Raw genomic sequence first — 42475 nt, forward strand, 5'->3', positions numbered from 1 at the left:
GAGCCGACCCGCCGATCCGAGCCCACCCGCCGATCCGAAACCCACCACCCATCCGAACTGGAGGCCGCACGATGACCGACACACCCACCGCATTCCCTGCCGGCACGATCCTGGGCTACCCCCGCATCGGGCGTCGCCGCGAACTCAAGCGCGCCGTCGAGGCGCACTGGTCGGGCGCGCTCGACGAGGCCGCGCTCGAGACGACCGCCGCCGACCTGCGGCGCGCGACGCGCGAGCGGCTCGCGGAGCTCGGGCTCGGCCGGGACGACTCGTCGATCCCCGAGTCCTTCTCGTACTACGACCAGGTCCTGGATGCCGCGGTGGCCGTGGGCGCGCTGCCGCAGCGCTTCGCACACCTCCGGGGCCCAGACGGCGCGTTCGGACTCGAGGCCTACTTCACCGCCGCCCGCGGCGCGGGCGCGATCGCCCCCCTCGAGCTGACCAAGTGGTTCGACACGAACTACCACTACCTCGTGCCCGAGATCGGCCCCGAGACCGTGTTCGCGCTCTCGACCGACCGCTTCGCACGCCAGATCGTGGAAGCGCGCGCCGACGGCTTCGTCACGCGGCCCGTCGTCGTCGGCCCCGTCACGCTGCTCGCGCTCGCGAAGGCGTCGGATGCCGCGCCCGACGGCTTCCGCCCGCTCGATCGTCTCGCCGACCTCCTGCCCGTCTACGCGGAGCTGCTCGCCTCCCTCCGCGCGGCCGGCGCAGAGTGGGTGCAGCTCGACGAGCCGGCACTCGTGAGCGAGAGCCTGCCGGCTCCTGCCCACGAGCTCGCCGTGGCTGCGGCCAGCGCCTACGCAGTCCTCGGCGCCTCTCCCGACCGACCCGACATCCTCGTGGCGACCCCCTACGCGCAGCTTTCCTCCGAGGCATGGGCGGTGCTGGCCGCGGCGCCTGTCGAGGCGATCGCGGTCGACCTGACCCGCGGAACCGTCCCGGCGGCGGTGCCGGGCCTTGCGGACAAGGTGCTGGTCGGCGGCGTGGTGGACGGTCGCAACGTCTGGCGCGGCGACCAGGAAGCCGCGTGGCGGAGGCTCGAAGAGCTCGCCGACCTCGGTGCCCGCGCGATCTCGGCCGGTACCTCGACCTCGCTGCAGCACGTTCCGCACGACGTCGCCGACGAGCCCGACCTCGACGCCCGCCTCGTCTCCTGGCTTGCGTTCGCCGATCAGAAGGTCGGCCAGGTCGTGACTCTCGCCCGGGGTCTCGTCGAGGGCCACGGGGCCATCGCGCGACAGCTCGCGGAGGCATCCGTCGCCCTCGAAGACCGCCGCGGCGCGCCGGGCGTGCGCGACGGCGCCGTGCGGAGGCGCGCCGCGGCGCTGACCCCCGTGGACTTCGAGCGGGGCGACTACGAAGAGCGCGTGGCCGCACAGGAGGCGGCTCTCGGGCTCCCGCTCCTGCCGACCACGACGATCGGATCGTTTCCGCAGACGCCGGACATCCGGCGGCTCCGCGGCCGGCACGACCGCGGCGAGATCTCGACGGAGGAGTACGAGCAGCTGCTGCGGCTGGAGATCACGGCGGTCGTCGGGCTCCAGGAGGAGCTCGGCCTCGACGTCCTCGTGCACGGCGAGGCGGAGCGCAACGACATGGTGCAGTACTTCGCCGAGAATCTCGACGGCTTCGCCGTGACCCGCAACGGCTGGGTGCAGTCGTACGGCTCGCGTGCGACGCGCCCGTCGATCCTGTGGGGCGATGTCTCGCGTCCGGCACCGATCACGGTGCGCTGGTCCGCCTTCGCGCAGTCGCTCAGCGAGCGCCCGGTCAAGGGCATGCTCACGGGCCCCGTGACGATCCTCGCGTGGTCGTTCGTGCGCGACGACCAGCCGCTCGGCGAGACGGCCGACCAGGTCGCCCTCGCCCTGCGCGACGAGATCGCCGATCTCGAGGCCGCCGGCATCGGGATCGTCCAGGTCGATGAGCCGGCGCTGCGGGAGCTGCTCCCCCTCAAGGTCGCAGAACAGCCGGCATACCTCGACTGGTCGGTCGGCTCATTCCGTCTGGCGACGGCCGGCGCGGCGACGGCGACGCAGGTGCACACGCACCTCTGCTACTCCGAGTTCGCGGTCGTGATCGACGCCATCGCGGCGCTCGACGCGGACGTCACGTCGATCGAGGCGGCGCGCAGCCGCGGCGACGTCATCACCGACATCGCGGAGTCCGGCTTCTCCCACGGCGTCGGCCCGGGCGTGTACGACATTCACTCGCCGCGCGTGCCGTCGGTCGGAGAGATCGCCGACCTCCTGCGCCGCGCCGTCGACGAGCTCCCGCTCCGGCAGGTCTGGGTCAACCCGGACTGCGGCCTGAAGACGCGTGCCTACCCCGAGACGGTCGCGTCGCTCCAGAACGTCGTCGAGGCGACGCGCCTCGTGCGCCAGGGCATCGAGGTCAGCGTCTAGGACGCGGCTTCTTCGCCGGCGTGGATGCCTCGGCGCCGCCTTCTGCGAGGGGCGGAGCCGAGGCATCCGGAACACCCGCGGCGGGCGCGTCCGCCGGGACGAGCTCTTCGGCGGCGTGCCCGTCGGGTGTGATCTCGGAGTCGCTCCAGGCCTGGAGCGCCGCGGCCGACGCCTCGGCGTCTGCGGCGGCCGCTTCCGCGTCGGCGGCGGCGGCCTCCGCGTCGGCGAGCGTCTCGTCGATCGTGGGAGCGACGAGCTCGTCGGGCCGCTTCTGGAGGAGCTCGAGGATCCATGCGACGCCGAACGAGACGAGGAGCACGAGCACGACGTCGCCGAGCGACAGCGGGCGCAGCGCGTAGAGCCACAGCACGGCGAGCACCGCGATGATCGTGCGCACGAGCACCCGGTAGCGGGCGAGCCACAGCCCGAACGCGCCGGTGTTGAGGCCGGCGCCGGCGAGCGACCGGCGGGCGGAGGCGTTGAGTCCGCCGATGAAGCCGCGCGAGCGCCTCGCCGGCGCCGACGAGCCCAGGAACCAGCCGAGGACGGCGATGAACACGCCGAGCAGCGCGACGATCGACGCCGTCTGCCGCATCGAGTCGATCATCCGGGTGTAGATGACATCCAGGCCGGCGACGGAGAGGTCCAGCTGGGCCGCCACCTGGCCGACGACCGGATAGCCGATCGCGAACCCGAGCGCGAGGGCGCCGCCGCCGAGCGCGAATCCGATGCCCGTTCCAATGATCGCGACGCTGCGCTTGCGGGCGATGAGGATGCCGAGCCCGAACAGGGCGAGCGTGATGACCGGCAGCCACCAGCCGAGGGTCGTCGCGAGGGCGTAGACCGTGCGGATCGTGACGAGGGTCTCACCCGTTCCGACGATCACGACCTTGTCGACCGCGGGGATGATCTGCGCGACGCCGACTCCCTGGTCGAGCAGGTTCTGCTTGACGCGCTCCACGATGGTGCCGAGCTGGATGCCGACGCCGTCGTCGGTCATCACGACGACGCCTCCGCCGTCCGACGTCGCGGCGGTCGTGAGGGCCCGGTGCACGCCCCGGGTCGCGGTGGCCCACACGTCGGCGAACTGGTCGGACTGCACGACGCGCGTGACGGCGGTCGTGACGAGGTTCTCGAGGCCCTGGGCGGCCGGGGCCTGGAGGAGCTCGAGGGCGCTCTGGGCGCGGGGCGGCAGGCCGAGCTGCGAGATGCCGTCGAAGACGTTGGACGTCAGTTCGGTGAAGTCCACCTGGGCGTTGACGGCATCCATCGTCTCGTCGATGAGCATGTTCTGCACCGCGGGACTGTCGGCCAGCGGTGCGAGGGTGTTGACGAACTGCTCCTCATCGACCAGCTCGGCCCGCGCCCACGCGGTGACGATGGACACGGGCACGAGGAGGGCCGCGATGACGATGAGAAGCGCGGAGACGAAGGCGCGCCACCGGCCCGGCCGTCGCGCGGCGCCGGACGACCCTTCGCCCGGGAGCGGCTCGACGGGGGTCGTGCGGAGCGAGTCGTTCTCGGCGCGCAGCCGGTCGACCTCCGCGCGGAGGTCGTCGATCTCGGACGTCGCCATCTTCCCCACCTCTCATCGAGGCGGTCCCCGCCGCCTTGCCGCCATTGTGCCCGCGGGGCGCGAGGTTGACCATGGCCGGGCCTGCGCGCTCGCCCACGACGGGCGAGGCGCGTCCGAGCCGTGCTCGTCGGCCGGGCGCGGCGGCAGGGCCCGGCGCGGCGGCGGGACAGGGCCCGGCGCGGCGGCAGGGCCCGGCGCGGCGGTCAGACGGCGCGGAGGACCGCGACGACCTTGCCGAGGACGACCGCCTCGTCGCCGAGGATCGGCTCGAACGCCGAATTCCGCGGGAGGAGCCAGGTGTGCCCGTCGCGCTGCCGGAACGCCTTCACCGTCGCCTCCCCGTCGAGCATGGCCGCCACGATGTCGCCGTTGTCCGCGGTTGCCTGAGACCGGACCACGACCCAGTCGCCGTCGCAGATGGCTGCGTCGATCATCGACTCCCCGACGATCTTGAGCATGAACAGGTCGCCCTTTCCGACCAGCTGCCGAGGAAGCGGGAAGATCTCCTCGATCTGCTGATCGGCCGTGATCGGGACGCCCGCCGCGATCCGGCCGACGAGCGGGACCAGGGCCGCGTCGCCGACGGCGGGAGCGGTGTCGGCGGGGTTCTCGGCCGCCGCGCCGGGCAGGTCGATGAGGACCTCCATGGCGCGCGTCTTGCCGGCGTCCCGGCGCAGATAGCCGCTCAGTTCGAGCTGGTTCAGCTGGTGCGTGACGCTCGACAGCGACTTCAGCCCCACCGCGTCGCCGATCTCGCGCATGCTCGGCGGATACCCGTGCCGCGCGATGGACCGCTGGATCACCTCGAGGATCGCGAGCTGCTTGTCGCTCAGGCTCTTGCGCCGCCGGGTCTGAGGCCGTTCGCGGCCGCTCGGATCGCTCATCTCGCAGCTCCTGTCTCGCGCCGGGGAGGGCAGCGGTCTTCGAATGTCGGAGGCCCGTGGTGGGGTGTCTGTGTCGAAACCGTATCCGGTCGAGAAGGCGATGGCGAGCAGCAGCGTGCGCGTGTCGCGTTCGACGGTCGGGGCGGAGCCGACTTCCTTGACACCGGATTGTATCGAAGATAACTTCGGAACGCAGGTTCGCATCCCGCCGCTCCCGGCCGAGCGGCGGATGCGAATCTCTTCCCTCCAGGAGGACACCATGACCGCGATCGGCTTCGAGACCCCCCGGCTGACGGCCCGGGCCGTTCCCGCCACCCGCCTGCGCCTCACCGCGCGCGGACGCCGCGTGCTGACGCTCCTCGCGGCGTACCCCGCGCTCGTGGTCCTCGGCGTCGCCGTCTTCCTGGGCGGGTCGTCCGCCCTCGCGTCGCGCGACGCCGGCGCCCCCGCCGGATCGTTCGAGACGATGACCGTCAGCGCCGGCGATTCGCTCTGGTCGATCGCGCAGGAGATCGCCCCTGGTGCCGATCCCCGTGACGTCGTCGACGCCATCGTGCGGCTCAACGCGCTCGAGGGCGTCGAGGTCTCGGCGGGGCAGCGGATCGCCCTGCCGACGGAGTATGCGCCCGGCTCCTGAGCCGCGGCCGCCACGGCTGCGCCGCCTACGATGGGAGGGGTGAGCAGCAGTCTCGATCAGCTTCCCCTCCGCGACGATCTGCGTGGACTGAAGCCGTACGGCGCACCCCAGGCGCCGCTCCCGGTGGCGCTGAACGTCAACGAGAACACCCATCCGGTGCCGCAGGAGGTCGCCGACGACATACTGGATGCTGTCGCGCAGGCGCTGCGCGATGTCAACCGGTACCCCGACCGGGAGTTCACCGATCTGCGCGAGAGCTTCGCCGACTACCTGGGCCACGGCCTGACCCGCGATGAGATCTGGGCGGCGAACGGGTCGAACGAGGTGCTGCAGCATGTCCTGCAGGCGTTCGCGGGACCGGGCCGCACGGCGTTCGGCTTCTCGCCCACGTATTCGATGTACCCCCTGCTCGCGCGGGCGACGGGAGCGACGTGGGTCGCGGGCGAGCGCGCTCGCGACTTCGTCGTCGACGCCGAGAGCGCGGCATCCCAGGTGGCGGATGCCTCGCCTGACGTGGTCTTCCTCTGCGCGCCCAACAACCCGACCGGTACTCCGATGGGCCTCGACGTCATCGAAGCCGTGTACGACGCGACCGATGGCGTCGTCGTCGTCGATGAGGCGTACTTCGAGTTCGCTCCGCGCGACGAGCGCTCGGCGCTCACGCTGCTTCCGGGCCGCGAGCGGCTCATCGTCTCGCGGACGATGAGCAAGGCCTTCGCCTTCGCGGGCGCGCGCGTCGGCTACCTCGCCGCGGACGCGTCGGTCATCGACGCTCTCCGCCTGGTGCGCCTGCCGTATCACCTGAGCGCGCTCACGCAGGCCGCCGCGGTCGCCGCCCTCCGCCACGCGCCCACGATGCTCCACATGGTGGATGAGATCATCGCCCAGCGGGACCGCATCTCGGCGACCCTCGACGCGCTCGGCTACGACCCGCACGAGTCCTGGACGAACTTCGTGCTGTTCGGGAACGTCGACGACCCGGCACGCACGTGGCAGGACCTCTACGACCGAGGCGTGCTGATCCGCGACGTCGGGATCCCGCGGCACCTGCGGGTGTCGGCGGGCACCGAGGCGGAGACCACCGCCTTCCTGGACGCACTTGCCTCGATAGACTCGAAGGCATGACCGCACGCATCGCGTCGCTGCGCCGCGCGACGAGCGAGTCCACCGTCGAGCTCGAGCTCGACCTCGACGGGAGCGGCCGCAGTCACATCGACACGACGGTGTCGTTCTTCGACCACATGCTCACGGCGTTCGCCAAGCACTCGCTGACCGATCTCACCGTGCGCGCGTCGGGCGACACCGACATCGATGCGCACCACACCGCGGAGGACGTCGCCATCGTCCTCGGTCAGGCGATCCGCGAAGCCCTCGGCGACAAGGCCGGCATCGCCCGCTACGGCGACGCGCTCGTGCCCCTCGACGAGGCGCTCGCCCAAGCGGTCGTCGACATCTCCGGTCGTCCCTACCTGGTCCACTCCGGCGAGCCGGCGGGCTTCGAGCACCACCTCATCGGCGGCCACTTCACCGGCTCGCTGGTCCGGCACACGTTCGAGGCGATCGCTTTCAACGCGGGCCTCACCGTCCACCTGCGCGTGCTCGCCGGCCGCGACCCCCACCACATCGCCGAAGCCGAGTACAAGGCCTTCGCCCGGGCGTTCCGTCAGGCGAAGGCCCTCGATCCGCTCGTGGACGGCATCCCGAGCACCAAGGGCGCCCTGTGACGCGTCCCGTCGTGGCGGTGCTGGACTACGGGTCGGGCAACGTCCACTCCGCCGTCAAGGCGCTCGACGCCGCGGGCGCCGACGCGCGGCTCACGTCGGACCGCGCGCTCGTGCTCGAGGCGGACGGTCTCGTCGTGCCCGGCGTGGGCGCCTTCCGCGCGGTCATGGAGGCTCTGCGCGCCAGCCGCGGCGAAGAGCTGATCGGCCGGCGCCTCGCCGGCGGGCGCCCCGTCCTCGGCATCTGCGTCGGCATGCAGGTGCTCTTCGAGCACGGCGTCGAGCGCGGCGTCGACACCGAGGGACTGGGGGAGTGGCCCGGTGCGGTGACGGAGCTCGACGCACCGGTCCTGCCGCACGTGGGCTGGAACACCGTCCAGGTGGGCGAGGGCACCCGCCTCTTCCGAGGGATCGAGGAGGAGCGGTTCTACTTCGTGCACTCGTTCGGGTCGCAGAAGTGGACCATGCAGCCGCAGGCCCCGTTCCCGACGCCGACCCTGACGTGGTGCGAGTACGGCGCGACGCCGTTCCTCGCCGCGGTCGAGAACGGGCCGCTCTCGGCGACGCAGTTCCATCCCGAGAAGTCCGGGCGGGCCGGCATCCGTCTGCTGTCCAATTGGATCGACGGGCTGGGCGCCGCTACCCTCTGAACTCGTGCCTACCGCGGGGCCGATCCCGCGACCACGATCACGCACTGAGGATTCATGAACGACTTCGCCTCCCGGCCCGAACTGATCCTGCTGCCCGCCGTCGACGTCGCGGGCGGCAAGGCCGTCCGCCTCACGCAGGGCGAAGCAGGATCCGAGACGAACTACGGAGACCCGGTCGAGGCCGCCCTGGAGTGGGCGAAGCAGGGCGCGCAGTGGATCCACCTCGTCGATCTCGACGCCGCCTTCGGGCGCGGCACGAATGCGCCCATCCTGCGCAAGGTCATCAAGCAGGTGAAGGGCGTGCAGGTCGAGCTGTCCGGCGGCATCCGCGACGACGCGACCCTCGAGGCCGCCCTCGAGTCCGGCGCCGCGCGGATCAACCTCGGCACGGCCGCCCTCGAGAACCCGGAGTGGGCCGCCGACGTCATCGGCCGCTACGGCGACGTCATCGCCGTCGGCCTCGACGTCCGGGGAACGACGCTGGCCGCACGCGGCTGGACGCGCGAGGGAGGCGACCTCTGGACGGTGCTGGACCGCCTGGAGAACGCCGGCTGCAGCCGCTACGTCGTGACCGACGTCACGAAGGACGGCACGCTCCGCGGCCCCAACCTCGACCTGCTCCGCCAGGTCACGGGCCGCACTCCGAAGCCCGTCGTGGCCTCGGGCGGAATCTCGAGCCTCGACGACATCGCGGCGCTCCGCGACCTGGTGCCGCTCGGCGTCGAGGGTGCGATCGTGGGCAAGGCCCTCTACTCGGGCGCATTCACGCTCGCCGAGGCGCTGGATGTCGCCGGAGACTGATCCCGACGACCCCGACGGAGTCGAGGGCGGTCCCGGATCGGCTGGGCACCGCCACGCCGACCACGCCGCGGACTCCGCCGGCGTTCCGTGGCACGGGCGGAGCTTCCAGGCCAACCCGCACTCCGGCGACGACGGCTCGGCCAATCCGCGCCTGCTCGCCGCGCTCCTGGCGTTCCACGAGGGCACGGGCGATCCCGTCGCGGTCGTCGAGGCGTACCGCGCGGCGCGCCTGCTGATCCCCCTCGTCGCCGAGAAGGGCGACGTGGGGATCGGCGCGCACGGCCTCGCCGTCGACAAGACGCAGGAGCTGTCGATCGTCACCGTCGCCGCCCCCGACGGCAGGCGCGTCCTGCCGGTGTTCACGTCGGTCGACGCGCTCTCCCGATGGGATGCCTCGGCGAGGCCCGTCCCCGCCGACGGCCTGCGCACGGCGCTCGCCGCCGCCGAGGACGACACCGACCTCATCGTGATCGACCCCACGTCGCCCACCGAGTTCGTGCTGCGCCGCCCCGCGCTGTGGGCGATCGCCCAGGGGCACGCGTGGGAGCCGAGCTACGCGTCGCCCGAGGTCTTCGCGGGTCTGCAGGCGAGCATCGGCGGCGAGCTCGCCGTCCTCGATCTCGCCGTCGCGCCCGGCGACCCCACCGGGAGGCTCCGCGGCCCCGAACTCGTCGTACGCCTCACCCTCATGCCCGGCCTCGATCAGACCGAGCTCGACGCGGTCCTCGCGCGGCTCGCCAAGCGCTGGGCCGCCGACGACCGCATCGCGGTGCTCGTCGACTCGCTGACGGTGAAGCTCGTCCGCGGCAGCTGATGACGGACAGAGACCGATATGCGCCTCGGGTGCGGGGGAGGTGGAGTGATCTCGCGTATGCGACACGGGCTGAGGTACTCGATGCGGCGCAGCGGGGGAGGTCTCATCCTGACCCCGCCACCCAGGTGATTGTTCGGCGCATAGTCCAGGACGTTCTCGCCCGATGGTGGAATCGCCTGCCCGGCTGGGTGCTCCCGGCTGTCGCCGTCGGCATGCTGATCATCCTCATCGGCATGGCGCCGATGTTCGGCGATCTGGGGTGGGGCGCGCTGTGGTGGCTGTTGTTGATCCTCAACTTTGTCGCCCTTCTGTGCGGTCTCGGTGCTTGGTGGTCGCTGGGCGTGCACCAGCGGCTGTGGCGGCTCTACGAAAGTGCCCTTCCCCGCGAACCCGCCTCAGCCTTCTCGCGCTCGCTTGCGGCGATCGGCGGATCCCGCCGCCATTCGGCGCAACTGGACGCCGCGCAATCCGTTCAGTCGCGCCGATTCGCGGCCCCGCGCGCAGAACGCCGCAACCGAGGGCTGCCGTGAGGCGACCCCGGCGGATCTCTGCGGCGGCACGGCTCCGGCTCTTGCGACGCCGGCAGGTCGGGGCGAAGGATGGGCACGGCGACGGGGCCGGAGAGGCGCGCTGATGAGCGACGACACGCGGGAGCACAACACCATCCACGACTGGGCTCGGCACGACGCCGGGTCCCGAGACCCCCGGGGCGACCGGGCCGAAGCAGGCGACGCCGCCGACGGGCGCGACGGTTCGGGCGGCGAGTACCGCCGGCCTCTGCACATCGCGCATCGACGGGCGATGGAGTGGCTCGCCTCCGTCGAGGAACGGCCGATCCGGCCCGAGCTCGACGTCGACGGCATCCTCTCCCGGCTCGAGCACGAGCTCCCCGACGACGGACGGGATGCCGCCGAAGTGGTCGACGAGCTCGCGACCGCCGCAGAGCCCGGCCTCATGGCGATGGGCTCGTCGCGCTTCTACGGCTTCGTCATCGGCGGGGCGTATCCCGCCGCCCTCGCCGCGGACTGGCTCGTGTCGGCGTGGGACCAGAACACCGGCTCGCGTCAGCCGACGCCCGCGACCGCCGCCGTCGAGGAGACCGCGGCACGCTGGCTCGTGGACCTCCTGCGACTTCCCGCGGGCAGCGGCGTGGGCTTCGCGACCGGCGCCACCAGCGCCAACCTCGCATGTCTCATCACTGCGCGCGACGCCGTCGTCCGGGAACGCGGCGCCGACCCGGCCGCGGGTCTGCAGCACGCGCCCCGCGTGCGCTTCCTCGCGGGCGACGCCGTGCACACCTCGGTCGTTCTCGCGGGGAGGATGTCGGGCCTCGGCGCGCCCGTGACGGTCGGCGCCGACGCCCAGGGACGGATCGACGTCGCAGGCCTGGAGCGTGCACTGCACCAGGGCGAGGGGCCGGCGATCGTCGCGCTGCAGGCGGGGGACGTCCACTCCGGTGCCTTCGACGACTTCGCCGCCGCGATCGACGTCGCCCATCTCGCGGGTGCGTGGGTGCACGTCGACGGCGCGTTCGGACTGTGGGCCGCGGCATCCCCTCGCCTGCGGCACCTGACCGTCGGACTCGAGCACGCAGACTCGTGGGCGACAGACGCGCACAAGACGCTCAACGTGCCCTACGACTGCGGCCTCGCGATCGTGCGGGATGAGGCTGCGATGGCCGCGGCGCTCGGCGCACATGCGGCGTACCTTCCGGCCGTCGAAAGCATTCCGGACCCCTACGACCGGGTCACCGAGCTGTCCCGCCGGGCACGTGGCGTTCCGGTGTGGGCCGCCCTCCGTCACCTGGGGCGCAGCGGCGTCGTCGCGCTCGTGGAAGGACTCGCGGATGCCGCGACCGCCCTCGCGGAGGGCTTCCGCGCCATCCCGGGCCTCAGCGTGGTCAACGACGTCGTCTTCACCCAGGTGTGCCTGGCCGGGCCCACCGACGCGCAGACCGTCGCCCTCGGCGAGTGGCTGCGCGCCGAGGGCACCGTGTGGGCATCCTCGTCGCGCTGGCGGGAGCGCACGGTCGTGCGCTTCGCTGTGAGCAATCGCGGGACGGATGCCGAGGCGGTCCGCCGCACAATCGACGCGGTGGCCCGCGGCGCCGAGGCGGTCGGCATCGGCGGCTGACCGCCGTCCGCGGTCGCGCGGCGGGATGTCCGATCGCCCTTGACCGGCGGCGGGCCGGAGAGGACCCTGAGGGGCGGAGGCCTACGCCGGGGAACAGGGGAACCCGGACCATCTCTGCGCTGCTCGCCGCGCGGGCCTGACCAACCGAGAGTAGGAGCTCCCGCGCGCGCGGGACGAACGCAGGAGGTCGAGATGGCCGCAGGGGTCGAGGGTGTGTCGGATGCCGAGGAAGGGGTCTCGGGCCTGAGCCATGCCGCTCAGCGTGCGGGCGTGCTGGGGGTGAACGACAACGCCTCCGACCAAGCGGGCGTCGGCGTGCACGGACGAAGCCGCGCCACGGGCGTGTTCGGGGAGAGCGAGACGTGGCACGGAGTGTTCGGAACCAGCAGGTCGACGACCGGGGGTCACGGCGTGAGCGGCGACGCGGCCGTGGGCGTCTCGGGGATCGGGCGGTCGTGGATCGGGGTGTACGGCGAGACGCACGGCACCGAGAACGGGCCCGCGGGCGTGTGGGGCGACGGTCTCGAGGGCGGCGCGGGCGTGAAGGGTCACGCCCGCGCGCCGGGCGCCATGGGCGTCGGCGGCTTCCATTTGGCCACGGAGGGCGATGGTGGGCCGGGAGTGCTCGGCCAGAGCATCCGGGGTCGCGGGGTCGAAGGTCAGGGTGTCGTCGGAGTCGTGGGAACCGGAAGCCAATGGATCGGGGTCTTCGGCGAGACCAACGCGCCTCCCGAGGCCGGCGCCGCCGGCGTCTGGGGTGATGGGAAGGCGACGGCGGACGGCGTGAAGGGCGTGGCCACGGGCGCGGGGAAGGCGGCGGTATGCGGCTTCCAGCTCGGAGGCAACGGTCCGGCCATCTTCGGGCAGGGGAATCCGGCCGGTCAGTTCGCCGGTCGCGTCATCGTCGACGGCAATCTCGAGGTCACCGGCGATGTGCTGCTGGCGGGCGCAGACTATGCGGAGTCCATGACCGCGGTCGACCCCCACCTGGCGCCGGGAACGGTCGTCTCGGTGGGAGCCGACGGCCGAGTCCGTCCCTGTGAAGCGGAATACGACGTGGCCGTCGCGGGGATCGTGTCCGGAGGCGGGGGCGTCCGCCCAGCCGTCGTCCTGGATCATCACAGCGGAGGCGTCCCGGTGGCGCTCATGGGGAAGGTCTGGTGTCTCGCCGACGCCGGGGCCGGCCCCATCCGCCCGGGAGACCTGCTGACGACCTCACGCACGCAGGGCCACTCCCAGCGCGTGGCCGACGCCTCCCGGGCACTGGGTGCCATCATCGGCAAGGCCCTCACCCCCCTCGTCGAGGGGCGCGGGCTCGTCCGCGTCCTCGTCGCGACGCGCTAGGCGCCGGCGATGAGTCTGCGAGCGGACCTGGGTCCGAGTGTCGGCAGTGTGGATCGAGCCCGGGTCGCAGCCGGCCTGGTGCGCCCGGTGGGACTTCGAGAGGTGCTGGCGCGCTACGCGGTTCCGATCGAGTTCGACGAGCCCCTCGTCACCGCCGACGGCGTCGCTCTCGGAGGCCACCACCACGTCACGCTCCATCGTGACGGACGGTTCGTACACCGCGGCCACGCCCGAGCAACGGGATTCCCGTCGTTCGACTACGCCGTGCGGTCCGTCATCGGCGGGGGCGCCGCGGAGGCGATCGTCGCCGCCCAGGGGCGCGTGCACGGGACGAACGAGATCGGTGACCGGGAGAGCGCCTGGAACCAGGAGGGCCGGAACAACCTGCTGACCCTGCACTGGGCCGACCTCAAGACGGCACCGATCTCCACGTCGTTCACCCACGACACCGACATCTTCGGCGATGTGGGCGACGTGCTCGGCTTCGCGGCGCTCATCGCCGGCGGCGCCGTCATCGGAGGACCGGCCGGCGTCGCCATCGCCCTCGGCATCGCGGTGGCGGACCTCGCGGGCGTCGACGAGGAGCTCGGGATCGGAGGCCTCGTCGGCCTCACGCTGGCTGCGGGCATCCTCCTCGTCGGAGGACCGGCCGCCATCGTGCCGGCGGTCGTGGCGGGGATCGCCGCGGGCGCGGTGGCCGAGGCGATGGTCGAGGACCGGGGACTCACCGACGAGGAGTTCGCCTTCGCCGATCGCGTGTTCCGAGGGCAGTTGCCCAGGGAGCGCGTCCGGCTGACGAACATGCTCGGACTGGGCGGGCGCCCTTTCACGATGCCGTCGCTCGGGGACGCGATCCTCGTGAACCTGGGTGAGGGATTCGCCGATCCCGTACGCTATGCAGGGTTCGGCGACCCCGACAACGCCAACCGGCAGGCGCCCGGTCAGCTCTTCGTCCACGAACTCACGCACGTGTGGCAGATCGAGCACAGCACGTTCCTGCCGGGCATGATGTGCGAGGCCCTCGTCAATCAGTCGACGACGATCTCGGGCGACATGGGCGTCTACCAGTACGGGCCGCCGGACCGGGCATGGGCGGACTTCAACCTGGAGCAGCAGGCCAGCATCGTCGACGACTGGTTCGCGGGCTCCGGACGCCAGGCGCCGCCGGCGGGTTCGCCGCCCGCGCCGGCCTCGGAGACGGGAGCCTACTTCCGCTACATCAGGGACAACATCCGCACGGGCATCACGACGTAGTCACGTGACCGGCCCGGTCCACTTCTCGCCCGGGCCCTTGCCGATCGGGTCGGGGACGACGGATGCCTCGCGGAACGCGAGCTGGAGCGAGCGAAGGCCGTCGCGCAGCGACCGCGCGTGCATATCGCTGATCTCGGGGGCGCCCGCCGTGATGAGCCCGGCGAGGGCGTTGATGAGCTTGCGCGCCTCGTCGAGATCCTTCTGGTGGTCGGGATCGTCGGCGAGGCCGACCTTGACGGCTGCGGCGCTCATGAGGTGCACGGCGGTCGTCGTGATGACCTCCACGGCCGGGACGTCGGCGATGTCGCGGGTGGCGGATGCCGCGGCCCGCTCCTGGTCCTCCCAGCGGGCGAGGCGCTCGGCATCCGTGCCCTCGCTTCCCGAGCCCGAACCGTCCTGGTCGCCCTGAATCGTCTCCACGCCACTCTCTCTGCTAGACTATGGCGGGCTCCGGAGCGCTCTGCTCCGGAACGAAAGAGGATCACATCCCACCCGCGCTTGCCGCTCCAGGCTACCGGGTCCACGCACTCCGCCCCGTCCGCTTGCGGTCGGGGTAGCCCGCGATGCGATGCATGGCGGGAAGGGTGAGAAACAAGCCGGCGCTCGAGCGTCGTGCGAGTGGCGTGAGTCTCTTCCGCCCGCGACGCACCCGCGCTCGCGGTGGCCACCACCCGCACGAATGAGGAGTTCCGCATCAGCGATCCCCGCACCAATGAGCGCATCCGCGTGCCCGAGGTCCGACTCGTCGGTCCGAACGGCGAGCAGGTCGGCGTCGTCCGCATCGAGGTTGCGCAGCGTCTGGCTCAGGAGGCCGATCTCGACCTGGTCGAGGTCGCACCGAACTCGAAGCCTCCCGTCGTCAAGATCATGGACTACGGGAAGTTCAAGTACGAGGCCGCTCAGAAGGCCAAGGAGGCCCGGCGCAACCAGGCGAACACGGTCCTCAAGGAGGTCCGTTTCCGTCTGAAGATCGAGGCGCACGACTACCAGACCAAACTCAAGCGCGCCGAAGGCTTCCTCCAGTCCGGGGACAAGGTCAAGGCGATGATCCTCTTCCGCGGTCGCGAGCAGTCGCGCCCGGAGCAGGGTGTGCGCCTCCTCCGGAAGTTCGCGGAGGACGTGGCCAAGTTCGGGACGGTGGAGTCGAATCCCACGATCGACGGCCGCAACATGACGATGGTGATCGCACCGCACAAGAACAAGTCCGAGGTGAAGACCGAGCAGAACGCTCAGCGCGCCGCCAACAAGGAGGCGGCTCGCACCGCTCGCACCGGCGCACCCTCGGATGAGCCCGCGTCCTCGGTCCAACCGCAGGTGGAGACCGCCGAGTAGGGCCCCCAACGACTCCCGCTCCGAGCGGGACATCAGCTCCCGCCTGGTCGGGAAACACAACGAAGGAAGAAAGATGCCGAAGCAGAAGACCCACTCGGGTGCCAAGAAGCGTTTCAAGGTGACCGGCACCGGCAAGCTCAAGAAGCAGCAGGCGAACCTCCGCCACAACTTCGAGGGCAAGCCCACCAAGCGCACGCGCCGCCTGTCCGCCGACAAGATCCTCTCCCCGGGTGACGCCAAGGTCGCCAAGAAGCTCCTCGGCATCTGAGCGCCGACGCACGTTAGGAAGTAGAAGAAATGGCTAGAGTCAAGCGGGCTGTCAACGCCCACAAGAAGCGCCGCGTCATCCTCGAGCGTGCCTCGGGCTACCGTGGCCAGCGTTCGCGCCTGTACCGCAAGGCGAAGGAGCAGGTCACCCACTCGCTCGTCTACGCGTACCGCGACCGCCGCAAGCGCAAGGGCGACTTCCGTCGCCTGTGGATCCAGCGCATCAACGCCGCGAGCCGTCAGAACGGCCTGACCTACAACCGCCTCATCCAGGGCCTCGGCCTCGCCGGCGTGCAGGTCGACCGCCGCATGCTCGCCGAACTGGCGGTGAACGAGCCGGCCACGTTCGCGTCGCTCGTCGAGACCGCCAAGAACGCGCTGCCCGAGAACGTCAACGCGCCCAAGTCGGCCTGACCTCGGCATCCGTCGTCCGAAGGGGCGCCCTCCGCACGGAGGGCGCCCCTTCGTCGTGCCCCGGCCGGCTGCGGCCGTGCGGCGAGGTCAGAGGTCGACGGGGAAGGTCAGCATGAGCACGAGCCCAGTGACGGCCAGCGCCATCGCCAGGCCCAGCAGGGTCCAGCGTGCCCAGCGCGGCCCGTCGCGGCTCGCGATCGCGGCCAGGAAGAGGACCAGGGCGAACAGTACCGTCAGGAGCGTGTAGTTGTCGCCACGCTGATTGTCCGCGAGAGCGCGATCGTACGCGGCGTCGGCCTGCGCACTCAGCTCGGCCGCCTCCTGATCCTTCGGGATGACGTACTCCGGGAGTGCGAAGGGGGTGAGGGTCTTCCTGTCCCACGCCTCGAAGGCGGCGGCCAGCGTCGGGGGGAATCGCTGCTCGACGAACGCCGCGAGTTCGGTGTCGCCGGAGTCGACGGCCGTGAGCCACGTGGCGAAGACGGTGAGATCGATCTGCCGCTGATCGCGGCCGGCGCTCGCGGCGTCGCTCGCCTTCACCCGCGCCGCGGAGGCCTGGCTGAACGAGATCGACATCTCGCCGCCCCACTTGGAGGACTGGAAGCCGCACCAGGCCGTGATGACCGCGATCGCGGAGAGCAGGACGACCGCGACGATCTCGAGCCAATCGCGGCGACCGCGCTGGTGCACGCCTCCGGGCGCGGGGGCGGATTGGGTCGCTGCGGCCTCGTCGGCCCCGTCGGTGCTCACGCCTCCGCATGCTAGTGGTCGCCCGGCGCTCGCGCTCGCCGTTCCGGCCGCGGAGCGCTGCGCCCCTATGCTGATCGTGTGCTCGAGAACCCGCGTTCGCCGCGAGTGCGCGCCGTCGCGAAGCTCGTGAAGCGGAGCGCCCGTCAGGAGACCGGCCTGTTCCTCCTGGAGGGGCCGCAAGCCGCGCGCGAAGTGCTCGCGTACCGGCCCGACACGCTCGTCGAGGTGTTCGCGACGCCCACCGCGATGGACAAGCACGGCGGCATCCGCGATGCCGCGCGGGACGCCGGCATCGACGTGGAGTACACGACCGAAGCCGTCCTCGACGCCATGGCCGACACCGTGACCCCTCAGGGGATCGTCGCCGTCGCGCGCCAGTCACCGACGTCGATGCGCGAGGTCTTCGCGGCGCAGCCGACACTCGTCGCGATCTGCGAGGAGGTGCGCGACCCCGGCAACCTCGGGACCATCATCCGTGCCGCGGATGCCGCCGGGGCCGACGCCGTCGTGCTCACGGGCCGCACCGTCGATCCCTACAATCCCAAGGTCGTCCGCGCGACGACGGGATCGCTCTTCCACCTCCCGGTCGCCGTCGGCGTCGAGCTGGCTGCGACCGCCGAGCTCGCCCACGCCGCCGGCCTGCGCATCATCGCGGCCGACGTCGAGGGCGAGGACTTCCTCGCGCACCGCGAGCTGCTCGCCGAGCCGACCGCGTGGCTGTTCGGGAACGAGGCGCGCGGGCTCGACGAGGCATCCCTGAGTCACGCGGATCTGTCGCTGCGACTGCCCATCTACGGCTCCGCCGAATCGCTCAACCTCGCCACCGCCGCGAGCGTCTGCCTCTACGAGAGCGCGTTCGCGCAGCGCGCCGTGCGGACGCCGTAGCGGCGCCGTCTCTGTTACAGGTCGGTAAAGCTCGGGACAGCCTCTGGCACAGCGTCACGAGGGACTCCTATGGTGCCGTTATGGCGACACTCGACGACGGTGCCCCGAAGACGTCCAGCATCTCTGTGCGTCGAGGTGACCCGCTCGTGGTCATCACGGACGTGCAGAAGCACTACGGAGACTTCCAGGCGCTGAAAGACATCGACCTCACGGTCAACCGCGGCGAGGTGGTCGTGGTGATCGGCCCGTCCGGCTCGGGCAAGTCGACCCTCTGCCGCACCATCAACCGTCTCGAGACCATCACCAGCGGCACGATCACGATCGACGGCAAGGAGCTGCCGAAAGAGGGCCGCTCCCTCGCCGAGCTGCGGGCGGACGTGGGGATGGTCTTCCAGTCGTTCAACCTCTTCGCACACCTGACCATCCTCGACAACGTGACGCTCGGGCCGATCAAGGTACGCAAGATGAAGAAGGCGGATGCCGAGCGCGAGGCGAAGGTCCTTCTCGACCGTGTCGGGGTGGGCCAGCAGGCGAACAAGCTTCCGGCGCAGCTGTCGGGCGGCCAGCAGCAGCGCGTCGCGATCGCCCGCGCCCTGGCCATGAACCCGAAGGTCATGCTCTTCGACGAGCCGACGAGCGCGCTGGACCCCGAGATGATCAACGAGGTGCTCGACGTCATGGTCAGCCTCGCGCAGGAGGGGATGACGATGATCGTCGTGACCCACGAGATGGGCTTCGCGCGCAAAGCCGCCGACCGCGTCGTGTTCATGTCGGACGGCCAGATCGTCGAGGAAGCGGTACCCGAGCAGTTCTTCACGAACCCGCAGAGCGCGCGGGCGAAGGACTTCCTCTCGAAGCTCCTGACGCACTGACGCGTCGGAACACCCCCCGCACCGAGAAAGGACCCGCCACACGCAACACAGCGAGGCATCCGGACGCCCCCGAACGTCGGACACGGAACCGACACGAAACATGCGCGATCACACAGGAGAAGGACACATGCGAAAGTCACGGATCATCACGGCCCTCGGCCTTGCAGCCGCAGCCGCGCTCCCACTCACGGCCTGCAACAGCGGCACGCCGGGCGGCTCGCCGACGACGGAGTCCTCGGGAGAGGCCGAGGAGAGCGGCACGTGGTTCACCGTCGCCGACAGCGTCGACCTCGAGGGAAGCCCCACCTACGACGCGATCCAGGAGCGCGGCACCGTCAAGGTCGGTGTCAAGGAGGACCAGCCGGGCCTCGGCTACCTCGACCCCACGACGGGCGACCGCACCGGCTTCGACGTCGACGTCGCGCGGTGGATCGCGGCATCCCTCGGCTACGACGAGGATCAGATCGAGTACACGGCGATCCCTTCGGCGAACCGCGAGCAGGCGATCCTCAACGGCGACATCGACTACTACGTCGGCACCTACTCGATCACCGACAAGCGCAAGGACCAGATCTCCTTCGCGGGCCCCTACTTCATCACCGGGCAGGGCCTCCTGGTCGCCGCCGACAATGAGGACATCAGCGGTCCCGACGACCTGGCCGGCAAGAACGTCTGCTCGGCGACGGGCTCGACCTCGATCCAGAAGATCAAGGACGACTATCCCGACGCCACGACCACGGAGTTCGACACGTACTCGCAGTGCGTGGAGCAGCTCAAGAGCGGGCAGGTGGATGCCGTCACCACCGACGAGGCGATCCTCATCGGCTACGCGGCACAGGACCCCGACAACCTCAAGGTCGTCGGCGACGTCTTCAGCGAGGAGCGCTACGGCGTGGGCCTTGCCAAGGGCGACACCGCGCTGCAGGAGTTCATCAACACCATGTTCACCGACGGCGGCGACATCTGGCAGGCCGTCTTCGACAAGAACCTTGGCCCGGCCGGCGTCACGGGCGAGCAGCCCCAGACCGATCCCGTCAGCTGACGGCCGACCCGGTGGCGCCCGCTCACGGCGGGCGCCACCGTCCCGGCTGAGGACCACGAAAGGAGGAGGATGCCGCGGTGAACCAGATCATCGACTACCCCGACGTCTGGCTCGAGGCGCTGTGGGGCACACTCGTGCTCTTCGTCGGCGGAGGGCTCATCGCGCTCGTGCTCGGCGTCATCGTCGGGGCGATGCGCGTCTCACCGGTTCCCATCGCGCGCTCGGTCGGCGCGGTGTACGTGAACTGGATCCGCAACACCCCCCTCACGCTCGTGATGTTCTTCTTCGCCTTCTGCGTCCCGCTCCTTCTGCCGGGACGCGCGAACTTCCTCGTGCTCGCGGTGTGGGCGCTCGGCATCTACACGGCGACCTACGTCGCCGAGACGATCCGCTCCGGCGTCAACACCGTCCCCGTCGGGCAGGCCGAGGCCGCGCGCGCGCTCGGGCTCACCTTCGGTCAGGTGATGAGTCTCATCGTCCTGCCGCAGGCCGCGCGGTCGGTCATCCCGCCGATGATGAGCGTCTTCATCGCCCTCCTCAAGAACACGACCGTCGCCGCGGGCTTCGCCGTGGTGAATCTCGGCAACATCCGCGCCGACATGAGCGAGAAGGGGGAGAACCAGCTCGTGACGATCCTGCTCGTCATGGTGGTCTTCGTCATCATGGTGTTCCTCCTGGCGTGGGTCCAGCGCATCCTCGAGCGGAAGTGGAGGATCGCGCGATGAGCACGAGCTCCGTCCTCTACGACGTGCCCGGACCGAAGGCCGTCGTCCGCAACCGGATCCTCGGTATCGTCACGATCCTCGTCGTGCTCGGCATCCTGGGCTTCGTCATCTACCGCTTCTGGGTGACCGGTCAGTTCAGCGCCGAGAAGTGGTACGCCTTCACCTTCACGCGCATCTGGGAGCAGTTCGGGCTCGCGACCCTGCGCACGCTCGCGGCCTTCGCGGTCGCCGCCGTCGGAGCGCTCATCCTCGGCTTCGTGCTCGCCATCGGCCGTCTCTCCGACCACGCCTGGATCCGGCTGCCGATCACGGCGATCACCGAGGTCTTCCGCGCCATCCCGGTGCTCGTCTTCATGATCCTGCTCTACTACGGCCTGCCCGTCATCGGGATCAAGATGCCGTCCTACTGGGCGGTCGTCATCGCGCTCATCGCCTACAACGGCTCCGTTCTCGCCGAGGTCATCCGGGCGGGGGTCGAATCGCTCCCGCGGGGTCAGCGCGAGGCGGGCTTCGCGATCGGGCTGCGCAAGTCGGGCGTGCTGAGGCTGATCCTCCTGCCCCAGGCGATCCGCGCCATGCTGCCGGTCATCATCTCCCAGCTCGTGGTGTGCTTGAAGGACACGGCGCTCGGGTTCATCATCACGTACCCGGAGCTGCTGTACTTCGCCCGCACCCTCGGCTCCAACGCCGTGCTCGGGTCGCCCCTCATCCCGGCCGCTCTCGTCGCCGGCGCGATCTACGTCGTGCTCTGCCTGATCCTCTCCTACGCCGCTTACGTCGTCGAGAAGCGACTGCGGCGCTCGCCGCGGACGGTCGCCGTCGCGGGGGCGGGCCTCGGTCCCGGCGTCGGCAATGCGCCGACGACCGACACGGCGCTTCTCGCGGCCCAGCAGGAGCTCGACGTCATCGAGCGCGACGCCGGCGGCTCGTAGCGCGGACGGGAGCGGCATCCGCCCGCCGGTAGACTCGACCCTCGTGTCTGACGTTCTGGAGATCACCCCCGAGGCGGTGGATGACGCGGTCGCGGCGGCCCTCGCGGCGATCGCCGGCGCCGCCACGACGGCTGACCTGAAGGCCGCGCGCAGCGCGCACAGCGCCGAGGGCTCGACGCTGGCGAAGCTCAACGCGCGGCTGCGCGAGGTCGCGCCGGAGAAGAAGGCCGAGTTCGGAAAGCTCATCGGCCAGGCGCGCGGGCGCGTGAACCAGGCCCTCGCCGCGCGGGAGGCCGCGGTCGCCGAGGCCGAGACCGCCGCCCGGCTCGAAGCCGAGCGCGTCGACATCACGGCGCTCGCGCAGCGGGCACGCGTCGGGGCGCGGCATCCCATCTCCCTGCTCCAGGAGGAGGTCGCCGACCTCTTCGTCGGGATGGGCTGGGAGATCGCGGAGGGACCCGAGCTCGAGCACGAGTGGTTCAACTTCGACGCCCTCAACTTCGATGAGGACCACCCGGCCCGTCAGATGCAGGACACCTTCTTCGTCGACCCCGTCGAGCGTCATCTCGTCATGCGCACCCACACCAGCCCCGTCCAGGTCCGCTCGATGCTCGAGCGCGACCTGCCGCTGTACGTGCTGTGCCCGGGGCGGGTGTACCGCACGGACGAGTTCGATGCGACCCACCTGCCGGTGTTCACGCAGTTCGAGGGCATCGTCGTCGACCGCGGCATCACGATGGCGCACCTGAAGGGCACGCTCGACCACGCGGCGCGCGTGCTGTTCGGACCCGAGGCGAAGACGCGCTTCCGTGCCAACTACTTCCCCTTCACCGAGCCGTCGGCCGAGCTGGACCTGTGGCACCCGACGTTCAAGGGCGGTGCCCGCTGGATCGAGTGGGGCGGCTGCGGGATGATCAACCCGAACGTGCTGCGCGCCGCCGGGATCGACCCCGAGGAGTACTCGGGCTTCGCCTTCGGCATGGGCATCGAGCGCACGCTCATGTTCCGCTCCGACGTGCAGGACATGCGCGACATGGCCGAGGGCGACGTCCGCTTCAGCGAGCAGTTCGGGATGGTGGTCTGATGCGGGTTCCGCTTTCGTGGCTGCGGGAGTACGTCGACGTGCCGACGGATGCCTCGGCCGACGACGTCCTCGCCGCGCTCGTGCGCGTCGGCTTCGAGGAGGAGGACGTCCACCGCTTCGACCTCCGGGGGCCGATCGTCGTGGGCGAGGTCGTCGAGTTCGTCGAGGAGCCGCAGTCGAACGGCAAGACGATCCGATGGTGCCAGGTGCGCGTCGCCGCGGACGACGAGCTCGCCGCTGACGGCGGTCCGGCCGTCCACGGCATCGTGTGCGGCGCCCGCAACTTCTTCGCCGGCGACAAGGTCGTGGTGACCATGCCCGGCTCGGTGCTGCCCGGCCCGTTCCCGATCGCGGCGCGCAAGACCTACGGGCACGTCTCGGACGGCATGATCGCGTCGGCGAAGGAGCTGGGGCTCGGCGACGAGCACTCCGGCATCCTCCGCCTCGTCGAGCTCGGCATCGACGCACCCGTCGGCACCGACGCCGTCGCGCTGCTCGGCCTCGACGACGTCGCCGTCGACATCAACGTCACGCCCGACCGCGGCTACGCGCTGTCGGTGCGCGGCGTCGCGCGCGAGTACTCGCATGCGACCGGTGCCGCCTTCCGCGACCCCGGACTCCGCGAACGGGACGAAGTCGGCCTGGTCGACGAGAAGGCGTTCGAGGTGGCCGTCGACGACGCCGCCCCCATCCGCGGCCGAGCCGGAGCGACGGAGTTCGTCGCGCGCATCGTCCGGGACGTCGACCCCACCAAGCCGACGCCCGCGTGGATGGTCGCGCGGCTGACGCTCGCCGGCATCCGCTCCCTCGGGATACTGATCGACATCACCAACTACGTGATGCTCGAGCTCGGGCAGCCGATCCACGGCTACGACCTCGACAAGCTGCAGGGCGGCATCACGGTCCGCCGCGCGACTGCGGGCGAGCAGCTCGCGACGCTCGACGGCAAGGTCCGCGCGCTGTCTGCCGAAGACCTCCTCATCACGGATGCCTCGGGTCCCATCGGCCTCGCGGGCGTCATGGGCGGCGGCACGACGGAGATGAGCGACACCACCCGCAACGTGCTGATCGAGGCGGCGACGTTCGACCCCGTGTCGATCGCACGCACGGCCCGTCGGCACAAGCTCCCGAGCGAGGCATCCCGTCGCTTCGAGCGCGGCGTCGACCCCGCGATCCCCTTCGTCGCGGCGGCCAGGGTCGCCGAGCTCATGGTCCAGTACGCCGGCGGCACCGACACGCGCAGCGGAGGCGCGCTCTCGCGCACGCTCGAGACGCGCGCGATCGAGCTTCCCGTCGGCTTCGTGCAGGGCATCATCGGGGTCCAGTACAGCCGGGAGGAGATCGTCGACGCGCTCGAGACGATCGGATGCCACGTGGATCCGTCCTCCTCCGCGCCGGGCGAGGGGTGGCGCGTGACGCCCCCGTCATGGCGCCCCGACCTCACCGACAAGTGGACGCTCGCCGAGGAGGTCGCCCGGATCGAGGGCTACGACCGCATCCCGTCGGTGCTGCCCCTCCCGCCCTCGGGGCGCGGCCTGACCTCGGCGCAGCAGGGCCGTCGCCGCGTCGCCAACGCGCTCGCCGCGGCGGGGTTCGTCGAGACGCCGTCGTTCGGATTCACGACCGAGGAGCTCAACGACCTGCACGGCTCGCCGTCGGGGGGGCACCTCCCGTCGGTGCGGCTGGCGAACCCGCTCGACGGGCAGTCGCCGTTCCTGCGGCGGTCGCTCGTTCCGGGCCTCCTGCAGGTCGCCCACCGCAACCAGTCGCGCGGTCTCTCCGATCTCTCGCTCTTCGAGACGGGCACCGTCTTCCTCCCGGAGGCGGGCGTTCGCTACGGCACGTCGTTCGTTCCGCCTCTCGCGGTGCGACCGGATGCCGCGACCCTGGCCGAGCTCGATGCCTCCATCCCGCCGCAGCACCGCCACGTGGCCGTGCTCCTGACGGGGAGCGTCGTCGCCAAGCAGCCGGGACAGCCGCCTGTCGCGGCCGAGCTCGCCGACGCGCTGGACGCCGTGCGGATCATCGGCGCGGCCGCCGGGGTCTCGATCGACGTGGCGCAGGGCGAGCGAGCGGCGCTGCACCCGGGACGCACGGGAGTGCTCTCGGTCGGCACGACCGAGGTCGGCTACGTCGGAGAGGTGCTGCCCGCCGTCGCCGAGGCATCCGACCTCCCGGGTCGCGTCTACGTCGCCGAGATCGACCTGGACCTGATCCTGTCGCTCGCGGGCGAGAAGGTCGTCGCGGCGTCGCTGTCGACGTTCCCCGCCGCGACGCAGGACGTCTCGCTCGTGCTGCCCGCGGAGGTGCCCGCGGCCGCGGCACGTGCCGCGCTCGTCGAGGGCGCGGGGGAGCTGCTCGAATCGGCACGACTCGTCGACGACTATCGCGGCCAGGGTCTTCCCGAGGGTTCGAAGAGCCTGACGTTCGCGTTGCGCTTCCGCGCGCCCGACCGAACCCTGACGGCGGCCGAGGCGACCGAGGCGAAGCTCGCCGGCGTGGCCGCGGCGTCCTCGCGCTTCGGGGCATCCCTCCGCGAGTGACGACGGGCGATCCGGTGGTCGAGCGAGGAGCGAAGCGACGAGACCGGATGCATCGGACCCGCCGGGAGACCTCGTCGCGGGCGTAGGTTGGAAAGCCCCCGACGGAGGAGACGCGTGGCCGAGACCATCCAGCTGACCGCACCCGACGCCACCGGGTTCGACGTGTACGTCGCACGGCCCGCGGGCCGACCCGTCGGAGGCCTCGTCGTCATCCATGAGATCTGGGGGCTCGTCGACCACATCCGCGATGTCGCCGACCGCTTCGCCGACGAGGGATGGCTCGTCGCGGCGCCCGACATCCTGAGCAGAGCCGGGGTCGAGCCGCAGCTCGGCGAGGAGCTCTTCGGCCTTCTGAACAGCCCCGACGAGGAGGTGCGCACCGCTGCGCAGCCCCGCCTGCGGGACGCCCTCTCCGAGATGAGGGCTCCGGGTTATGCGGAGTGGGCCGTACCGGCGCTGCGCAGCGTCGTGGACTGGCTGGAGGACCAGCCTGACGTCGGCGGCCGCGTCGCGGTCACGGGCTTCTGCTTCGGGGGCACGTATGCCTTCGCGCTCGCCGCGTCGGATGCCCGGCTTCGGGCCGTCGTCCCGTTCTACGGCACGGCACCGTCGGCGGAGCGGATCGCGCAGATCCAGGCCCCGGTGCTCGCGCTGTACGGCGAGCAGGACCAGGCGCTCGTCGACGCACTCCCCGGCGTCCGCCAGGCGATGGCCGATGCCGGGGTGGAGTTCGAAGCGGTGGTGTATCCCGGCGCGCAGCACGCCTTCTTCAACGACACCGGCAGCCGCTACAGCGCCGCCCACGCGATGGAGGCGTGGGCCCGCGTGCTCGCGTTCCTCGACGAGAAGGTCGTCGGGGAGTGACGTCCGTCCTCGTCCTGGGCGGCACCGGCTGGCTGAGCGGATGGCTCGCGCGGGACTGGATCGCCGCGGGCGCCGAGGTGACCTGCCTGGCGCGCGGCACGCGGCCGGCCCCCGACGGAGCCGCGCTCGTCGAGGCCGACCGGGCTGCCCCGGATGCCTACGACGGCGTCATGGATCGCGACTGGGACGAGGTGGTCGACATCTCCTCCGACGCCCGCCATGTCGAGGCCGCCGTCTCGGCGCTCGCCGACCGCGCGGCGCACTGGACGTACGTCTCCACCCTGTCGGTCTATGCAGCCGTCGACGTCGAGGGCGCCGACGAGTCCGCGGCGCTGCTCGAGCCGGCCCGCCCCGGTGACGAGTACGACTACGGACGCGCGAAGGTCGCGGCCGAGGCATCCGTCCGCGCAGCTCTGGAGCCTCGCGCGGCGATCGTCCGGCCCGGCCTGATCGTGGGTCCCGGAGACCCCTCCGACCGCTTCGGGTACTGGGTCGCCCGCTTCGCGATGGCGGGCGACGAGCCGGTCCTCGTCCCGCAGACCGGGGGGCGCAGCGTCCAGGTCATCGACGTGCGCGATCTCGCGGCGTTCCTCGTGTCCGTCGGCCGAACCGGCTGGGCGGGCATCGCCAACGCCATCGGCGATCCCATGCCGCTCGGCGATCTCCTCGAGCACGCCCGCACCGTCGCCGGGCACACGGGTGAGGTGCGTTCCGCCGACGACGCGCTGCTGCAGGAGCACGACGTCGCGTACTGGATGGGCCCGCGGGCTCTGCCGCTATGGCTCCCGGCCGATATGAACGGCTTCGCGACGCGCACGAACAGCGTCTACCGGAACCTCGGCGGATCCCTCCGCCCCCTCGACCGGACGCTCCGCGACACCCTCGCCGACGAGAGGGAACGAGGGCTCGACCGGGAGCGCCGATCCGGACTGCCCCGGACCGACGAGCTGGCCGTCCTCGCGGACCTCGGGTGACCGGAGGGGTGCGCGCGTCGCGGGCAGCCGATTTGGCAACGTTCGGCGCCACCGGTATCGTCGCGGCATGCCTTCGGCCGCCCCGGGTCCCCGGACGCTCACTGCGAGCGTCGTTTCCGCGCGCCGACGTCAGGGCGGACGCCGACTCAGGGGGCTCGGCGCAAGCCGACGACGAGCGTAGCGAGTCCTCGCGAGGATCTCCCCGCGATCCAAGGGAGGAGCGATGCGTCGCGCGGTCCCTTCGGGAACCCTGCCGGGCGTCGCCGCCTTCCCCGATCCCGTCATACGGGAGTCGGCTGAACTTCGTCCCCGCGCCCACGCCTTAAGGTGGAATCCATGACATATTCGGTCGCCGTCTCCGGCGCATCCGGCTATGCGGGCGGCGAGATCCTCCGGATCCTCGCCGCGCATCCCGACGTCGAGATCCGCACGGTGACGGCCCACTCGAACGCGGGGCAGCCTCTCGTCCAGCACCAGCCCCATCTCCGCTCGCTCGCCCACCTGACGCTCGACGAGACCACGCCGGAGGTGCTGGCGGGGCACGACATCGTCTTCCTCGCGCTGCCTCACGGGCAGTCGGGCCAGTACACGGATGCCCTGACCGACGCCGCCCTGGTCATCGACGCAGGCGCCGACCACCGGCTAACAGCGTCGGCGGACTGGGACAGGTTCTATGGCGGCGCCTTCCACGAGCCCTGGGCCTACGGGGTTCCCGAACTCCCGGTGGCAGGCGGGAAGCAGCGCGAGAAGCTCGTCGGCGCGACCCGCATCGCTGCACCCGGCTGCAACGCGTCCACCGTGAGCCTGAGCCTCGCCCCCGGCGTCGCCGCGGGGGTCATCGATGCGTCCGACATCGTGTCGGTCCTCGCCGTCGGCCCCTCGGGCGCGGGCAAGAGCCTCAAGACCAACCTGCTCGCGAGCGAGATCCTCGGCACCGCCAACCCCTACGCCGTCGGCGGCTCCCACCGCCACATCCCCGAGATCCGCCAGGCGCTCGCCGCCGCCCGGTCGGACGATTCGGCGAAGGTCGGAGGATCCGCCGCGCATGCTCCGACATCCGCGCCTTCCTCCGACAAGGGGACGGATGCCTCGGCGATCCGCATCTCCTTCACGCCCGTCCTCGTGCCCATGGCGCGCGGCATCCTGGCGACGTCCACGGCTCCGATCGCACCCGGCGCGACCGACGACGACATCCGCGGCGCGTGGGAGACGGCGTACGGCGACGAGAGGTTCGTCCAGCTGCTGCCGGCGGGACAGTTCCCCCGGACGGCCGACGTGATCGGCGCCAACACCGCGCTCCTGGGCCTCGCGATCGACCGCGACGCGAACCGCGTGACGGTCGTCGCCGCCGTCGACAACCTCGGGAAGGGCACGGCGGGCGCCGCCGTCCAGTCCATGAACCTCGCCCTCGGCCTTCCCGAGGACCGGGGTCTCACCGTGAACGGAGTCGCACCGTGAGCCCCGGGAATCCAGGAGCAGCAGCATGACCGTCACCGCGCCGCAGGGATTCGAAGCCGCCGGGGTCGTGGTGGGACTGAAGTCCACCGGGAGGCCCGACGTGGCGGTGGTCGTCAACCGCGGACCGCTCAAGGTCGGCGCGGCGGTCTTCACGAGCAACCGCGCGAAGGCGAACCCGATCCTGTGGTCGGAGCAGGTCGTCCGCGACGGCGTCGTCGAGGCGATCGTCCTCAATTCCGGCGGCGCGAACTGCTTCACGGGATCGTTCGGGTTCCAGACAACGCATCAGACCGCCGAGAAGGCCGCCGAGCTCCTCGGCGTGAGCGCCGGCGACATCCTGATCTGCTCGACGGGGCTCATCGGCACGGGCGACGAGGCCTTCCGCGCGAAGGTGATCGACGGCACCGAGCAGGCGATCGCGAGCCTCCGCGCCGACGGCGGCGACGCGGCATCCGAAGCCATCATGACGACCGACTCGCGTCCCAAGCGCACCGTCCACGCGGGCGACGGCTGGACGATCGGCGGAATGGCCAAGGGCGCGGGGATGCTGGCACCCGGCCTCGCCACGATGCTGGTCGTGCTCACGACCGACGCCGTGCTGTCCGCTGAGGAGGCCGACGCGCACCTGCGCGCCGCGACCCGCGTGAGCTTCGACCGCCTCGATTCCGACGGCTGCATGTCCACCAACGACCAGGTCTCACTCCTCGTGAGCGGTGCATCGGGCATCACTCCGGACCCGGACGCGTTCCGGGCCGCGCTGGCCGACGCGTGCGGCGACCTCGCGCGGCAGCTCCAGAGCGACGCCGAGGGCGCGAGCCACGACATCACGATCGAGGTCGTCCATGCCGCATCCGAGGAGGATGCCGTCGAGGTGGGTCGCTCGGTGGCGCGAAACAACCTCTTCAAAGCGGCGATCTTCGGCAACGACCCGAACTGGGGCCGCGTTCTCGCAGCGATCGGCACGACGGCGGCGGACTTCGATCCGTACGACGTCGACGTCTGGATGAACGGCGTCCGCGTGTGCTCGGAGGGCGGGCCGGACCAGCCGCGCGAGGCCGTCGACCTCACGCCGCGGGCGACGAGCCTCGTGATCGACCTCAAGGTCGGCGACGCCGCCGCGACGATCCTCACGAACGACCTGACGCACGACTACGTCCACGAGAACAGCGCCTACGCGACATGACCGACCACCTCCAGGAGACCGACCCCGAGGAAGCCAGCGCGCGAGCGGCCACCCTCATCGAGTCGCTGCCGTGGCTGCGCCGCTTCAGCGACCAGATCGTCGTCATAAAGTACGGCGGCAACGCCATGGTGTCGGAGGAGCTGCAGGACGCCTTCGCCGCCGACATCGCGTACCTCCGCTACGTCGGGATCAAACCGGTCGTGGTGCACGGCGGTGGCCCGCAGATCTCGTCGATGCTCGACCGCCTCGCAATCCCGAGCGAGTTCAAGGGCGGCTACCGCGTGACGTCGACCGAGGCGATCTCGGTCGTGCGCATGGTGCTCACAGGCCAGATCAACCCGCAGCTGGTCGCCAAGATCAACGCGCACGGGCCCATCGCGGCGGGACTCTCGGGGGAGGATGCCGGCCTGTTCGGCGGGCGCCGCCGAGGCGTGACGGTCGACGGCGTCGAGCACGATCTGGGCCGCGTCGGGAACGTCGTCGAGGTCGACCCGCAGCCTGTGCTCGACCAGCTGGCGGCGGGGCGCATCCCCGTCGTCTCGAGCATCGCCCCGGACCTCGACAATCCCGGGCACTCGCTGAACGTCAACGCGGATGCCGCGGCCGCCGCTCTCGCGACCGCGCTCGGCGCCGCGAAGCTGGTCGTGCTGACCGACGTCCCGGGGCTGTACGCCGACTGGCCGAATCGCGACTCGCTCGTGGCGCACCTGACCTCCAGCGAGCTGCGCGAGATGCTGCCCGGCCTCGAGTCCGGCATGATCCCCAAGATGCAGGCGTGCCTGGACGCGGTCGAGGGCGGCGTCGACACGGCGGCGATCATCGACGGACGCGTACCGCACTCGGTGCTCGTCGAGATCTTCACGAACAAGGGAATCGGAACGGAGGTGGTGGTCGGATGACGACGACGACGTGGCAGGATGACGCGGGGCGCGACCTCGTGCGCAGCTTCGGCGACCGCATGGCGCTCTTCACGCGCGGGGAGGGCGCGTACCTGTGGGATGGTGACGGGCGACGCTACCTCGACTTCCTCGCAGGGATCGCGGTCAACTCGCTCGGTCATGCGCACCCGGTCTTCGTCGAGGCCATCGCGGCTCAGGCGGCGACGCTCGCGCACGTCTCGAACTACTTCGCGACACAGCCTCAGCTCGACCTCGCGGCGCGCCTCAAGCGCCTCGCCGGCACCGGTCCGTCGGGCCGCGTGTACTTCGGCAACTCCGGCGCCGAGGCCAACGAGGCCGCGTTCAAGCTCGCGCGGCTTCACGGAGGCGCCGACCGTCCCCGCATCCTCTCGCTCAAAGACGCCTTCCACGGCCGCACGATGGGCACGCTCGCCCTGACCGGCAAGCCCTGGATGCAGGAGCCCTTCCAGCCCATGGTCGGGGGCGTCGAGTTCCTCGACTCCACCGTCGAGGCCCTCGAGGCGGCGATCGACGATCGCGTCGCGGCACTCTTCGTCGAGCCGATCAAGGGCGAGGCGGGCGTGGTGGAGCTGCCCGAGGGCTACCTCCGTGTGGCGCGCGAGCTGACGCGGCGTCACGGCGCGCTGCTCATCGTCGACGAGATCCAGACCGGCGCAGGACGCACGGGGGAGTGGTTCGCGTTCCAGCACGAGGGCATCACGCCGGACGCGATCACCGTGGCGAAGGGCATCGGCGGCGGCTTCCCCATCGGAGCGCTCATCACCTTCGAAGCAGCGAGCGACCTGTTCTACCCCGGCACGCACGGCTCGACGTTCGGCGGCAACGCCCTCGGCACCGCCGTGGCGGGAGCCGTGCTGGGCGAGATCGAACGGGCCGACCTGGTCGCCAACGCCGCGGAGCGCGGCCGCCAGCTGCGGGACGTCGTCGAGAGGATCGCCTCGCCGCTCGTGGATGGATGCCGCGGCCGCGGCCTCCTCGTCGGCATCGGGCTGACGCATCCTGTCGCCAAGGCTGTCGTGGCCGCCGCCCAGGAGCACGGGCTCATCATCAACGCCGCCAACGACGACACCATCCGCCTTGCGCCGGCTCTGAACATCGGCGATGTCGAGATCGACGAGTTCGCCGATCTGTTCGCGGCGGCGCTGGCGACGGTCGCCGACGCCCTGGTGCTCGACGACGCGGACGCCGAGGTGCGCGCGTGACCCGTCACCTGCTGCGCGACGACGACCTCTCCCAGGCCGAGCAGGGCGAGATCCTCGACCTCGCGCTCGCCCTGAAGAAGGACCGCTGGAAGCTCACGCCGCTCGCGGGGCCCCAGACGGTCGCGGTCATCTTCGACAAGTCCTCGACGCGCACGCGGGTCTCGTTCGCCGTCGGCATCGCCGACCTCGGCGGATCGCCGCTCATCATCTCGACGGCGAACAGTCAGCTCGGAGGCAAGGAGACGCCCAGCGACACCGCCCGGGTGCTGGAGCGCCAGGTCGCGGCGATCGTGTGGCGCACGTACGCCCAGGCCGGGCTCGAGGAGATGGCTGCCGGGACGAGGGTCCCCGTCATCAACGCTTTGAGCGACGACTTCCACCCATGCCAGCTGCTGGCGGACCTGCTCACGATCAAGGAGCACAAGGGCGAGCTCCAGGGGCTCACGCTGGCCTTCTTCGGCGACGGCCGCTCGAACATGGCGCACTCCTACGTGCTGGCCTGCGTGACGGCCGGCATGCACGTCCGCGTCGCCTCCCCCGAGGACTACGCGCCGCGCGATGACGTCGTGGCCGACGCGGATCGCCGCGCCGCCGAGACGGGCGGCTCCGTGACCCTCTACACCGACCCCAACGAGGCGGCGGCCGGAGCCGACGTCATCGTGACGGACACCTGGGTGTCGATGGGCAAAGAGGAGGAGAAGCTGGCGCGCCTGCGCGACCTCGGTGGGTACAAGGTCACGCAGGAGCTCATGAGCCTCGCGAAGCCCGGCGCGATCTTCATCCACTGCCTCCCCGCCGATCGCGGGTACGAGGTGGACGCAGAGGTCATCGACGGGCCGCAGAGCGTGGTGTGGGACGAAGCGGAGAATCGCCTCCACGCTCAGAAGGCGCTCCTCGTCTGGCTGCTCCGGCAGGAGTGAACGACCGTCTGCGGTCCTGCTGGGAGCGGCTCCACGGCCCCTCCCGGGTCGCAGGCGTGGACCTCGCCCGCGGGCTCGCGATCCTCGGGATGCTGACGGCCCACCTGCTGACGCGCCCCGAGCTGGCCTGGACCGACGCCTCGACCTGGATGGCGATCGTGGACGGCAGGTCGTCGATCCTCTTCGCGACGCTCGCCGGCGTCTCCATCGGTCTCGTCACGGGCGGTCGTCGCCCGCTGCCCCCCGAGGACATGCGCATCGCCCACGGGCGGCTGCTGGTCCGCGCCGCCGTGCTGTGGGCGATCGGCGCCGCCCTCATCGCGACGTTCGTCCCGGTCTTCGTGATCCTTCCGGCGTACGCGATCCTCTTCGTCCTGGCCCTGCCCTTCACGCGGCTTCGCGCGCGCACGCTCTTCGCCCTCGCGGCCGCCGTCGCGCTCGTGATGCCGTGGGTCCAGGCGTGGCTCGATGCGCTCACCTTCTGGTCCACTCGCGAGGGCGACATCGTCTCCCGGCTGCTCGGTTGGCACTACCCCTTTCCCGTCTGGATCGCCTTCCTCCTCGCCGGGCTCGGGCTCGCCCGCGCGGGCATCGGAAGCCTGCGCGTCCAGGGGTTCGCCCTCGCCGCGGGGGCGGCGCTGGCCGCGATCGGCTACGGACTCGACGCGGCCACGGGATCCGGGGTCGCGGCGGAGTCGTTGTCGCTGCAGGCCGCGGTCTGGACGGCCCGCCCGCACTCGAGCGGCGTCCTGGAGGTGATCGGCTCCGGCGGGTTCGCCCTCGCGGTCCTCGCCGCATGCCTCCTGGTGTGCCGGACGGCGGTCGTGTGGATCGTCCTTCCCCTCCGTGCGATGGGATCGATGCCTCTCACCGCCTACACCGCGCAGATCGTCGCCTGGGCGATCTGGGCCCTGATCGCGCTCGGCAGCACGCGAAGGCTGGAGCCCTTCCGCGACCTCGAGCCCTTCGTCCCGCTGTCCGTCGGGATCCTGCTCGCATGCACGGCATGGGCGCTCCTGATCGGTCGGGGGCCGCTGGAGGGGGGCACGGACAGGCTGGCCCGGCTGCTCGTGCCGGCCCGGACTCCCGTCGGAGCCCCGCCGCGCTGACCTCTCCCCGCACCCTCCGATGCCGCTCGAATGTCGATGCCACCTTGATTCACCTGGCGCATCCCGTCGCTTGCGCCGCTCCGAAGCGACGACTTCCGCCAACTGAACTTCTCGGTCGTCGGCCCCCCTCCGCGTGCGTCGAGGTCGGTCCGGATTCACTTGGCGCAGTCCGTCGGATGCCGGGCCCCGAAGCGGCGGTTCGCGCCGGGTGAAGCCGAAGGTCGGGGGCGCTCAGGGACGCCAGCCCGCCCTCCAGAGGGCGTCGCGGATTCGCCGTACGGCCGGACCGCAATTCGGTCGCACGTGGTCCGCGGTGAGGCGGACGACCTCCCAGCCCGCCGCGACGCAGGCGGCGTGCTTCTCGATGTCGCGATTCCACTGCCGCCGATCGCGACGGTGATGATCCCCCTCGTACTCGACGAGTACCCGGTACTCGACGAAGGCGAGTTCGGTGAAGCCGATCGGGTGTCCCCGGGCATCGAAGACGTCGTAGTCCAGGTGGGGCTCCGGGAGTCCCGCCCGGACGCATGCGAGCCGAAGCCGGGTCTCGGGCGGCGACGCCGCACCGACCCGCAGGTGAGGAAGCGCCGCGCGAAGCTTCGCCGCGCCTTGCCGGCGACCGAGAGCGAGAGCGCACGCGAGGTCCTCGATCGTCGCGAGGCCGGAACCCGTCGCGCCGCGGATCATCCCGCGGATGCGCGGCTCGTGGACGATGGCATCCCCCACGACGATCAGCTCGTCGACGGTGAGCTCGGGAGCCAGATAGATCCACGTCGTCGCCGGATCGGTGACACGGAGCCCACTGCGCTCCACGATTCCGATCAGCCGCGGATCGAGCTGCCGCGCCCGGACCCCCGCGGACCGCACGGCGCGGTGTGGGCGGAGGACCGCGACATCCGGTTTTCGTGGTCGCGCCGCCGGCGGGCTGCTCGTGTCCCCCGCGCGTCGCAACACGCGAAGGGGCAGGGGGAGTCCCCACAGAGCGGCAGCGGTGACCCCGAACGAGAACGAGCCCGGCGGCGCCACGGTGGCGAATGCCCGCGCACGGACCTCGAGCGCCGACGTCAGCCGCACCGCTTCGACCGCGGCCGGGTGCTCGTCTCCTGGATCCAGGGATGCCTCAGCCCGGCGTGTGCGGACGCCGTGGAACGGGGCCTCCAGATCTCGTGCGCGGAGGCGTCGCTCGGAGACGCCCGCATTCAGCGCGGCGCGCGTGGAGAAGGCGTCGCCCAGGTCATCGGGAAGGGGCCGTGGTCGCGGAGTGATGATCCACCCTGTGCCGCGGGCAGTCCTCCTGCGTGTCATCCGCCCGAAGAGTGGACAGCGGTCGCCCGACCAGGCGGTGGGGAGGACACCACACCGCGCGGTGGCATCCGTTCACGTGGCGTATTCGGTCGGATGCCGCGTTCCCGGGCGACGGTTCCCGCCAAGTAAGCGCGGCGGCCCAGCGGGCTCGCGCATCCAGGTGGCGCATTCGGTCGGATGCCGCGTCCCCGGGCGACGGTTCCCGCCAAGTGAGCGCCAGGTGAAGGGGCACCGCCGCAAGAGGCCCGCCGGGCGCGCCGATAGGCTGGGAGCGTGAGTGACGCGAAGGGCGAAGGAACCAACGAGGGCGCGCTGTGGGGTGCGCGGTTCGCGTCCGGGCCGTCTCCCGAGCTCGCGGCGCTCAGCCGCTCGACCCACTTCGACTGGACCCTCGCGCTCTACGACATCGCAGGCTCGCACGCACACGCCAAGGCCCTCGCGGCGGCGGGCTATCTGACCGGCGAAGAGGAGCGTGCGATGCACGCGGGCCTGGACGTCCTCGCCCGAGGCATCCAGGACGGCACACTCCGCGCTGCCCCCGGCGACGAGGACGTCCACGGCGCCCTCGAGGCGGCTCTCCTGCGCGAGGTCGGTCCCGAGCTCGGTGGCAAGCTCCGCGCCGGCCGGAGCCGCAACGACCAGATCGCGACCCTCGTGCGGATGTACCTGCTCGATCATTCGAGGGTCATCGCGCGCGACATCCTGCGCCTCATCGATGCGATCGTCGCCCAGGCCGAAGCGCACGCCGACGCGATCATGCCCGGACGCACGCACCTCCAGCACGCTCAGCCGATCCTGCTCGCCCATCACCTCCAAGCGCACGCGTGGCCGCTCGTGCGCGACCTCGAGCGCCTGCGCGACTGGTCCGCGCGGGCAGCCGTGTCGCCCTACGGCGGGGGAGCGCTCGCCGGGTCGAGCCTCGGTCTCGACCCGGCCCTCGTGGCCGGGGAGCTCGGTCTGTCGCGCCCGTCCGAGAACTCCCTCGACGGCACGTCGGCGCGGGACGTGGTCGCCGAGTTCGCCTACATCGCCGCCCAGATCGGGATAGACGTGTCGCGCTTCGCGGAGGACATCATCCTCTGGAACACGCGCGAGTTCGGGTTCGTCACCCTCGACGACGGCTACTCGACGGGGTCGAGCATCATGCCGCAGAAGAAGAATCCCGACATCGCCGAGCTCGCTCGCGGCAAGGCCGGCCGGCTGGTCGGCAATCTGGCGGGACTCCTGACGACGCTCAAAGGCCTGCCGATCGCGTACAACCGCGATCTGCAGGAGGACAAGGAGCCGGTGTTCGACTCGGTCACGACGCTCGAGCTCGTGCTGCCGGCTTTCGCGGGCATGGTCTCCACTCTCGCGTTCGACACGGAGCGCATGGCGCGGCTCGCCCCGCTGGGCTTCTCACTGGCGACGGATGTCGCGGACTGGCTCGTGCGTCGGGGCGTGCCGTTCCGCGATGCCCACGAGATCTCCGGAGCACTGGTGCGTCTGTGCGAGGACCAGGGGATCGAATTGCACGAAGCCACCGACGAGCAGCTGGCGTCGGTCTCCCCGGCCCTCGCGCCGGAGGTCCGGGAGGTGCTGACGGTCGAAGGCTCTGTCGCGTCCCGGTCGGGCGCGGGAGGAACGGCGCCCGATCGCGTCGGCGAGCAGCGCCTCGAGCTGGTCGGTCGCGCCCAGACGGCTGTGCACGCCCTGGGGATCTGACGCTTATAACAAGCGTTCTATAAGCTGAACACTTATCTATCCTGGTGATAAGTGATACGCTTATGCGATGGTCATCGCAACGATCGCCGACATCGTCGGGTCCCGTCGACTCGCCGACCGCGCCGACGCTCAGCGGATCCTCGATTCCGCGATCGCCGACGTCGAACGTCGACTCCCGCTCGCGGTCGAACCGCTCCGCCCGACGGTCGGCGACGAACTGCAGGGCGTCTACGCCCGACTGGAGGACGCGCTGGCTTCGCTCCTCCTCGTGCAGCTCACTCTCCCCGACGGCGTCGAGTGCCGCTTCGGGCTGGGCATCGGCCCCGTCGACGCCTTCGAATCGGCGAGCGGGCGGCTGCAGGACGGCCCCGGCTGGTGGGCCGCCCGCTCGGCGATCGAAACCGTACACGCCAAGCAGCAGCGCGCCGCGCCGAGCGCGCGCACGTGGGTCGTCGCATCCCCCGACGAAGATGCTGATGTGCACACGGCCGCGGCACTCGCCAACTCGTACCTCCTCGCCCGCGATCAGCTCGTCGGGGGGATGAACGATCGCGCCCGGCGGCTGACGCTCGGCCGCTGTCTCGGACGAACGCAGCGCGACCTCGCACAGGAGGAGGGCGTCACCCAGCCCGCTGTCTCGCAGGCTCTCGCGACAGCGGGGGCCGCCGCCGTCATCGAAGGCTTCCGGATGCTGAGGGGAGCGGCATGATCGCGGCCGGACTCGTGCTGCTCGCGGTGGGCGCCGCCGATCTCGTCCGCGAGTTCCTCCCCGCCGCACGCCGCTGGATCGGCCTCCTCGCCGGCGCGGTCGTGCTCGTCATCGTCGGCGCGCTCGCGGATGCGCTCGTCGCCGCCCTCGGGGCGGTCGCCGTCGCCGCGCTCTGGGTCTGGCTCTCTCCCGTGGGCGGGCGTGCCCGCGCCGGGTTCTGGCCCGCTGTCGCCCTCGGAGCGCTGTGCGGCGTCCTCCTCGCGACGGTCCCGCCGCGCGGCGGAGGTCTCATCGGCGGTGCGTGGGCGCTCGCGACCCCGGTCGGCGTCGTGACGTTCGACCACACGGTCCTCGTCGTCGGCATAGTGGTGTTCCTCATGGAGTCCGCCAACGTCGTCGTCCGCGCCGCTCTGCAGCAGGAGAACGTCGAGCTCGCCCGCGTCTCGGCGGACCCGCCCGTGGCCGGGTCCGAGGCATCCCCTGCCCTTCCCGATGAAGCGGCGACGGATGCCTCGGCCCCCGCCGAGGCATCCATCACCCCGGCAGCGCCCGGTGCGGGAAGTGCCGTCGAACCGGCCCTCAAGGGCGGCAGACTCATCGGCCCGCTCGAGCGGATCCTCGTCTTCGCCCTCACGCTCGCCGCGATGTATCCGCTCCTGGCCGCCGTCCTCGCGGCGAAGGGCATCGTGCGCTTCCCGGAGATCTCGCGCGACAGCGCCGCGGGCAACCGCGCCGAGTACTTCCTCATCGGCAGCCTCGTGAGCTGGGTCATCGCCCTCGCGGGCGCGTTCCTCGTGTGGTGGGCGTTCGCGACGCCGTAGGCGGGCGTGCGCCGACGACGAGCCGGGGCATCCACACCCCGCTGATAGCCTGAAGCGCGTGTCATCCGCCACCGCCCCGCCCGCTGTCCGTGCGCTCGCGCCCGCGAACGACCCGACGTTCGACAACGTCTGGGACGAGATCGTCTGGCGCGGTCTCGTGCACGTCTCGACCGACCAGGACGCCCTGCGCGACCTCCTCTCGGGCGGCCCCATCACGTACTACTGCGGATTCGACCCGACCGCGCCGAGCCTGCACCTCGGCAACCTCGTGCAGCTCCTCCTCATGCGCCGTCTGCAGCTCGCGGGTCACAAGCCGCTCGGCCTCGTCGGCGGCTCCACCGGCCTCATCGGCGATCCGCGCCCCAGTGCGGAGCGCACCCTCAACACGAAGGAGACGGTCGCCGAGTGGGTCGGCTACCTGCGCTCCCAGGTCGAGCGGTTCCTGAGCTTCGAGGGCGAGAACGCCGCGCGCATCGTCAACAACCTCGACTGGACCGCCCCGCTGTCGGCGATCGACTTCCTCCGCGAGATCGGCAAGCACTACCGCGTCGGCACGATGCTCAAGAAGGACGCGGTGAGCGCGCGCCTCAACTCGGAGGCGGGCATCAGCTACACCGAGTTCAGCTACCAGATCCTCCAGGGCCTGGACTACCTGGAGCTCTTCCGCACGTACGGCTGCGTCCTGCAGACCGGTGGGTCCGACCAGTGGGGCAACCTCACGAGCGGCGTGGACCTCATCCACTACGTGGAGCACCGGTCGGTGCACGCGATCGGGACGCCGCTCATCACCAACAGCGACGGCACCAAGTTCGGCAAGAGCGAGGGCAACGCGATCTGGCTGGATGCCGCGATGTGCAGCCCGTACCGGATGTACCAGTTCTGGCTCAACACCGACGACGCCGACGTGATCGCGCGCCTCAAGATCTTCACCTTCCTGGCGCGCGCCGAGATCGAGGAGTACGAGCGGCTCGTCGAGGCGGAGCCCTTCCGCCGGGCGGCGCAGAAGCGCCTGGCACTCGAGGTCACGACCTTCGTGCACGGGACGGATGCCGCTGCCGCGGTGATCGCCGCGTCCGAGGCGCTCTTCGGGCAGGGCGATCTCACCGCGCTGGACGCGGGGACCCTGCGCCATGCCCTCGACGAGCTCCCGAACGCGACCGTAGCCGAGGGCACGCCCGTCGTGCAGGCGCTCGTCGAGACCGGCCTGGTCGCGAGCCTGAGCGAGGCCCGACGCGCGATCGCGCAGGGCGGCGTCTCGCTCGACGGCGCGCGCGTCGAGGACGAGACCGCCGTCGTGACCGGTTCGCTGCCGGGCGGTGTCTCGGTCCTCCGCCGCGGCAAGAAGACCCTCGCCGGCGTCTTCGTGGACTGAGCGGCGCCGGCAAGCCCGCTCGCCGAGGTCCTCGATGCCGTTCACCCCCAGTCACGCGGTCGTCGCGCTTCCGTTCGTGCGCACGCCCCTCGTTCCGGCGGCGATCGCGATCGGGGCCATGACGCCCGACCTGCCGCTCTTCGTGCGGTTCGGACCGCTCGGCTACGGCCGCACCCATGACCTCGCGTGGCTTCCGGCGACGATGCTCGTGGGGCTGGCGCTCCTCCTGGTGTGGCGGTGCGTGCTGCGTCCGGCGGCGCGGGAGCTCTCTCCGCGCTGGCTTGCGGCGCGGCTTCCGGACGACTGGGACCGCGCGGCGGCGGGCGCTCTCCGCGACACGTTGGCCATCGGGGCGAACCGCCAGCCGAGCCGGTCGCAGCGCTGGGCTGCGCCGTGGTCGACGGTGGCGTTGCTTCTGGCCTCGCTCGCGATCGGTGTCGCCAGCCACATCGTGTGGGACCTCTTCACGCATGAAGGGCGGTGGGGGGTTGCGGCGATTCCGGCACTCGATGCGCAGTGGGGGCCGCTCCTCGGGTACAAGTGGCTGCAGTACGGCTCCAGCCTCGCGGGTCTGCTGATCCTGGGGACGTGGTCTCTCCGGTGGCTGAGACGACGGCACGCCGCCGCCGTGTCGCGCCTGCTCCCGCCGTGGGTCCGCCGGGTCTGGTGGATGTCGCTGCCCGTCGTGCTGGCGATCGCGTGGTTCGCGGGCCTCACCGTTTCAGGCCCGTTCGACGCGGCCTTCACGCCGCAGCACCTGGCGTATCGCGTGCTGCCCCCCGCCTGTGCGGTGTGGGGAACGGGAACCGGCGTGCTCGCCCTCGCCGTGCAGAGTCTGCGCGCCGGGCGCCGGCCGGCCGAGGCGTAGCCCGCGGCAGGGGACCCGACTCCGCTCGCGCGATCAGCCCGCGCGCCAGGCGGGCTCGTCGCCGCCCCACGGCCGCGGCGGTGCGAACGCGGTCGGTCCCCCCGGGAAGGCGACCACGGGCCCCACTGTCGTCACGGCCGAGCCTTCGACATCGAAGGTCTGCGTGTGCCGGCCGGCATCGACCGGCGCGGAGGTCGACGGCTCCGCGCGCCGCGGCATCCCGAGCAGCTCCGCGGCGACACGGCGCAGCGAGGTCTCGGCCAGCCACGATCCGCCCTCGGCGTCGCGTCGCACGAGGAGCGCCATGACCGCCGCAGCGAGGAGGTACCCGGCACTGTGGTCGAGCGCCTGCGCCGGGAGCGCGCCCGGCGCCGCCCCGTCGCGCGACTCGATCCACGAGATGCCCGATGCGGCCTGCACGATGCTGTCGAAGCCGCGCTGGTCGGGCGTGCCCCACGCCGAGAGCTGGGCGACGACGATTCCGGGATGCCGCGCCGCGAGGTCCGCCGGCGCCAGCCCGAGGCGTGCCAGCGCCTGGGGCCGGTAGCCGAGCACGACGACGTCGGCTCCTGCCGCCAGCTCGTCGAAGCGGGCTCGATCGCCGGCGCCGGTGAGGTCCAGCAGCGCCGACCTCTTGCCGTGCCCGGTGTCGAGATGCTGCCACGCGATCTCCGGCAGCTGCGGCGCGTCGATCCGCAGCACCTCCGCTCCCAGGAGCGCCAGGGTCCGCGTCGCGACGGGTCCCGCGATGACGCGTGTGAGGTCGAGCACCCGAACGCCGGCGAGGGGGGCCGTGCCGGCCGGTGCCAGGCGGCCGCGCGGGTGAGCCTGCCCGAGCGGAGCGATCCGCACGACCGATCCCGCGCGGAGAGCTTCGTCCACCTCCGGGACTTCGCGGAGTACGGCGGAGGCGATGCCGCCCCGTGCGGTGATCGCCTCCGCGGCGGCAGCGGCGGGCATGACGGCGAGAGCCGACGCGACGTCGTCCGCTCCTGCCTCGCCGGGCAGTTCAAGGGCCTTGCGCAGGGCGCGGGCGTGGTGCGGATAGTTGCCGTGCGTGCGCACCCAGCCGTCCGCAGCGGGGAAGAAGCCCGAGAGCGGGGCGAAGGCGACGGGCGCCGACCCGTCGACGCGACCATGACGCTCGCTGGCGTAGGCGAGCGCGATGCGGTCGGGATCGAGCGTCACATCGCCGGATCCCGCGATCGTCGCCGCCGCGACGGAGGCGGCGCCGACGCTCGACCAGGCGAGTTCGCCGACGGACAGTCGCGAATCGAGCGGAACCGGATGCCGCGGCGCGGCGACGGTCACGGCCGTGTCCAGCCCGAGTCGGCGGATCACGTCCTCCGGCGTGGACGCGAACGACGGCTCCAGGCTCATGTCCGGACGATAATCCGCCCCGCGCTCCGCCGCGAGTGCCACACGTGGACTCGTGGCATGTCCGAGCCGGAGCGTCCCGGCGCCGAACGCTGGGTGCCGGACCACGCCGAGATCGCGGAGCTCCGCGAAGCGGTGCAGGGATGCCGCGGGTGCGAGCTGTGGGCCGACGCGACGCAGGCCGTCTTCGCCGACGGAGCGCGCCGCGCGTCGCCGCGCGAAGCGGGATCCGCGGAATTCCGCGCCCCCACGCTCGCGACACGCCCGGGATGCGGGACCGATTTGCCGGACTCTCCGATCCCGCGTAACTTATTACTTGTTCGCCCCACAGGGAAGCGGAGAGGCCGAGAGCCTTACCCCCCTCAAGCGGAGAACCATCCCCGATCCGAACGTCGCTCTTCTTGAGCGGTCACCGCCCTCTGGGCTAGGATAGGGGCTCCCCACGATCCTCGATCCGCCGAGAGTCTGGTCGGTCGCCTCACGCAGGCCCGACGAGCCCGGACGACCGAGAGGTGACGTGGGATTCGAGAAGTTGCCCTGTGGGTGAGGCTGTGAGGCTGAGCTGCGGGAGCATCCGATCCTTGAGAACTCAACAGCGTGCACTTGTCAAATGCCAAATAA

General features: G+C 71.4%; 41 protein-coding genes (1 of these 41 cut by a window edge). 35 read left to right on the plus strand and 6 right to left on the minus strand.

The window, feature by feature from the left end; translation table 11 throughout:
* A protein-coding gene (locus tag EV279_RS15250) for a methylenetetrahydrofolate reductase (protein WP_208109577.1) crosses the window boundary here: on the plus strand, positions 1-75 show its end. 939 nt of this gene lie to the left of the window's left edge; 75 of the gene's 1014 nt are visible here — the last part of the coding sequence; its start codon lies beyond the left edge, outside the window; it ends in the stop codon at positions 73-75.
* Positions 72-2408: a 5-methyltetrahydropteroyltriglutamate--homocysteine S-methyltransferase gene (gene metE / locus EV279_RS15255; protein WP_133545491.1), complete on the plus strand. Its 2337-nt coding sequence runs from the start codon at positions 72-74 to the stop codon at positions 2406-2408. Before EV279_RS15250 ends, metE begins: the two co-directional genes overlap by 4 nt.
* On the opposite strand, the gene EV279_RS15260 is transcribed toward metE, so the two are convergent.
* The gene (locus EV279_RS15260; RefSeq protein ID WP_133545493.1) at positions 2398-3984 is read right to left on the minus strand and encodes a hypothetical protein; all 1587 of its coding nucleotides are present in this window, start codon (positions 3982-3984) and stop codon (positions 2398-2400) included. The two genes, metE and EV279_RS15260, sit on opposite strands and share 11 nt — an antisense overlap.
* A gap of 203 nt (positions 3985-4187) precedes the next feature.
* Positions 4188-4868, minus strand: a complete 681-nt coding sequence (gene lexA / locus EV279_RS15265) for a transcriptional repressor LexA (protein ID WP_133545495.1) — start codon at positions 4866-4868, stop codon at positions 4188-4190.
* A 259-nt stretch (positions 4869-5127) separates the two neighbouring features.
* Here lexA and EV279_RS15270 point away from each other — a divergent pair, with 259 nt between their 5' ends.
* The 10 genes from EV279_RS15270 to EV279_RS15315 all read left to right on the plus strand — a co-directional run bounded on the left by EV279_RS15270 (position 5128) and on the right by EV279_RS15315 (position 14222).
* Positions 5128-5505: a LysM peptidoglycan-binding domain-containing protein gene (locus EV279_RS15270; RefSeq protein ID WP_133545497.1), complete on the plus strand. Its 378-nt coding sequence runs from the start codon at positions 5128-5130 to the stop codon at positions 5503-5505.
* A gap of 30 nt (positions 5506-5535) precedes the next feature.
* On the plus strand, positions 5536-6630 hold the full coding sequence (locus EV279_RS15275) for a histidinol-phosphate transaminase (RefSeq protein WP_208109578.1): 1095 nt from the start codon (positions 5536-5538) through the stop codon (positions 6628-6630).
* Entirely contained in the window at positions 6627-7229 is a 603-nt protein-coding gene (gene hisB / locus EV279_RS15280; protein WP_133545503.1) for an imidazoleglycerol-phosphate dehydratase HisB, read from the plus strand. The genes EV279_RS15275 and hisB overlap by 4 nt, the downstream gene beginning before the upstream one ends.
* A complete protein-coding gene (gene hisH / locus EV279_RS15285) occupies positions 7226-7876 on the plus strand; it encodes an imidazole glycerol phosphate synthase subunit HisH (RefSeq protein ID WP_133545505.1) in 651 nt (216 codons plus the stop codon). The genes hisB and hisH overlap by 4 nt, the downstream gene beginning before the upstream one ends.
* Before the next feature lie 54 nt (positions 7877-7930).
* Positions 7931-8677 carry a bifunctional 1-(5-phosphoribosyl)-5-((5-phosphoribosylamino)methylideneamino)imidazole-4-carboxamide isomerase/phosphoribosylanthranilate isomerase PriA gene (gene priA / locus EV279_RS15290; RefSeq protein WP_133545507.1) on the plus strand — a complete coding sequence of 249 codons (747 nt, stop codon included), beginning with the start codon at positions 7931-7933 and terminating at the stop codon, positions 8675-8677.
* The gene (locus EV279_RS15295; RefSeq protein ID WP_133545509.1) at positions 8661-9491 is read left to right on the plus strand and encodes an SseB family protein; all 831 of its coding nucleotides are present in this window, start codon (positions 8661-8663) and stop codon (positions 9489-9491) included. Before priA ends, EV279_RS15295 begins: the two co-directional genes overlap by 17 nt.
* A gap of 212 nt (positions 9492-9703) precedes the next feature.
* On the plus strand, positions 9704-10021 hold the full coding sequence (locus EV279_RS15300; protein ID WP_133545511.1) for a hypothetical protein: 318 nt from the start codon (positions 9704-9706) through the stop codon (positions 10019-10021).
* A gap of 103 nt (positions 10022-10124) precedes the next feature.
* Positions 10125-11624 (plus strand): pyridoxal-dependent decarboxylase, encoded by a 1500-nt coding sequence (locus EV279_RS15305; protein WP_347876863.1) that lies wholly within the window; start codon positions 10125-10127, stop codon positions 11622-11624.
* A 192-nt stretch (positions 11625-11816) separates the two neighbouring features.
* Complete coding sequence (locus EV279_RS15310) at positions 11817-12968, plus strand: hypothetical protein (RefSeq protein ID WP_133545513.1); 1152 nt, start codon at positions 11817-11819, stop codon at positions 12966-12968.
* A gap of 9 nt (positions 12969-12977) precedes the next feature.
* The gene (locus tag EV279_RS15315) at positions 12978-14222 is read left to right on the plus strand and encodes a hypothetical protein (protein WP_133545515.1); all 1245 of its coding nucleotides are present in this window, start codon (positions 12978-12980) and stop codon (positions 14220-14222) included.
* Here EV279_RS15315 and EV279_RS15320 read toward each other — a convergent pair whose 3' ends face one another.
* On the minus strand, positions 14223-14642 hold the full coding sequence (locus EV279_RS15320; RefSeq protein ID WP_208109579.1) for a DUF1844 domain-containing protein: 420 nt from the start codon (positions 14640-14642) through the stop codon (positions 14223-14225).
* Between the two features lie 240 nt (positions 14643-14882).
* Between EV279_RS15320 and infC the strand changes: the two genes are divergently transcribed.
* The 3 genes from infC to rplT all read left to right on the plus strand — a co-directional run bounded on the left by infC (position 14883) and on the right by rplT (position 16235).
* On the plus strand, positions 14883-15554 hold the full coding sequence (gene infC / locus EV279_RS15325; RefSeq protein ID WP_133545517.1) for a translation initiation factor IF-3: 672 nt from the start codon (positions 14883-14885) through the stop codon (positions 15552-15554).
* 73 nt (positions 15555-15627) lie between these two features.
* Positions 15628-15822, plus strand: a complete 195-nt coding sequence (gene rpmI, locus EV279_RS15330) for a 50S ribosomal protein L35 (RefSeq protein ID WP_133545519.1) — start codon at positions 15628-15630, stop codon at positions 15820-15822.
* A gap of 29 nt (positions 15823-15851) precedes the next feature.
* A complete protein-coding gene (gene rplT / locus EV279_RS15335) occupies positions 15852-16235 on the plus strand; it encodes a 50S ribosomal protein L20 (protein ID WP_133545521.1) in 384 nt (127 codons plus the stop codon).
* A gap of 87 nt (positions 16236-16322) precedes the next feature.
* Here the strand turns inward: rplT and EV279_RS15340 are convergent, their stop codons facing one another.
* Positions 16323-16985 carry a hypothetical protein gene (locus EV279_RS15340; protein WP_243728643.1) on the minus strand — a complete coding sequence of 221 codons (663 nt, stop codon included), beginning with the start codon at positions 16983-16985 and terminating at the stop codon, positions 16323-16325.
* Between the two features lie 78 nt (positions 16986-17063).
* Between EV279_RS15340 and EV279_RS15345 the strand changes: the two genes are divergently transcribed.
* The 15 genes from EV279_RS15345 (at position 17064) to EV279_RS15415 (ending at position 33698) form a co-directional block, all read left to right on the plus strand.
* On the plus strand, positions 17064-17870 hold the full coding sequence (locus tag EV279_RS15345; protein WP_133545523.1) for an RNA methyltransferase: 807 nt from the start codon (positions 17064-17066) through the stop codon (positions 17868-17870).
* 80 nt (positions 17871-17950) lie between these two features.
* Positions 17951-18742: an amino acid ABC transporter ATP-binding protein gene (locus EV279_RS15350; protein ID WP_133545525.1), complete on the plus strand. Its 792-nt coding sequence runs from the start codon at positions 17951-17953 to the stop codon at positions 18740-18742.
* Positions 18743-18869: 127 nt separating this feature from the next.
* The gene (locus tag EV279_RS15355) at positions 18870-19784 is read left to right on the plus strand and encodes a glutamate ABC transporter substrate-binding protein (RefSeq protein ID WP_133545527.1); all 915 of its coding nucleotides are present in this window, start codon (positions 18870-18872) and stop codon (positions 19782-19784) included.
* A 77-nt stretch (positions 19785-19861) separates the two neighbouring features.
* Positions 19862-20509, plus strand: coding sequence for an amino acid ABC transporter permease (locus tag EV279_RS15360; protein WP_133545529.1), 648 nt, complete (start codon positions 19862-19864; stop codon positions 20507-20509).
* Positions 20506-21441, plus strand: coding sequence for an amino acid ABC transporter permease (locus EV279_RS15365; protein WP_133545531.1), 936 nt, complete (start codon positions 20506-20508; stop codon positions 21439-21441). The genes EV279_RS15360 and EV279_RS15365 overlap by 4 nt, the downstream gene beginning before the upstream one ends.
* A gap of 43 nt (positions 21442-21484) precedes the next feature.
* Entirely contained in the window at positions 21485-22525 is a 1041-nt protein-coding gene (gene pheS / locus EV279_RS15370; RefSeq protein ID WP_133545533.1) for a phenylalanine--tRNA ligase subunit alpha, read from the plus strand.
* Positions 22525-25068 carry a phenylalanine--tRNA ligase subunit beta gene (pheT, locus tag EV279_RS15375; protein WP_133545534.1) on the plus strand — a complete coding sequence of 848 codons (2544 nt, stop codon included), beginning with the start codon at positions 22525-22527 and terminating at the stop codon, positions 25066-25068. The genes pheS and pheT overlap by 1 nt, the downstream gene beginning before the upstream one ends.
* Positions 25069-25182: 114 nt before the next feature.
* Positions 25183-25932, plus strand: coding sequence for a dienelactone hydrolase family protein (locus tag EV279_RS15380; protein ID WP_243728644.1), 750 nt, complete (start codon positions 25183-25185; stop codon positions 25930-25932).
* Entirely contained in the window at positions 25929-26906 is a 978-nt protein-coding gene (locus EV279_RS15385) for an NAD-dependent epimerase/dehydratase family protein (RefSeq protein WP_133545537.1), read from the plus strand. The genes EV279_RS15380 and EV279_RS15385 overlap by 4 nt, the downstream gene beginning before the upstream one ends.
* A 336-nt stretch (positions 26907-27242) precedes the next feature.
* A complete protein-coding gene (locus tag EV279_RS15390; RefSeq protein ID WP_133545539.1) occupies positions 27243-28364 on the plus strand; it encodes an NAGSA dehydrogenase family protein in 1122 nt (373 codons plus the stop codon).
* A gap of 25 nt (positions 28365-28389) precedes the next feature.
* Complete coding sequence (argJ, locus tag EV279_RS15395; RefSeq protein ID WP_133545541.1) at positions 28390-29547, plus strand: bifunctional glutamate N-acetyltransferase/amino-acid acetyltransferase ArgJ; 1158 nt, start codon at positions 28390-28392, stop codon at positions 29545-29547.
* Entirely contained in the window at positions 29544-30446 is a 903-nt protein-coding gene (gene argB, locus EV279_RS15400; protein ID WP_133545543.1) for an acetylglutamate kinase, read from the plus strand. The genes argJ and argB overlap by 4 nt, the downstream gene beginning before the upstream one ends.
* Entirely contained in the window at positions 30443-31669 is a 1227-nt protein-coding gene (locus EV279_RS15405) for an acetylornithine transaminase (RefSeq protein ID WP_133545545.1), read from the plus strand. Before argB ends, EV279_RS15405 begins: the two co-directional genes overlap by 4 nt.
* Positions 31666-32589 carry an ornithine carbamoyltransferase gene (argF, locus tag EV279_RS15410; protein WP_133545547.1) on the plus strand — a complete coding sequence of 308 codons (924 nt, stop codon included), beginning with the start codon at positions 31666-31668 and terminating at the stop codon, positions 32587-32589. Before EV279_RS15405 ends, argF begins: the two co-directional genes overlap by 4 nt.
* Positions 32590-32645: 56 nt before the next feature.
* Complete coding sequence (locus EV279_RS15415) at positions 32646-33698, plus strand: heparan-alpha-glucosaminide N-acetyltransferase domain-containing protein (protein ID WP_243728645.1); 1053 nt, start codon at positions 32646-32648, stop codon at positions 33696-33698.
* 231 nt (positions 33699-33929) lie between these two features.
* Here the strand turns inward: EV279_RS15415 and EV279_RS15420 are convergent, their stop codons facing one another.
* On the minus strand, positions 33930-34511 hold the full coding sequence (locus EV279_RS15420) for a DUF559 domain-containing protein (protein WP_133545549.1): 582 nt from the start codon (positions 34509-34511) through the stop codon (positions 33930-33932).
* 765 nt (positions 34512-35276) lie between these two features.
* On the opposite strand from EV279_RS15420, the gene argH reads away from it, so the two are divergent.
* The 5 genes from argH to EV279_RS15445 all read left to right on the plus strand — a co-directional run bounded on the left by argH (position 35277) and on the right by EV279_RS15445 (position 40477).
* Entirely contained in the window at positions 35277-36707 is a 1431-nt protein-coding gene (gene argH / locus EV279_RS15425; protein WP_133545551.1) for an argininosuccinate lyase, read from the plus strand.
* A gap of 67 nt (positions 36708-36774) precedes the next feature.
* A complete protein-coding gene (locus tag EV279_RS15430; RefSeq protein WP_133545553.1) occupies positions 36775-37416 on the plus strand; it encodes a SatD family protein in 642 nt (213 codons plus the stop codon).
* On the plus strand, positions 37413-38237 hold the full coding sequence (locus EV279_RS15435; protein WP_133545555.1) for a hypothetical protein: 825 nt from the start codon (positions 37413-37415) through the stop codon (positions 38235-38237). The genes EV279_RS15430 and EV279_RS15435 overlap by 4 nt, the downstream gene beginning before the upstream one ends.
* Positions 38238-38295: 58 nt before the next feature.
* Positions 38296-39609 carry a tyrosine--tRNA ligase gene (gene tyrS / locus EV279_RS15440; RefSeq protein ID WP_133545557.1) on the plus strand — a complete coding sequence of 438 codons (1314 nt, stop codon included), beginning with the start codon at positions 38296-38298 and terminating at the stop codon, positions 39607-39609.
* A 34-nt stretch (positions 39610-39643) separates the two neighbouring features.
* Positions 39644-40477, plus strand: coding sequence for a DUF4184 family protein (locus tag EV279_RS15445; protein WP_133545559.1), 834 nt, complete (start codon positions 39644-39646; stop codon positions 40475-40477).
* A 33-nt stretch (positions 40478-40510) separates the two neighbouring features.
* Here the strand turns inward: EV279_RS15445 and EV279_RS15450 are convergent, their stop codons facing one another.
* Positions 40511-41857 (minus strand): CoA transferase, encoded by a 1347-nt coding sequence (locus EV279_RS15450; protein ID WP_133545561.1) that lies wholly within the window; start codon positions 41855-41857, stop codon positions 40511-40513.
* Positions 41858-42475: the final 618 nt, after the last annotated feature.

It is taken from the genome of Microbacterium sp. BK668 (assembly GCF_004362195.1).
GTDB lineage: Bacteria > Actinomycetota > Actinomycetes > Actinomycetales > Microbacteriaceae > Microbacterium.

Bases quoted from the DNA above. Each gene is read 5' to 3' on its own strand.
- metE (WP_133545491.1), top strand. From the start codon at position 72: ATGACCGACACACCCACCGCATTCCCTGCCGGCACGATCCTGGGCTAC.
- EV279_RS15260 (WP_133545493.1), bottom strand. From the start codon at position 3,984: ATGGCGACGTCCGAGATCGACGACCTCCGCGCGGAGGTCGACCGGCTG.
- lexA (WP_133545495.1), bottom strand. From the start codon at position 4,868: ATGAGCGATCCGAGCGGCCGCGAACGGCCTCAGACCCGGCGGCGCAAG.
- EV279_RS15270 (WP_133545497.1), top strand. From the start codon at position 5,128: ATGACCGCGATCGGCTTCGAGACCCCCCGGCTGACGGCCCGGGCCGTT.
- EV279_RS15275 (WP_208109578.1), top strand. From the start codon at position 5,536: ATGGGAGGGGTGAGCAGCAGTCTCGATCAGCTTCCCCTCCGCGACGAT.
- hisB (WP_133545503.1), top strand. From the start codon at position 6,627: ATGACCGCACGCATCGCGTCGCTGCGCCGCGCGACGAGCGAGTCCACC.
- priA (WP_133545507.1), top strand. From the start codon at position 7,931: ATGAACGACTTCGCCTCCCGGCCCGAACTGATCCTGCTGCCCGCCGTC.
- EV279_RS15295 (WP_133545509.1), top strand. From the start codon at position 8,661: ATGTCGCCGGAGACTGATCCCGACGACCCCGACGGAGTCGAGGGCGGT.
- EV279_RS15300 (WP_133545511.1), top strand. From the start codon at position 9,704: ATGCTGATCATCCTCATCGGCATGGCGCCGATGTTCGGCGATCTGGGG.
- EV279_RS15305 (WP_347876863.1), top strand. From the start codon at position 10,125: ATGAGCGACGACACGCGGGAGCACAACACCATCCACGACTGGGCTCGG.
- EV279_RS15310 (WP_133545513.1), top strand. From the start codon at position 11,817: ATGGCCGCAGGGGTCGAGGGTGTGTCGGATGCCGAGGAAGGGGTCTCG.
- EV279_RS15315 (WP_133545515.1), top strand. From the start codon at position 12,978: ATGAGTCTGCGAGCGGACCTGGGTCCGAGTGTCGGCAGTGTGGATCGA.
- rpmI (WP_133545519.1), top strand. From the start codon at position 15,628: ATGCCGAAGCAGAAGACCCACTCGGGTGCCAAGAAGCGTTTCAAGGTG.
- rplT (WP_133545521.1), top strand. From the start codon at position 15,852: ATGGCTAGAGTCAAGCGGGCTGTCAACGCCCACAAGAAGCGCCGCGTC.
- EV279_RS15350 (WP_133545525.1), top strand. From the start codon at position 17,951: ATGGCGACACTCGACGACGGTGCCCCGAAGACGTCCAGCATCTCTGTG.
- EV279_RS15355 (WP_133545527.1), top strand. From the start codon at position 18,870: ATGCGAAAGTCACGGATCATCACGGCCCTCGGCCTTGCAGCCGCAGCC.
- EV279_RS15365 (WP_133545531.1), top strand. From the start codon at position 20,506: ATGAGCACGAGCTCCGTCCTCTACGACGTGCCCGGACCGAAGGCCGTC.
- pheT (WP_133545534.1), top strand. From the start codon at position 22,525: ATGCGGGTTCCGCTTTCGTGGCTGCGGGAGTACGTCGACGTGCCGACG.
- EV279_RS15390 (WP_133545539.1), top strand. From the start codon at position 27,243: ATGACATATTCGGTCGCCGTCTCCGGCGCATCCGGCTATGCGGGCGGC.
- argJ (WP_133545541.1), top strand. From the start codon at position 28,390: ATGACCGTCACCGCGCCGCAGGGATTCGAAGCCGCCGGGGTCGTGGTG.
- argB (WP_133545543.1), top strand. From the start codon at position 29,544: ATGACCGACCACCTCCAGGAGACCGACCCCGAGGAAGCCAGCGCGCGA.
- EV279_RS15405 (WP_133545545.1), top strand. From the start codon at position 30,443: ATGACGACGACGACGTGGCAGGATGACGCGGGGCGCGACCTCGTGCGC.
- EV279_RS15430 (WP_133545553.1), top strand. From the start codon at position 36,775: ATGGTCATCGCAACGATCGCCGACATCGTCGGGTCCCGTCGACTCGCC.
- EV279_RS15435 (WP_133545555.1), top strand. From the start codon at position 37,413: ATGATCGCGGCCGGACTCGTGCTGCTCGCGGTGGGCGCCGCCGATCTC.
- EV279_RS15445 (WP_133545559.1), top strand. From the start codon at position 39,644: ATGCCGTTCACCCCCAGTCACGCGGTCGTCGCGCTTCCGTTCGTGCGC.
- EV279_RS15450 (WP_133545561.1), bottom strand. From the start codon at position 41,857: ATGAGCCTGGAGCCGTCGTTCGCGTCCACGCCGGAGGACGTGATCCGC.